Origin of the sequence: Shewanella sp. 6_MG-2023, from assembly GCF_030547195.1 — a bacterium.
GTDB lineage: Bacteria > Pseudomonadota > Gammaproteobacteria > Enterobacterales > Shewanellaceae > Shewanella.
The window spans coordinates 57,672-115,342 of the sequence record NZ_JAUOQU010000008.1 but is presented as its reverse complement, the minus strand read 5'-3'; the positions used below and the strand labels follow the sequence as shown (position 1 = coordinate 115,342).

Below are 57,671 nucleotides of genomic sequence, written 5' to 3'. Positions count from 1 at the left end.
TGGGCTTAAATTAGATGTCAAAAGTTTACTCAAATCTGAGGTGTGGGCCAGTTCCAGTTTGCACTTAATTGGCTCGATATTATTCTTTTTACCCATCTTAAAATTGCTGGGATTAGTAGGGCTAGACAGGCTAGTTGATTTAGATATTGATCAGCTGTTACTACTGAGCTTTGCCTTAAGTTTTTCAAGTACCGTATTTGCCGTCAAAGTGCTGGATGAAAACGGTGATAGCCAAGCCTTGTATGGCCGTATCGCCATTGGTATCTTGATTATGCAAGATATCTTCGCAGTGCTATTCCTCACCATTTCAAAGGGTGATTTCCCCTCCATTTACGCCTTAGGTTTATTGCTGTTACCACTAGTTAAACCACTAATTTATAAAATATTCGACCGCGTTGGCCACGGCGAAATGTTGATTTTATTTGGCCTGACTATGGCATTAGTCATGGGCGCTTGGCTGTTTGAAGCCGTTGGCTTAAAGCCGGATCTAGGCGCATTGATTATTGGTATTTTACTGGCAGGCCACGCTAAAGCGTCCGAGCTTTCTAAATCAATTTACTACTTTAAAGAGCTGTTTTTAGTCGCGTTTTTCTTAACCATTGGTTTAAATGGTTTGCCAACCATTGCCGATGTGGGCCTAGCTGGGTTACTGGTGCTATTAGTGCCGTTTAAAATCATGCTGTTCTTTATATTATTGACCCGCTTTAAGTTGCGTTCTCGTACCTCGCTATTTGCCTCATTCAATCTAGGTAACTACAGTGAGTTTGGCTTGATTGTTGCTGCGGTAGCCGCATCAAAAGGCTGGTTACCTGCCGAGTGGTTAATCATTTTAGCAGTAGCCTTGAGCATCAGTTTCTTAATTGCTGCGCCCCTTAATGCGGCGGTCAACAAGTTCTATCAGCGCTACCATAAAACCTTTATCACCCTTGAAAAACACCCGCTACACCCTGAGGATAGACAAATTCCTGTGGGTAATCCGCGCTTTTTGATTTTAGGGATGGGCCGGATTGGCTCAGGTGCTTACGATGAGCTGCGCGCTAAATACTCAGGCGAAATACTGGGGATTGAACACAAGCAAGAACTGGTGGATTTTCATCGCTCTGAAGGCCGCAATGTGGTGCAAGGCGATGCTAGCGATACCGATTTTTGGGAAAAGCTTGAGCGGGCACCGGGGCTTGAATTGGTGCTATTAGCCATGCCACACCATATTGGTAATATGTTTGCGGTAGAGCAACTTAAAAAGCTCGATTACCAAGGTAAGATCAGCGCCATTGTGCAATATTCTGAAGATGCAGAGTCACTGAAAGAGCAAGGGGTTAACAGCGTTTATAACCTTTACGAAGCTGCAGGTGCTGGTTTTGTGGACAATGTTATTCATGAATTACTTGAGCCAAACACAGAGGAAGAATCAGAAGCGAGCGTTGATAAAGCCAGCGCAGCCACTGAAATCACCCCTAACTTGAGCAAGCCATAAGCGTAAATAGTTAGCGATATCCTCTATTCGCTATGCTAAACCGATAAGCGCCTTATTAACATTAAGGCGCTTTTTTATTGTTTAAAATGCGCTTTTATATCAATCAGCCAAGGTTAGCCAGCGTCGCTATTTGGGTGGTTATAAAGCCAGTTTATACCTCAAATTTGTTCTGCCAATAAAACAGTCAACGTAAACCCTTACATTAACATACCTCTTTAGTAGTACAAAGGCATTGAAATTACTGTTATTTCCACAAAACCGACTACTCTTAAGCTGCAAATTGTATCAATCGAGTTTTCAGTAGTTACAGCCACTGGCAAGTCGTGATATAAATCACATTATCAATTTAAAATTTAATACTTTTATACCGCTTAGGTAACTTCGTAACTCGACATTCTTTGGAACTGTAACTGTATGTCAAATCCTGCTCAAAAAGCCATGAAGTTGTTTGTACAAACATTTGGAACTACGGCTGACGACCTGTATCAAGCACCAGGTCGTGTCAATATTATTGGCGAACACACGGATTATAACGAAGGATTCGTTTTACCCGCTGCAATTAATTTTCACACTGTTATTGCGGTTAAACATCGTAGTGATAACACCTTTAGAGCCGTGACTGATGCCTTTGCTGGGCAAATCGAACAATGGCGTTTTGGTGAAGAAAACGCCATTGAAGATAAAGGCAGTTGGGGAAATTACCTAAAAGGCTTTACCGCCTCAATGGCTCAATCTGGGCTTAAAGCTAAAGGCATGGATATTGCCATTGTCGGCAATGTGCCACTGGGCGCAGGCATGTCGTCATCAGCAGCTCTTGAGGTGGCCTTTGGCACTGCCATTAGCTACGCCAGCCAACTGCATTTATCGCCATTAGCCATTGCACAAATTGCCCAACGTGGAGAGCACAGGTTCATAAAGTCAGAATCTGGCATTATGGATCAAACCATTAGCGCACTGGCGGTGGCCGATCACGCCTTATTGATTGACTGCTTAGAGTTAGACGGCCGCGCAATAGCGATTCCTGACAGCTTAAGTTTGCTGATTGTCGATCCTAGCATCGATCGCCAGCTGTTAATTGACCGCTTTGATGCCCGTAAACTGCAATGTCATCAGATTAATGAATTGCTTGGAGTTGAGTCACTAAGGGAAGTCAGCCTTGGCCAGCTAAACAGCGCGAAAGCTAGCTTAGGTGATGAACTTTATCATCGAGCTAAGCATGTACTAACTGAAAACCAACGCACTGTGAATGCCGCCCGCGCTCTAGAGCAACAAGATACTGCCCGTTTCGGCCAATTAATGGCCCAATCACAACAATCCATGCGCGATGATTTTGACATCAGCACCCCTGAGATTGATGCCTTAGTGAAAATAATTAAAGATATCATTGGCACCAAAGGCGGCGTAAGAATGAGTGATGGTTGCGTGGTAGCGCTTATTGATCATGAGCTAACCGATGCTGTGGTCAATGCCGTTGAGCAGCTATATCCACAACAAACATCCTTAGAACCAATTATCTATTTATGCTCTGCCAGTGGCGGCGCAGGCAGAATTGAATAAGCAATTCTATTGCTATAAGAGGCATTAATGTTACAAATCACCACACTTGAACCATGGCAAGATCCTCGCGGAGGATGGGTAGAACGTATTCGAGTCGACAACGGCAAGGTTGCTATTGAAGTGTTAAGTCTAGGGGGAATTATAAACGCCTTATGGACTGAAGATAACCAAGGCCAGCGAGATAACATCGTTTTAGGCTGTGATAGCGTCAGCGATTATTTAAACCAGCCGGCTTATTTAGGCGCCATTGCAGGGCGATACTCTAACCGCATTGCTAATGGTCAGTTGCAGTATCAAGGCAACCACTATCAGCTCGATATAAACCAAGCGACCAATTGCTTACACGGTGGCGCTGAAGGTTTTCATTTAAAGCATTGGCATATGCAAGCCCTTGAAGACGGGGTGAGATTAACCCTTGATAGCCCAGATGGTGATATGGGCTTTCCGGGTAATTGTACGGTGCAATTAGATTATCGCTTGGCTGACAATAGTTTACTCATTGAAATGCAAGCAAGTGTCGATAAGGCCTGCCCTATTAGCCTCACCCAGCACAGTTATTTTAATTTAGAAGGCGCTGATAGCTTAACTAATGCAGCGCATTTGATCCAAGTGGATGCCAAGCAATATTTGCCAATGAATGAAGTGGGTATTCCAACTTCAATTGCTGCGACCACTGGCAGCGATTTAGATTTAGCCCAAGCCACTGCATTTGCTGTGCAAACTCATCGACCTGCTCTTGCTGCCACCAATGGTTTTGATCATTGTTATGTACTTAACAATGCTGAGCAAGTCTGTCGATTTGGTTGTCTTTCAAGCCCTAAAACTGGCCGCACCATGACGATTTACACCAATCAACCTGGGGTGCAACTGTATGGCGCTAACTTCCTTGAAGGCGTAAAAGGCTTTGACGGCCGTATTTACCAGTCTCACCAAGCGGTATGTATTGAACCACAAATGCTGCCAGACTCACCTAATCAAGCCGATTTACCCGGTAAGCCTTGGATAGAGCCTGGACAAGTTTATCGCCATGTGAGCCGTTACGAGTTTGGGGTGATTTAAGCCTAAGCGATTACTGTTGAGCGATTGATTTACTAATAAACAGCCAATAAAAATGGAGCTATGATTTATTATCATGCTCCATTTTTTGTCTTTAGCGCTTTATGCTAATCGTCACTGTCATCACTGATACCGAAGTCGGCATCAGCATCTTCAAATTCCATTTCACTGTCATCGACATCGATAATCTCATCCACCGCTGCAACTTTTTTGGCTTTTGAGGCTGGCGCAGAGTCTGGCACTGAAGATAATTCGATATGCGCTTCATGTTTTGCCATAAACTCAGCTCTAGCAGCAAGCCATGCTGCTTCATGCTCAGCTTTGGCGGCTGTTAACTGCTGGGGTTCCAGCTCATGCAGGTTAACCTTAACGATATCCTCTACGTACTCGCCAATCGTGTTACGACTAACATTAAATAAGTAGATTCGACCGGGAGACGCATCGGGGAGTCGGTTGTCATGGACGACAATTGAGGTGCCACGTGGAGTACGAAGCTCACCATACCAAACTTGTTTTTTTGCAGTGTTATACATATATGCTAATGCCCTTAAATCAACACATACCTAAAAAATGTGCATTTTAGCAGCACACAGTTTATTTACTAACCTCTACGCAACGCGCATGATTATTGAGGATAATTAATCAAAAACTTATGAAAAAATCAATATATTATTAATGAAGTTTTTTATATTTTTGCCATTTTTTGCCAGTGCCATATCGCCATCGTCTTATGCTGCAAATCATCTGAGTTATGATTTTCCCAAGGTGTTATGCACCCAGTGTAATTTAGCGGCGCTGCAAGCTCTAATTTAGTTCAAATATGACAGCCTTCAAGTCAGCTATGATAAAAAGACTGTTTTGAATTTGATGCCTTACTATTGCCTAATTCTTGCTTAGGTCTTGTTTGTTTACATCTTACTTGTTTAGGTTTTGCTCATTTAGGTTTAGGCTTCGCCTAGCTGCAGAATAATCTTGCCTCTATGCTGACCTGACTCCATATATTGATGCGCTTTTACGACCTCATCAAACGGGAACACTTTATCAACCCGGATCTGCACTTGTTTAGCATCCAGTAATGGCCATAGCTGTGCTAATAATCCAGCGGCGATGTCAGCCTTAGCCTCGACACTTTGCGGCCTAAGCGTTGAGCCAGTCCATTGAATGCGTTTGGCCATAATGCTAAAAATATTCACTTCTGCTTTAGCGCCGCGCTGGGTTGCCACTGACACCATGCGGCCATCAAAAGCCAATACCTTTAAATTGCGGTTGATGAAATCACCACCCGCAATATCTAGCACCACATTGACCCCTTCAGCTTGTGTTGCTGCAAGGATAGGCTCAACAAAATCATCTTTATGGTAATTAACCGCCATACTCGCCCCTTGGTCGAGACAATATTGGCATTTTTCATCGCTACCTGAGGTAACAAACACTTTAGCGCCTAGGGCTTTGGCAACTTGTATGGCGGTGGTGCCAATACCGCCAGAGGCGCCGTGGATCAGCACTGTTTCACCGGCTTTAAGCTTGGCGCGATTAACCAAGTTTCCCCAAACCGTGAAACAGGTTTCCGGTAAGGCCGCCGCTTGTACAAAGCTGTAGCCTTTGGGGAGCGGTAAGCAATGTGAGGCGTAAGTGATCACTTGCTCTGCATAGCCACCGCCAGGCACTAAGGCACAGATCTTGTCGCCGATTTGCCATTGCGTGACATCTTTAGCCATTGCAATGACTTCCCCTGCCACTTCCAAGCCTAATATCGGGCTAGCACCTTTTGGCGGCGGATATGCGCCTTCTCGCTGCTTAATGTCTGGGCCATTAACCCCTGCAGCATGTACTTTTATGATCACTTGCCCAGCTTTAAGCCTAGGTAATGCTGAATGGTTAAAGCGCATCACTTCAGCTGCGCCCGTTTCATTGTAAATCACATGCTTTATGCTGTTTACGATCATTTGGCCCGTCCATATTATTTATTGCGTCACAAAAAAATTAACTTTTCGCTAGCAAACTGTCGTTTTAGGTTACTATATTTACTGAAAGTGGCTAGATTTAATTCAACTAACTGAATTTAAGCAAGCACTAGGTTTAATAGCGGAGCATAGTGCGGTGAAAACTAGCTAAGTAAGGCTGCGCCATTAGCACTTATTCTATTGAGGCCAACACTACCGTGAAATATATTATCTCTCTACTACTACTGGTTTCTTCATCCCTTGCAGCCAAGCCTGTATTGATCGCATCGGATATTTGGTGCCCTTATATTTGCCAAGATCACACCGGTTATGTCACTGAACTGACTCGGCGCTCATTTGAAGTCATGGATCAACAGGTGCATTTTATTGCGGTACCTTTTAATCGCGCTTTAAAGGAAGTTAAAATTGGTAATATCGATGCCATTCTTGCAGTTACACCAACCCATATTGAACAATTTAATTTATATACCGACACACTGATTGTTGGCTATACCAGCACGGATTTTTATACTCGCGCAGACGCTTCATGGTCATTTCAGCAATTAGACAGTCTTGATGGTGCGCTAGTGGGGATTATCGGAGGTTATGACTACGGCGAGCAGCTCAATGATAAAATTAGCCGTTCAACCGACTTTTACGCCGCCACGGGAGAGCAACCCATGATGTTGAACATTAAGCGCCTCGTAAATGGCCGATTTGATGTGATACTGGGTAATAAAGTCGCTATTGAATATACTGCATACAAAAATGATGTAGCTAATCAAATCAAATACGCCGGTTCATATGGTGAGCCAACGCCTTTATATGTAGGCTTTAATCCTAATCAAAGCCGTATCGCAGATGTGTATGCTCAAGGTATTGCTAAATTAAAGCGCTCTGGTGAGTTTCAACAAATTTTAGATAAATACCAAATTAAAGCACCTGAAAATATGCCGCCATTAGGCCTTTAATGATTAAATTTAACCAAAGCCATTTAAACAACATACTCTATAAACCATATACTTAGACATTCACCAATAAGCATTCAGCTTATATTAGCCCGAGTCAATACCGGCCATGAGCCTCAATCATAGTCAGATAATCAATTCGCGATAACCGCGTTCAAGCTGTGCCTAACCTCCTATTTAACATTAAAAACTTTGATAATAGATTTTACTAATACTATATATTGACCTATGGTATTTAATTAGTATTTGCTGTTAATGCCAGCTTATTTTCCGCGTATCAATATTTATTAATTACCAACAGGCTCAAATCATGCAGCAGCTCAACACTGCTTTTTAAACAGCTAGCAATAAAGGAATATAATAATGTTTTGGATAATTATTGCTCTAATATGGTTTATCACCCTTGCAGGCTTGTTATTATTTAATTTTCAGGCTTCTGCTAATAGAAAAAAAGAAAGCTATACCAATGTGCTGTTTAATGCCAAAAGCGGGAATGTCGCTATTCAACACTGCTTTTATTTAGCTGATGCCCAGCAAACAGCTAAACGCATCATTGGGGCTGATAGCGATTTAGTCAAAAACCCACAAAGCAGAAAAGCGTTTGCTGACTACGTGCAGACAAACTTTCACATTGCAGATAACAATCAGCAATTATTGCAGCTTGAATACCTAAATTGTGAAATCAAAGGTGACTACCTATGGCTTTACCAACAAACCACGCTAGCAAAAAGCGTTATCGGCAACGATCCCAAGTCGGTGGGCTTTTACATAAAAATCGCCAATCAGTTAACATTGTGTCCCAGCCAATTGAGCAATATTAATGTTGAGCACAACAAACAAGTCAAAGTAATGCATATCAGCACCGATAACAAATGGCAACACTTAGCATTAGACACAGATGTCGCCTAAGTGGATCTGCTAGGCCTTATGCAGCACGCAACACTGACATATTAATCGCTGACAAAAGAGACTATATGGTCTCTTTTTTATTGGTAGAAAAGAAACTCTTTAGCCTTAAAAAAGTTTATAACCCTTAAAAAGTCCCTCTTTAATCCTCTCCTACTAGGATCTTTTTTAGACAAATTGATCTAGCTCAAAGATATTGTAACTTGTGTTAATTTAATGTTGCCTTACAACTATAAACAGGCAAACTGGAACTAGCTAAAAACAATAAATAAACCTTTTAGGCTAGCAAGTTAACACGCTGTTTGGCGGTTAGTATTTAGCAATCAAAGGAGAAGGAATGACAGGGTTAGTTAAGCTTTTACAATCCATGCTCGGCAGTTTTAAAGATCTTATTCCCATCATAGTCGTGGTGAGTTTCTTTGAAATATTTATCCTCCAACAAGCACCCGATAACTTATTTTCCATTCTTGTAGGCTTAGTATTTATTGTTCTTGGGCTAACCTTTTTTGTCTTTGGTTTAGAAATGGGCTTATTCCCCATTGGTGAATCATTGGCACACGCACTCGCCCGTAAAGGCAGTACCTTCTGGCTGGTGACCTTCTCCTTTTCATTAGGTTTTGGCACCACCTTAGCAGAACCCGCCTTAACCGCTGTCGCCGCTGAAGCAGCCCAAGTTGCAGCAGATGGTGGCGCCATCAAGGCCACTGAGGCTGCCATGGACAGCTATGCGATGGGACTGAGATTAACCGTAGCGGTGTCAGTAGGTTTAGCGATTTTATTAGGGGTTATTCGCATTGTAAAAGGCTGGCCAATTCATTATTTGATCATTGGCGGCTACATCATAGTGATGGTGCTCACCAGCTTTGCCCCTGAGAATATTATTGGTATCGCCTATGACTCTGGTGGCGTCACCACGTCAACCATTACTGTACCGCTGGTAACGGCTCTCGGCGTTGGCTTAGCCACTGTGATTAAAGGACGTAATCCCATGCTTGATGGCTTTGGGCTGATTGCCTTTGCCAGTTTAACCCCAGTTATTTTTGTACTGCTTTACGGGATGATCCTGTAATGACATTCCGCAACAGCCCTGTTTTAGCTGACGTTGTAATAAATCAAAGCTGCGCCTACAAGGAGTATTATGGAGTGGATTAACCAGCTATTGGCAACCTTACTGCTTACCATGCGTGATGTGGTGCCAATTGCGACAATTTTATTTGGCTTTCAACTGGGTGTACTCAAGCGTCCCATTGCCAATTGGAAAACCGTGGTCTTAGGTTTTGTGTATGTGATCTTAGGCTTAAGCTTTTTCCTGGTCGGCTTAGAGTTAGCGCTATTTCCCATTGGTGAAAACTTAGCGGATCAACTCACCTCCCCCAGTATTTTGCACCCTGATGGCTCCGCTGGACCGTTCATTTGGCAAGATTACCTGTGGGTTTATGTGTTTGCAGCTGCCATTGGCTTTAGTACCACCATTGCTGAGCCGTCATTAATTGCGGTGGCGATAAAAGCCAATGAAGTCTCTGGTGGCACCATTAGTATTCAAGGCTTGAGAATTTCTGTGGCCATTGGGGTCGCTTTTGGGATCTCACTAGGTTGTTTTCGTATTGTGGTTGGTGATCCTATTCACTACTACATCATGGCTGGCTATGTGGTAGTTGTAATTCAAACATTTTTCGCGCCGAAATCGATTATTCCTTTAGCTTATGATTCCGGCGGCGTCACCACTTCTACCGTGACTGTGCCCCTCGTGGCCGCACTCGGTTTAGGGCTTGCCTCTAATGTTGAAGGCCGCAATCCCCTTATTGATGGTTTTGGCTTAATTGCCTTTGCTAGCTTATTTCCAATCATTGCCGTCATGAGCTACGCCCAAATCGTAGCCTTTGTTGACCAACGAAAATCCGCCAAGGAGTAACCCATGCGATTTAAATTAATTGTCGCTTTTGTTGATGATATTAGTACTGAAGCGGTACTGGATGCCGCCAGAGAAGCTGGTGCCACAGGTGCCACTGTAATTAACCATGCTCGCGGTGAAGGACTAACTAGAAAGAAAACCTTCATGGGGCTAGGCTTAGATGTACAACGGGACGTCATTTTATGGCTAGTTGAAGAGCATATGAGCCGACATATTTTAGAAACGATCTGTGAGGTGGGCGGCTTTAATACTCACCCAGGTCAAGGAATAGCAATTCAAATTGATGTTGAAGATGCCGTTGGTGTTGCTCACCAAGTTGCAAAACTCACTGATGATATAAAGGATCAAATATGAAACCATCAACGCCAATAAAAAACCGTGATATTTTGATGAATGATTACGCCATGATTGATGGCCTACTTACCGTCAGTGAAGCCATTAATATTGCGATGGCAAAAAACGTCACTATTTTAGTGATTAACAAACGCCATGAGCATGATGAATACGGCATATTGTTACTCAGTGATATTGCCAGAAAAGTATTAGCCACTGATAAGTCACCAGAGCGGGTTAATGTTTATGAAATCATGATAAAGCCTGTGATGTCAGTATGCCCAGATATGGATATTCGCTATACCGCCCGCTTATTTGATCAATTCCAGATCAACAAAGCTCCTGTCATTGAACAAGGCAATATTATTGGCTTTGTCACCTATAACAATATTGTCTTAAAAGGCATGGTTAACAATGCCAGTTGATCACTCAAGATCGTGACTCGTCACCTCTAAATAGCTATCGCAGCCAATAAAAAACCCAGCAAAAATGCTGGGTTCCTCATAATAATTCGTAAAATACGTGTTTAATTTAACACTTTTACATTTAACGTGATCTAGAACGGGATATCATCATCCCAATCACCGCCTAAATCAGGTGTAGTATTTTGTGGCTGTGGCGTTGGCGCTGGGCGCTGTGCTGGAGCTGGTTGTTGAAAACCACCTTGCTGCTGCGCAGGAGCAGCTTGCTGATATCCACCTTGTGCAGGTTGGTGAGCTGGCGCTTGTTGGAAGCCACCTTGTGCTTGTTGGGCAGGCTGCTGAGCTGGCGCTTGAGGCTTAGGCGTGTAAGCAGGCTTTTGCGCTTGAGCTGGTTGTTGGAAACCACCTTGAGCTTGTTGCTGCTGACCATAACCACCTTGAGCTTGCTGAGGAGCACTTTGTTGCGGCGCGTTACCGTAACCTTGGTTCATGCCACCTTGCTGACCACCACCTTGACCGCGGCTATCAAGCATTTGCATTTCCATCGCATTGATTTCAGTTTTATAGCGATCTTGACCTGTAGTCTGATCTTGCCATTTACTGGTTTGCAATTTGCCTTCTAAATAAACTTTAGAACCTTTCTTTAGGTATTCGCCAGCAACTTCAGCTAAACGACGGTACATGACGATATTGTGCCACTCGGTGCGCTCTTGCTGCTGACCCTGTTGGTCTTTCCAAGTTTCACTTGTAGCTACAGTAAAGTTGGCTACGGCATTACCGTTTGGCATGTAACGAACTTCAGGATCTTTACCTAAATTACCAACCAAAATTACTTTATTTACACCACGACTGGCCATCGAAAATCTCCTGCGATTTTATCTATTATCTAATCTAAATTACAAAACTGAGCGATCAAAACGATCTAATTGACAGAGCCTAACACAGCTCGCGCTTCACTCAAATCGAATTGATCATCAACTTTCAAATAAGCTGCTCTCTCTTCCATGACGACAATGGCTTCTGCTACCCCAGATAGCTGTGATAGCTGGGTTGCCATGTCTTTCGCCTGATTTCTATCTTTAACTTGTGCCTCAAGGGTATAGCTTTTTAGCAGTACGGGTTTTTCCATGCCTATGGTTAATAATAACCAAATAAACATCAGTCCAAGTGCCACATAAAATACCCCTGCAGCGCCAACCAGCTGATAAGCTCCGCCACCTAGCATACCGCCACAAAATGCCCCTAAAAATTGGCTAGTGGAATAAACGCCCATAGCTGAGCCTTTATCGCCCACCGGACAAAATTTAGCAATTAAACTAGGCAATGACGCCTCAAGATAATTAAAACCAGTGAAAAATAACACCACAGCGGCACTTAATACCCAGAGGTTATCAGCATAAGATCCCATAGCTGCCAATGCCAGCATCATGATCATTAGTGATATTTGGAACATGGTTTTAGTGTTGTTACGTTTAACACCAATAATAATTAACGGCACCATTAAGAAAAACGCGCCGATAAAGGCAGGGAAATACAGCATCCAGTGTTTTTCTTTTACTAAACCTGCATCCACTAAATCTAATGGCAAGGCCACAAATACGGCGGTAAGCACTAAATGCAAAATAAAAATCCCTGCATCGAGTCTGAACAGTTGCGGGTCCATTAACATACGCTTTAATTTAGTGGGCGTAGCAACAGTATCGCCTTTGGGCGCTTGTGAGACTGGGTTAGGTACCAACACCTGCACAATGATCATGCCCACTACCGCTAAGATAGCGGTTAAAAAGAATAGCCCTTCTAAACCTGCATATTGGGCCACTATCGGCCCTGCAAGCAATGACAATGCAAACGAGAAACCAATACACATGCCAATAATAGCCATCACTTTAGTGCGTTGCTCATCGCGGGTTAAATCGGCGGCCAGCGCTAACACTGCAGCGGCAATAGCACCCATCCCTTGAATGGCTCGGCCAAGCACAACCCCATAAATATGATCTGACATTGCAGCAACCACGCTACCTATAGCAAACACCACCAGCCCAGCCAAAATAATCGGCTTACGGCCATATTTATCTGACAACATGCCCATGGGAATTTGTAACACCGCTTGGGTCAAGCCATAAGCACCGATAGCGATACCCACCCATAGAGGTGAAAAACCCTCTAAATGTTGGCCGTAAAGCGCGAATACGGGCATGATCATGAATAAGCCCATCATTCGTAAACCAAACACGCTGGCTAACGAAAACGCGACTTTCTTCTCAATGCCTGATAATCCATTGTTGGCCATTCAGTTGCCCTTAAATTGTGTATCTATAGAAAAATGCGAGTTGCACATATTATCACAGCGTTCTAATTTAGCTCAAAAGGAATAATGAACCAACAGGCAACTGTTTGTCGTATTTGTTAATAAGGTTAAACAAACAGGTTATAATGTGTTTTATATCCCAGTCGTTTTTTTATGGTTTCAGCCGCTATTAGTCTGGCTCCCTGGGTACATTTAGTGTCACCAACACTGTATAAAACACTGTATAAGCTAGTTAATTAACGATACACTAACGGCTATTTACTAAGCTAACTCAAATTTTGCTACTTTGACAAGGTAGCTAAAACAACCTCTAGAGTGATGAATGGATACCATTGAAATTCGCGGTGCACGAACCCACAATCTTAAAAACTTTGATTTAACCATCCCCCGAGACAAACTTATTGTCATCACAGGTTTATCTGGCTCAGGTAAGTCATCGTTAGCCTTTGATACCTTATATGCCGAAGGCCAGCGCCGTTATGTTGAGTCACTATCAGCCTATGCGCGCCAGTTTTTAAGTTTGATGGAAAAGCCTGATGTGGATCATATCGAAGGCTTAAGTCCTGCAATTTCAATTGAGCAAAAATCCACATCCCATAATCCACGCTCAACCGTGGGTACCATCACTGAGATTTATGATTATCTTAGACTGCTGTTTGCCCGTGTTGGTGAGCCGCGCTGCCCAACCCACGGCCAAGCATTAACCGCGCAAACGGTCAGCCAAATGGTAGATAAAGTATTGGAACTGCCTGAAGGCAGTCGCCAAATGCTATTAGCTCCCGTGGTCAAAGCCCGTAAAGGTGAACATGTAAAATTACTCGAAAGTTTGGCTGCTCAAGGTTATGTGCGCGCCAGAATTGACGGTGAGGTTTGTGATTTATCCGATCCGCCAACCCTTGAGCTACATGTTAAACACACCATTGAAGTGGTGGTTGATCGCTTTAAAGTGCGTGATGATTTAAAGCAGCGCTTAGCAGAGTCTTTTGAAACGACGTTAGAGTTATCAGGCGGTATTGCTATTATTACCGACATGGCCGGAGAAGCAGACGAGTTGATGTTCTCGGCTAACTTTGCCTGTCCATATTGTGGCTACTCCATGGCAGAGCTTGAGCCACGTATTTTCTCATTCAATAATCCCGCTGGCGCTTGTCAAACCTGTGATGGTTTAGGTGTGCAGCAGTACTTTGATGCAGAAAGAGTGATTGCCAATAGCGAGCTGTCATTAGCAGGCGGGGCGATTAGAGGCTGGGATAAACGTAATTTCTATTACTTTCAAATGCTCAGCTCCTTAGCTGAACATTATAAATTTGATGTCGAAACCCCCTTTGAGCAGTTAAGCGCTAAAGTACAAAAAATTATTCTATCTGGCTCAGGTAAGCAAAACATTGCCTTTAAGTACATTAACGATCGTGGTGATGTGGTTATTCGTAATCATCCATTTGAGGGGATCCTCAATAATATGGATCGCCGCTACCGCGAAACTGAAAGTAACTCGGTACGTGAAGAGCTATCAAAGTTTATTAATACCCAATCCTGTAAAAGCTGTGACGGCTCGCGTTTGCGTGAAGAAGCCCGTAACGTATTTATTGGCGAGTTAAACTTACCGCAGCTGACTCAGTGGTCCATCGGTGAAGCCATGAGCTATTTCACTGAGATTAAATTCGAAGGGCAAAAAGCGCAGATCGCTGAAAAAATTCTTAAAGAAGTTGGCGATCGTTTAGGCTTCTTGGTCAATGTCGGCCTTAACTACCTAAGCTTAGACCGCTCAGCAGATACTTTATCAGGGGGTGAAGCCCAGCGTATTCGCTTAGCCAGTCAAATTGGTGCCGGCCTTGTGGGCGTAATGTACGTGCTGGATGAACCTTCAATTGGCTTGCATCAGCGCGATAACGAACGTTTACTGCAAACGCTAATACACCTGCGTGATCTCGGTAATACCGTGATTGTGGTTGAGCATGATGAAGACGCAATTCGCATGGCTGATCATGTGATTGATATTGGCCCCGGCGCAGGCGTTCACGGCGGCGAAATCATTTGCTCTGGGCCTCTGCAGGCCATTCTCGACTGTAAAGAGTCTGTCACTGGCCAATATATTTCTGGCACCAAGCAAATCCACATTAGTGATAAACGCACCCCAATGGATCCGAAAAAAGTCATTGAGCTATGCGGCGCCACTGGTAATAACCTTAAAAATGTCGACTTAACCATTCCTATTGGTTTATTTACCTGTATTACTGGGGTATCAGGTTCGGGTAAATCAACCTTAATTAACGACACCTTTTATAAAATTGCCCACAGAATGCTAAACGGCGCTACCATTGATGAGCCTGCAGCCCATAAAAGCATTACCGGCATGGAGCAATGCGATAAGGTGGTTGATATTGATCAAAGCCCAATCGGGCGAACACCGCGTTCAAATCCTGCTACTTACACCGGCATATTTACCCCTATTCGTGAATTATTTGCTGCAACTCAAGAGTCTCGAAGCCGCGGTTACTTACCGGGTCGCTTCTCTTTTAACGTTAAAGGTGGCCGCTGTGAAGCCTGTCAGGGTGATGGCTTAATAAAGGTTGAGATGCACTTTTTACCAGATGTGTATGTGCCTTGTGATTCCTGTAAAGGTAAACGCTATAACCGCGAAACCTTAGATGTTAAATACAAGGGCAAAAATATTCACGAAGTGCTGCAAATGACCATTGAAGAAGCGCGTGTTTTCTTTGATCCAATCCCTGCGATCGCAAGAAAACTGCAAACCTTAGTGGATGTAGGCTTGGCGTATATTTGTTTAGGTCAAAGTGCGACAACACTGTCCGGTGGTGAAGCTCAACGAGTGAAGTTAGCAAAAGAGTTATCCAAACGTGATACCGGCAAAACCTTATACATTCTTGATGAGCCCACTACAGGCTTGCACTTTGCTGATATTCAGCTGCTACTAGATGTACTGCATCGCTTAAAAGCCAAAGGCAACACCATAGTGGTCATTGAGCATAATCTTGATGTGATTAAAACGGCAGATTGGCTAGTGGATCTAGGCCCTGAAGGCGGCTCCGGCGGCGGCACTATTTTGGCAAGCGGAACCCCTGAAGAGGTGGCAAAACATAAAACCTCCCATACTGCACGCTTTTTAAAGCCGCTATTGACCAGGAAGGCTGCGGCCCCAAAAGGTGTCGCTAATAAAGGTGTCACCAATAAAAGTAGCGTGAAGAAAACTCCAGCAAAGAAGGCCACTAAAGCCAAATAGCGATTACACTGTTAGTAATTGCACAGAATACACCTGCTGCGGTATGCGCACCATTGAGTTAGTTTACTCATCAAGCCAGAGGGATATAAATGGAATTTTACCAAAATACTCTGGCTTATTTATCCTCGGTATTAGCATCATTTCTGCAAAAATATCATGTTCAAAAACCACCCTGTTTCACTGTATCGATTAGATTGACGCCAGTGGCATTGTGTTTTTTGCTAAGCGGTTGCGCTTCGCAAAACTGTGGAAATGACACTTCCAGTCAATGGGCTGATAAAAATCAACTCATCGAAGATATTCGCATATTAACCAGTGATGATTTGGCTGGCCGTAAAACCAATACCATAGGTGCAGAAAAAACCCGCCAATACCTAAGTGCGCGCTTTATTGAACTGGGGTTATCACCTTGGCAAAAAGAATTTATGCTGCCATTTGTTTATCGGCAAAACTTTGCTGATAAACAGGGTATTAACCTCATTGCCACGATTAAATCAAAGCAAGCATCCCAGCGCTGGCGCATTATTACCGCCCACTATGACCATTTAGGCAGTCGTGGCAGTAAAGTCTTTGCTGGGGCTGATGATAATGCTTCAGGCATTGCTGCAATGTTAGCGATTGCAAAGCAATGGCAGCAAGATGGCGATCCGGCAGTTAACTTAATGCTAGTTGCCACCGATGCTGAAGAGCCGGGGTTATTTGGCTCATACGCGCTAGTTCAGCAACTGTTAACACTGCCAGATATGCAGCTAGAAATGTCGCTAAACTTAGACATGATTGGCCACCCTTCTAGACCCAAAGCCATTTATATTGAAGGGGAGCAAAATGTATCTCAATTTAAGCAGATAAAACACCAGCTCCAAGACTATAATAATCTATGTGTGAGACAGAGTCGTTCAAGGCTAAATGATGGCAGTATGCTCAAAATTAATTGGCTGCGAGCATCAGATCATTACCCGTTCCACAAAGCTGGTATTCCTTGGCTCTATTTAGGCGTGCCAACCCATAAGCAATATCACACTGTTGAAGACACCTTAGATACTATCGATATTAACTTTTTAGCAGCAGTCACTGAAACGGCATTCACGCTACTTAAACTGGATAAACAGCGCATCATTGTAAAGCGCTAGAAATTGAGCACTAAGGCGATTACTGCAACTGCATTTGCGAAAAGGCTTGTTTATCCGCTATAAAAAAATGGATAAAATGAATCACGGCCATAAAATAACCGTTTCTGATTTAATTACGTCAAAAGTTACTTAGTTAATCGCTCAGTAAGCGCTACAATAATCAGGCCAATTTTAGTTATTTGTTAAAATTAGATAGTCAACGAGGCCAAAGCTTGCTATAATATCGCCCCTTTGACGCGGGAAATCGACACGGGGTTGATTTTCTGTCTGTGAAACTCTAGTACGAATGCCAATAACTTCGTACGCATCCACAAGGCTACAACTCAATGTCATCCGATGAAAGAACTTTCCGCGAACTTGGTTTATCCGAGAATTTGCTTCGTGCCCTTGACGATCTAGGTTACGAAAAACCAACTCCAATTCAGTCTGCTAGTATCGATCCTTTAATGGAAGGTAAAGATATTTTAGGCCAAGCTCAAACAGGTACAGGTAAAACAGGTGCTTTCGCACTGCCTTTACTAAGTAATGTTGACCAAAAGCTGAATGCTCCTCAAATCCTAGTGCTTGCACCAACACGTGAACTTGCTGTTCAGGTTGCTGAAGCATTTGGTAGCTACGCTAAACACATGAAAGGCTTCCATGTACTACCTATTTATGGTGGTCAAAGCATGCATCAACAATTAAGTGCGCTACGTCGTGGCCCACAAGTTGTTGTTGGTACGCCAGGTCGTGTAATGGACCACATGCGTCGTGGCACTCTTAAACTTGATGCACTACAAGCACTTGTTCTTGATGAAGCTGATGAAATGCTAAAAATGGGCTTCATCGATGATATCGAATGGGTTCTTGAGCACAAACCAAAAGACAGTCAACTTGCCCTTTTCTCTGCGACTATGCCAGAGCAAATCAAGCGCGTTGCGAACAAGCACTTAAACAACCCTGTTCACATTAGTATTGCTGCTAGCCATACTACTGTTGAGTCAATTGATCAGCGTTATGTTCAAGTATCACAACACAACAAACTTGAAGCGTTAGTACGTGTTTTAGAAGTTGAAAATACTGAAGGTATTATCATCTTCGTACGTACCCGTAACAGCTGTGTTGAACTTGCTGAAAAACTTGAAGCGCGTGGCTATGCATCTTCACCATTACACGGTGATATGAACCAACAAGCTCGTGAACGTGCTGTTGACCAACTTAAACGCGGCAAGTTAGACATCCTAATTGCTACTGACGTTGCGGCCCGTGGTCTTGACGTTGAACGTATTGGTCACGTAGTTAACTACGATATCCCATATGATTCAGAAGCTTATGTACACCGTATTGGCCGTACAGGTCGTGCTGGTCGTACAGGTATGGCAATTCTTTTCGTTACCAACCGTGAAATGCGTATGCTTCGCACTATCGAACGTGCAACGAACAGCCGTATCTCGCCAATGAAAGTACCTAGCCCTGAAACTGTTGCTGAGCGTCGTTTATCACGCTTAGGTGAGCAAATCCAAGAAACCGTTAACGGTGACTTAGATTTCATGAAAAATGCAGTGGCTCAGTTATGTCAGCAGCTTGAAATTGACACTGACTTACTCGCAGCAGCATTACTTCAACAAGTACAGGCTGAGCGTCCATTACAACTTCCTGCGATTCAAGAGCGTCAACGTGATTCACGTGACCGTGATGATCGTGGTCCTCGCGACGCTGGTCGTGAGCGTCCTCGTCGTGATTCACGCGGCAGCCGTCCATTGCCAACAAGCTTTGGTAGCGCTGAAGGCCTGAAAGATAAGCCTGATGTTAAAATGTGCCGTTACGTAATCGATGTAGGTCGTGATAACGGTGTTGGTGTAGGTAATATCGTTGGCGCCATCGCTAACGAAGCAAACATTGACAGCCAGTTCATTGGTCAAATTCAATTATTTGATCAAGTTACTTCAATTGACTTGCCAGACGGCATGCCAAAAGATGTACTAGGCCACTTAAGAAAAGTACGTGTTTGTGGTAAAGCATTAAACATTCGTGAAGCGAGTGATGCCTCTTTCCCAGCTGAAGCACCACGTCGTCCACGTAGTGACCGTCCTCGTAGCGACCGCCCTCGTGGTGATCGTCCACGTAGTGACCGCCCTCGTAGCGACCGTCCACGTAAGCCACGTGACAGCGAGTAAATACTTGCAGTCCAACTAACGTTGGTTTAACGCATAAAAATGGAGCCTTGTGGCTCCATTTTTTATGGCTGAAATAAAACTCATCCTACAAGCACTAATAACGCTAAAGTTATTGCGATAAACGCTTTGGTCTTAAACGCTTTCGCCTTCGACATGGGCTTGCCGCTTTTGCTTGTTGCCCACATACAAGGGCCATAGTTGCATGGTAAACACAGCGCCAACAATCAATACAATCCCCAGCAGCGACCACAGATCAATCACATCAACCTTAAACACCTCAGGCCACCAGCCTAAATACACCACTAAAGCGTTAACGCTAAAACTGAGCACTGGCGTCAGCGCGAGCATGGCACTCACTTGCGCCGTGGGCCAGTACTTCATCGCCTGACCAAAACAGCCATAAGCAATTAAGGTATTGATGGCACAAAAACCGACGATCAACCAATGGCTGCTATCCATAAGCCCAAAGTGACTAAACTCGCTAAAAGGCGCCATCACAAGGATCCCTAAGCCATAGATACATAGCAACACATTATTGGGTGTTAGCTTAGTAAACAATGACTTTTGCAGTAAGGCATAACTCGTCCACGACAACACTGAAAACTGCACAATCAGCACCCCAAATAGAATTTGACTGCTATTTTCTGCCGACACATCAAGGCTTGGGTGAAAGAACAGCAACACCCCTAATGCCAGAGCTGCAAAACAGCTTAGCTGCACCGCCGTGAGCCGCTCTTTAAAAAACAGTGCGCCACCAAAGGCTAAAAAGAACGGTGCAGTTTGAAAGTTAAGTTGCGCAGTACCTGGTGATAAGTAATCCAGTGAATACACAAAAGAGGTGTAATTGAGCATCAGTAAAATACCTGCAGCAGCAAGCTTTAGCCAATCACCCCCCTGCAGTTGACTAAATTGCTTCAAATTACCAAAGCGCCATAGCAGAATAAAGGTCACCACAAAGGCCACTAAAAACCTAAACCAAGTTAACGTAACCGGATCAATAAACCCTCCGGATAACTTAAGCGCTATGGGTAATATCCCCCAAAACACAACGGCAACGCTGACAAACATAAGACCTAAACGGGTATGGCTCACAAGATATTCGCTCTTTAATGGTAAAGCTGCAAAAAATTCATTCTAAAGAGCTATGCCAATAAAGCCAATGGCGAATAGCGAGTTTAATTTGCCTCAGTATTCGCTATACAGGATTAAGAGTTTAGCCGCCTGATAAGCATGGAAATCTGCCTTAATACAGGTAAAATAGCCGCCATAAAAATACCTAACTATCCTTATCAATAAAGGATATCTCCCTACACTCAATTTCTTAAGGAATACTGGCCATGAGTCTTGCTGATTCAGTTCTCGCTATCAATAACGATTTGCCGATCCGAACCGATAAGCCAGTACACAGCGGTAAAGTTCGCAGTGTATATTGGTTAACTGAGGCTGATAGCCGCCGCTTAATTGCCGATAAAGGCTATAACGTGCCAGCTGATACCCCATTAGCGATAATGGTGATCAGCGATCGCATTTCAGCATTTGATTGTATTTTTCATGGTGAAGGTAATTTACAGGGCATTCCAGGTAAAGGGGCGGCACTTAACGCTATCTCTAATCATTGGTTTAAGTTGTTTGCTGAAAATGGTTTAGCCGATAGCCATATTCTTGATATCCCACACCCATTTGTATGGATTGTGCAAAAAGCGCGTCCAATTAAAGTTGAAGCGATTTGTCGTCAATACATTACCGGTTCAATGTGGCGCGCTTATGCCAAAGGCGAACGCGAATTTTGCGGTATCACACTGCCTGAAGGGTTAACCAAAGATCAAAAACTACCAGAGTTATTGATAACCCCTTCAACCAAAGGCATTTTAACCGGTATTCCAGGTGTGCCTGAGCAAGATGATGTCAACATTAGCCGCGCCGATATTGAAGCCAACTACCAAGCCTTTGGCTTTGAAAAACCAGCCGATATCGACTTATATGAAGTATTATTAAAGCAAGGCTTTAAGGTCATCTCAGATGCGCTAGCCACCCACGACCAAATGTTTGTCGATACTAAATTTGAATTTGGCTACGTCAATGACAAAGACGGTAACTCCAAACTGATTTACATGGATGAAGTGGGCACACCAGACTCGTCACGTATTTGGGATGGCGCAGCGTATCGTGATAGCAAGATTGTTGAAAACTCCAAAGAAGGCTTTCGTCAATTTCTGCTCAATCATTTTGACGATGCCGATATTCTGCTTAACAAAGATAGAATGCCTGAGCGTGAAGCCCTCGCCCGTGATAACGACTTACCATTAGATGCGATGATGAATGTCTCTCGCACATACACTGGCGTGGCAGAAAAGGTAACCGGCACTAGCATCTCGCTACCTGACAACCCAAAAGCGGATATTATTAACGTTTTAGCCGAGCAATATGACTTAATCGACTAATCCTAAATCCACACATAAAACGAAAAAGGCGCTTAATGCGCCTTTTTACTATCTACTGATTAACCACAACATTTTGGTTAACGCCATTGTCTAGAAATACTTAATCCAGCCCTGTTTACTTTGATGCTTGTACTGACTAAACCACTTAGTTGGAAAGTACAACAGCAGCGCCAATATCACCGTCACCGCCCACACCCAGCTTATATCGGTAAAGCCATATAAATCGCCATAGTTAGGCCCAATGACATTAACGGCAAAGCGGTACATAAACAGTAATAAATATAAGTGCACAATATAGAAAAACATTGGCGCTGATCCAAAGGTTGATAACACTTTACCATAGCGCGGGTTCAGCTTTTCAAGCGTCCGTAAACACAATAATGTGCCGCCAAGAGTCACCAGTAAAAAGTCCAATGAAGGTGGATATTTGGTTAAGTTAAATACCGACTTTAATGTCATTACTAGGGTTTCACCTTGCTGCCAATCAAGTGTTTCGCCGTAAATATTAAAACCGCGTAAGACTGCAAAAATCGCAAAGCAGCTTAAGCCAAGCCCAATGAGCAGGTTATGACGTTTGTTATCATCAAAGCTTGCACTGTAAATCGGTGCTATCACATAGCCTAACAAAATCACCCCAATCCAAGGTAGTACCGGATAACTGGCTCTAATGCCGATAAAGTCATTGGTTAAGATATTGCCGCGGTCATGCAATATGGCCCATAACGTATAACCCCACTCCCCTGGCGAGAAGCTAATGGGCGTAAGCATGTTATGACCAAATACGATCACTAAGCCAATAAGCCCAAGCCAAAATCTTGGCAAGCCGATTAATAACGCTAGCGCCAACATACTGATGCCAATTGCCCACATGACTTGCAGCCAAATCATCTCGTAATTGCCCATCCACTGAAACGTAATCACTGTGCACTCTAATGCGATAATAAACAGGCCACGCTTGATTAAAAATGACCTTGCGGAGCGCTGTGGGCCAAATTGCGGATGGCTATATAACCACGCTGATACTCCGGTTAAAAACACAAAAGTAGGCGCACAAAAATGCGCAGCAAATCGGCTTATAAATAATCCCGTACTGGTGCTATCCAGTGTCATCGGATCGGTGACTTGCTCATGAAAGAAAAAACGCTCTCTAACATGATCCAGCAGCATGATAAGCATTACAATGCCGCGCATAATATCGATACTATCAATTCGCTTTTTTAACATTGGAGCGGTTACGGTATTCAACTTTTCGACTCTCTTTAACACTCAAAAAACACAGCCATTAAATGGTGCAATTACTAGCACAACACTATAACAGGCGTTTTTTTTATCACGGTGATTTAAAGTAAATTGCCTGTAAAGCAAGCACAAAGCGCAATAAAATACGCTCAAAAAATTTACAAACCACCACCGATTTTAAATGATAATAATTTCTATTAAATAATACATCGATTAGGCTTTAGGGCGAAAACCTAAAGCAGACAAGAGCAATAAGCCTAAGTAACCTAAGCTACCGCCATCATCTTTGGCTGTCATTATAGCATCTGCATCTTTAGTATCCTGTACTTCGGGATATGCCAGGGCGATGATCACCGGATCGTGATCTGATGATGAATAGCCATTGTCAGACTTAACTAAATCGCCGGTGTATTTGCTACTGTATTCAAACAAGCTCGATTCAACCGCATTGATATGCCAGTCTTCAATCGCCACTACCCGAGCCGCTAAGCTTGTATTACCTAAAGCATGGTCTAAATTACCTAACTCACCACCATAACTGTACGAGTATGTAGCAGGCCCATGTGCTTGGGTGTTTAAGTTGATTAGCCCATAGCCCTTCTCAATCACACGTCCTTGTGCATCATGCTCTGCGCCATTTAAGCTGGTGTGTGAGGCGGTTTTTATCACATGTTCAGTTAGGCTGGCATCATAGTCAGTGAGTACTGCTAACGGATCTTCTTTGCCATAGGCATTTAAATCGCCAATCACCAGCACATCACCGTTTAAGCCGGTTACCGACTCACCGATCACTTTAGCAGCAGAAACGCGAAAGGCATTACACTTGCCCTGTAAATCTACAGGCTCTGAATCTTCATTAAAGCTTAACCAATCTTCTAAACAGCCTGAGCCTTTAGATTTAAAATGATTAACCACAATCGTCAGCTTGTTACCATTAATGCTAAAGCTTTGCATTAGGCTGTGGCGCTGATATTTATGGTAGGCGGGATTTGTTTCTGTTACGCCCTCATTGATACGGGTTAGCGCTCCTTCTGCCACGTGTTGCTCAGGGGTCGCGATTATTTGAGCTGCGTCAGCTAAAGCAACAACGGCGGGTCGATATAATATGCCAACTGCGATAGCATCAGTGCCGATGAAACCGTCATTGTCAGTGACTTTAACAAATTGATAAGCCTGCTCAGGTGCCAGCTTGGCATTAAGGGCATCAACTAGATTTTGAATGGCACTTAACTTACCAAAGCCATTATTTTCAACTTCCATTAAGCCAATAATATCGGCATTCATCGCCGCCATCGCATTCACGATTTTTGTGCGCTGCAGCAGCATTTCAGACTCAAGCTTTGCCCCGCGATTGTGGCCTAATGGGTTTTTATCACCGCCAAACTCACTATTAAAGAAGTTCAGTACATTAAAACTTGCTACCCGTAAGTCACCTTGGGCCGCAATGGCTGGCGCTACGGTGCGATCATGATGGCGAATAAAATCACTGGCACTAATGTCATTGGTTGGCATAAAGCGATATTGCTCATAACTATAGCCAATCACACCTTCAATATTGGTCAACTGATCGCCAACCCGAATATAGCCGTTATCGGCATTAAAGCTTGGGAAATACGGCACCTCGCCATGTTCAGCTTTATAGTCTGACTCAACCACCAGCTGGTTGGCGATATTGGCGCGATTCAATGCTATCGCCTCTGCTGATAATGGTGCATAAACCTGCGTGGCTTTCATCAGTGGCGCTTTATGTGATAACACCATGTTGTTGCGATATGAGTCATAATCTAGGCTAAATGAACGGGTAACTTTCATGTCACTTGCAGTGTCTAATAGCACTTTCATGCCTTCAACACGCTCCAGCGCTTCGGCAAGTGATTGACCATCAGCAATATGTAACGGGGTCGCGGGCAACTCACCAACATAGTTACCTAAGTGAAATTGTTGGTGCTGTGCAATATTGATTTGGGTAAAGCCTGCATATTCTTGTACTTTACCAGTGACGCAAATCTGCATCCCCGGGACAATTTCTGCTGGCGCAGTGTCTCCCCAATGGACAAAAATACCATCAGATGTCAAAGGCGAGCCGTCACCTTGGGGATCTTGAATAAAAAAACCTTTATATAATCTTTCTGCCCGCGCAGTAACCACACCTTTAGTGGTCACTTCATGAATGGATTCATCCGCGCCTGCAGCGATAAATGGACTCATCTCACCAGCGCCTTGGATCTCATAGATAGGAACAGTGGTTTTGCCTTCACATGAAAACTCATTCGCTGTCACGTCTTGTGTCGTTACGGCTTTGGCCTGTGCCTGCATACTCATAACCAATGTGATGGCTAACGATATTGCAGATAACTTGCTTACTCTCATTTAACACTCCAACTTATTATTCTTATGCTTATTGAAGCCATATTACAACGGACTATTTAATCGCTAATTGGTTAAATTACAATCTTAAAATGGCATTGTGCACACAGCTATTTATTCGCATTCATTTCGCTGAGTTTAATATCGAAAAAGGAGCCGAAGCTCCTCTTTAATCAATAGCTCAGCCACCTAAAATGAGTGCGACTTTGCTATTTTTAAACATTAGCAGTTAATATTTTGCTGCCGCATCTTCTTTTGGCAAACTGTTCTCAATAAACTCACGTAAGTCTTGATTTGATTGCTTTAAATCTTCGGCACGTAAATACATCATATGACCGCTGCGGTAGCCTTTAAAGCTAAGGCGTTGTTTCATTTTGCTGCTCGGATCTAATTGCCACATGCTATATTTGGCATCGAAGTAGTTCGTCGCGCCGTCATAGTAACCCGCTTGAAATAACACATTTAAATATGGGTTTTGCGCCATCGCCTGACGTAGGTTTTCACCGGTTTTATTTTCGGTGCGATCCCACGGGTGTACATCACCCAGCATGTAATATTTTACATCGGTTTTGTAATTTAGCTCTTCACGCATGTAAGCATTAATTGCAGGGGTAAAGGAGTGTAACCAAGACATAAGTTCAGCGTTAAAGTCTGGGCTATCACCGACATCTTGTTTATCTATGCCAATATAACGTGAGTCTAAACGGCCAATGGTTTGCCCACGCTCACGCAGTAACTCTTTCCAAAAGTATCGAGTTGACACATCAAGGTTTGATTTCAAAATAACATCAACACTGAGGCCTGAATACAGCGCCACTTTCTCTGCAATTTTTTGTTTATGATCTGGAGCGATAAAGCCGCCCATAGCTAGTGCAGGGATATATTCATTAATGGTAAAGGCTTCAACTTCAGGCAAAAAATCAGCAAGGTCGGCTTGTTGAAGTTCAGCAGTTAAGGCTTTGTGATACCAAGCCGCTGCTGCGAAATACGGTAAGCGGTTAGCTGATTTAACCGGGCCTTTGCGCTCAATACCCATGTCAGTCGGCGAGACTAAAATAACCCCATTCACATACATCCATTGGCGATTTTGTAACTCAAGTGCCAACCCAGCAACTCGGGTGGTGCCATAGCTTTCACCAATCAGATATTTAGGTGAGCGCCAGCGTTCAGTACGACTGACAAAGGTATTGACCCATTCAGCTAAATATTTGATGTCAGCGTTAACCCCAAAGAACATCTCTTGCTGCTCATCTTTGCTTGGCATTTCACCGTCTTTATTAGCTAGCACTCTTGAATAACCAGTATTAACCGGGTTTACATAAACAATGTCTGCAATATCTAAAATCGAGTATGGATTAGTTTTCACCCCATAAGGTTGTAATGGATAACCCTCATCATCGACATTAATAGCACGCGGGCCGGTATAGCCAATATCCATCCACACAGAAGCAGAACCAGGGCCACCGTTAAATGAAATCAGTAGTGGTCTTTTGGCAGTATTTTTTACATTATCTCTTTGATAATAGGTATAACTTAATGTCGCAACCGCCTCGCCTTTTTTATTCCATACTGGCTGTGTTCCAACCGTTGCAGTATAGGAGAAGCTATTACCGTTAACTTTGGTTTTATGGCTGGTGACAACACTACTGTCGACAGGAATGTGACGACTATAATCCTGCTTTTTAGGTGTCACTTGCTCTTCAGCAAGCGTCATTGTAGATACAGAACATAACAATAAACTTGCTATGATGGCTGTAATCATCTGTGTTTTCATACCTTCTCTCTTATTATTGATATTGTCGATTGATAGTTGCTTGTGGCAATTAAAGATTCAATGATACATTTATGTAAATATATTTAATGTCCATATGATTAAAAGTGCAATACCAGTGTGTGGAGCGATAAAGAAAACCCTTAAAGTACTCATACTTATCAATTACTTAATCGTTAACATTAATCGTAAGCAAACGTATATTCACATTTTAGATATCGGTAAGGCTATGCTAAAAGCAACAATAACAACAATAGAATCCAAATAATGACTTCCCCCATAGCGCAAAAGCGTCTGCAACAGAATCAACAAACACCTCATCAACTCCCCTTGCAAACATGGCAAGCTTCAAGTTGGCCTAAAGCAGCAAACCTTTGGGTAACATCTGTATTGGCAGCTCATAATATTGAGCCAATAGGTGACCTTGTAGAAATAAAGTGCTGGTCTCTAGGGCAGGTTTTACAGCAAGCAACCACTCAAGGTGATGTGTATTTTAAAGCGACGGCTTATTTACCATTATTTTCAAATGAAGCGAAACTTTGTCAAAAGCTGGGTCAATTATTTCCGCAACAGTCGGCCAAAGTGATAGCGATTGATGAAGCAAAGCAATGGATGCTGACAGAGGATTTTGGCGTAGCCTATGAAGATACTGTGCAGCTCACCGCATGGGCTGAGGCTTTTGCTTCGTTTGCACAAATGCAAATACACAGTGCTGATCATATTGACGCAATAGCTCAATCAGGTTGTTTAACTCGCGATATACACAACTTACCGCTACAACTCAAAAGCATATTTGATGATGACAGTATTTTAACAAGGCTGCCAACGTCGATGGCGCTTACCCATCAACAATATCAGGCGATATTAATCTCACTTCAACACTCAATTACAGCCTTGGCGCAATTCAATTTACCCAATACGCTAGTGCATAGTGATTTACACATTGAGAACATCGCTAAGGTAAACGGTCGGCATATTTTCTTTGACTGGAGTGATGGCTGCATTAGTCACCCATTTATTGATGGCACTTACTTATATCGAATGAAAACCACTAATGAACAACAGGCTGTAGTTCATCAGTACTTATCACAATGGCGCCATTTACTCTCAATAGAGCAATTACATGACGCATGGAATATCGCTGAAGTCGTTTGCTATGCCCATCAAGCGGTGTCTTATGCACACATGATCAATCAACTACCGCCACAGGGTGTTGAGGATGTACAAACTGCTTTTGAAAATGCCTTTAAGCGATTGTTTAATATGGCGTTAACGGCAACCTGAATGACATAATTAATTGCTGTTAAAGCTCGCAGCGAGACTCAAATTTAAAAAAATGCCGATAATATTTATCGGCATTTTGATTGATTTACTGTTTTTATGACTCTCAATAACTAAAGCTGTACCAAGTTATACCCAAAAGAGCTGCTGCTATCTGGCATTAATACAAAGCTGTAATTACTTTCACCGTCAAAGCTAATAAAATCAGATTGATATAATAAGGTTTTAGTACCGTTATCTGACTCATAAACCACATTAACTTCATAATTATCATGGAGTAATACTAAGCTATCTTGATCGGTAAAATCCAAATCCGTGATGCTATATTCTGCCGACTCAATCGTCTCCGAGCTGCGAACAAAATACACGCTTAAATCATCATAATCCTGCGATAAATTCACGATATCAACGTTGTTTTCAAAGGCTCTTGGGCGCAAATCATGTTCAATGACCATGCCTTTAATTGTGTCATCTTGGTATAGCAATAAGGTACGGACATCATCTTGATTAAAGGTCACTAGTACATTGTCTAACAGTATTTCTGCAGTGGCTGAATCTGTGACACTGACGCCATAATCATTAAAACCGGTTTGTTGGTAATCGCTTACAGTAAAAGGAGCGATATCAAGTAAGTAATGCGACTCAGCTTTACTGATCACATCGACATCTAAACTACGTTGCTCTAGCCCGTTAAAGACCCGAAAATCTGCAGTAGCATCGATGTTAGTGTAAGACGTTGGCGTTGTGGTTGAATCGACACTGTCGATCACCACTTTTAAATCACCTGAACCAAAACTGTTTCTAATCATAAATTTATAAACAGTTTCTGTGGTTAAGCTCATACTGCTTGTGGTGTAGACCACATTATCTGTACCCTTGTCGGTGAGATAAACAATATAGTCATCAGTGTCGAGCATCAATTCTGAGGTGACCCCACGGTAATCGACACTACCAATCATAGTGGCATCGGCGTATGAGTCAGTGTCGAGGGAAATGTAAGCATCAAATGCCATTTCCTCTGCAGTAACATTGGCAACCAGCACCTGCATTTTACTGTATTCATTATCTTCATCGCTATTGAGGTCATCCATATCCGCGCGGTCATAAATAACCTTGAGTAGCTCCGGCGAGTGATAATCACCATAAAGGACAAATAAATGATTCTCTTCTTTATCTAGATCCATGTCCTCAGAATAAATACTGCTTGAATCACCATTTTCATCTGAACCATAGATCTCCATGGTGACACTACCAGTAGCGTAACTATAGCGGGGCATACTGTCGCTAAACGCCACCGAAGTGTATTCATACTCGTCCATCACCAATGATGTGGCTGTGCTGTTAGCCGACGCATTATAAAACTGGATATAAGCACTATCAGTTTCACTGTTATCATCACTATCAGAAGAATCACAGCCCATCAGAGTTAAGGAGCTCAGTCCCAACATCATTAATCCACACATTTTTTTATCAAACATAACAACTCCATTAACGATTTAACTACATATTAATGGATAGGACTAAGCTTGAGCGTAATCGATTGTCAAGAAGTGTAAAGCTCATAAAGACTATGTAAATTAGAGGGTTCCATTACTCTGACAAAAACAAAAAAACACCGACAAGTCGGTGTTTTAAAGGTTAAGACAGTAAACTTATTACTGCAGTGCAGCGCTTAGCTACCGGCTATTTTCATTTCACTCAGTAAGATACCGCCAGTGCGAATAGATGAACGTAAGTCTCTATCCTTAGCCACACCTTGAATGCCCATGAACATGTCTCTTAAATTGCCTGCAATGGTGATTTCTTCTACTGGGAACTGAATTTCACCGTTCTCAACATAAAATCCAGCAGCGCCGCGAGAGTAATCGCCTGTGACCATATTGACACCTTGGCCCATCACTTCTGTGACGATAAGACCTGTGCCCATGGCTTTTACTAATTCATCAAAGGTTTGGCCGCTATGACTTAAGGTCCAGTTATAAATGCCACCAGCATGACCTGTATTGACTAAATCTAACTTGCGCGCTGAATAACTGGTTAGCAGGTAAGTGGATAAATGGCCAGCATCGATAATATTACGCTGCTGGGTAGCCACACCTTCACTATCATAATTTGCACTGGCTAAAGCGCCAATAAGATGTGGGTTTTCCTCGATGTTAAACCATTCAGGAAACAGCTGCGTATTAATCGAATCTTGTAAAAAACTCGATTTACGGTACAGACTGCTACCACTTATCGCACCGATCAAATGCCCCATTAAACCAGTGGCGATTTCAGGCGAAAATAGTACAGGCAGTTTAGCCGTGGGAATTTTACGGGCATTGAGACGACTAGCCGTTTTGTTAGCGGCTAAAATCCCCACTGACTCAGGCGTCATTAACTCATTATATTTACGTGCAATGGTGTAATCATAGTCACGCTGCATGTTGCCATCGTCTTCTTCACCGATCACCACACAACTTAAGCTATAGCGTGAGCTGCAATAGCCTTTTAAAAATCCGTGACTATTGCCATAGACCTTGGCTGCAGTATGAGCATTAGCGGTCGCGCCATCAGAATGCTGCACCCGACTGTCTACTGACAAACTGGCTTCTTCGGCGCGAATGGCTAATTGAGCTAGTTCATCAGGAGTAATATCTTGAGGATGGTATAAATCTAAATCGCGGATGGTTTGCGCCATTAACGCTTTATCAGCAAGGCCACTAAAAGGGTCTGATGAGGTATAACGGGCAATATCATCAGCGGCTTTAACGGCAACGGCAATGGCTTCAGGACTAAGGTCAGAAGTTGAAGAGCTGCCCTTACAACCATCACGATAAACCGTAATACCTAAAGCACCATCTTTATTAAATTCAACGGTTTCAACTTCTTTTTCACGGGTTGAAACCGACAAACCTTGTTGTTTGCTAATGGCAACTTCAGCCGCACTCGTGCCTAACTTTTTTGCATGCTCTAATGCGACAGCAACGGCATCTTGTAACGCCGTTAATTCAGTATCAATATTATTGGTAGACACAAATTTACTCTTTAGTTTCCATTGTTAGGCTTAGCATATCAAATTCAAAACTGTATTGATAACCATCAAAACAAGGATTTACCCACCACAATGGCGCTAAATAAACTAACCTTAAGTTAATCAGTGAGTATCATATTGAATTCTCGCAGATTGATTCTATGAAGCTGGTTGATAAATCGGTCTCTACAGGCTTGCTCTTTTGGCAAGCTGAAGACGATGGTAAGCATCAAAGATTGACCAGCCTTAACATATTTAAAAAATATTCATCGGCTTAAGCTTGAAAACCCGTTATACAGTGGCCTACACCACCCTGAAAGTGCTATTATTCGCCGATATTTATGAGAGGTTTATTACTATGAAAATTGTCGGCGATTCAGATCACTTTAAACAGCCATACGACAATGACGATGAATACGTCAGCAGAACAGAATTTAAAAAAGAAAGCGAAGAAGCTCAAGAGCTTGGCATGCGCTTAATTGCATTAAGTAAAACGCAGCTTGATAAAGTCGAGCTAGAAGAGTTTTTATACGATGCAGTATTAAAAGCCAAAAATATTAAGCAAAAAACAGAAGCCTATCGTCGTCATTTACAATACATTGGCAAACTAATGCGTGGCTATGATCATGAGCCAATCATTAAATCAATCGATAATGTATTGAATAAAAACAATAATGAATCTGCACAGGTTCATAAAATTGAGAAATTGCGTGCGCGCTTATTGGAAAATCCAAACGAAGAAGTTGAAGCTTTACTGGCTGAATACCCAAGTTTTGAGCGTCAAAAGTTACGTCAATTAATCAGACAAACCAATAAAGAACTCGCTAAAGGCCCTGAGTCAAAATCATTTATCGAGTTGTTTAAATATTTACGTGCTGGAATAACCGAATAAACACCACTTACAAGGATGTTGCTGATGCCACTAAATACAATAATACGTGCACTGCCTTTTTCTATTGCTTCACTATTTTTAATGACCGCTTGTAATGGGCCTTCTGATGATAACGATACTGGCAGTGGAGGCGAAGGCAGTTACAGCATTAGCCTAAGCTACCAAAGCGTTGTTAATGGTCAATGCGCTGAAACCACAGATGAATTACGCTTTGATGTCACTGAGCGCTTTTGCGCAGTAGCCCAGTTAAAGCAATCCAATAGTAATGTCAGTGGCGCCATTGTCAGCTTTGCCCCAAATTTTGGTCAAGCCAGCGTTGATAGCACACTAACAAACAGCAGTGGTATCGCCAGCGTATTCATCAGCACCACAGATAATACTGTCGGCGCAGGTACCTTAGTGGTGTCTCATACCCCTACAGATACTGAATCCGAAACTGATGACAGTGTTTCTGCCTCGCGTAATTTTGAATTTATTAATTCAACCACCACGCCAACACCTGAAACCATCACAATCAATGCCAGTATTACTCAGGCAGGGCAAACGGTAACCCGTTTTAAGATTGATCAAGCCGTATTGCTTACGGCAGCAGTTTTAGATGGCAGCAATCAACCAATAGCGGATCAATTAGTGAGCTTCCAGGCTGGCAGCGCCAGTTTATCGCCAAATACCGCCTTAACCTCTACTGATGGTATTGCTACTGTTAGCTACACCCCAAACAGCAGTGAACTTGGCGCTTATAGCTTAATTGCCAGCACTGACTTTGATGGCACCACGATTTCAGGCAGCAGTGCCTATGAAGTGCTAAGTGGCGATGAAGTGATTCCTGAAGGCACGATTAAGTTTGGTTATTTTGTTGACGATGAGACATTCATCGAAGATAAGCTAGGTTCAACCTTAATCGCTGATGACCCCGACGCAGATCCTCTAACCTACACCATCGGTGCAGGGGCAAGTTTTGGCGTTTATGCTGATGTGATTATTGAAGCGGCTGACGGTACATTCGAGCCATTACAGACCCCCGTAAGCGTATCGTTTAGTTCTGATTGTGTCGCCAATGGCGATGCGAGTCTTGATACCCCGGTTACGACATCCTCAGGCAGAGCCAACTCAACCTTTCAAGATAGCAGTTGCAGTGGCAACAGTATTCGCAGCCAACGAATTATCGCTGCAGCCGTTATTGGTAATGACACCTACAACGCCAACTTCGATTTCTCTTTAGAGCGCCAAACTTTAGGTAGCTTGAGCTTTATCTCTGCAGAGCCAAACCAAATTCGCATTAAAGGCGCTGGCGGTACAGGTTCTACTGAAAGCTCATTAGTGACTTTCTTAATCAGTAGCGCCAATGGTCAACCTGCAGCGCAGCAAAAGGTGACCTTTGGTTTAGACACCGTTATCGGCGGCTTAAAGTTTGCCAATGGTGATGAGGCTATTAGTAATGCCAACGGATTAGTTAGCGTTACGGTTCAGTCTGGCACTGTGCCAACCCCAGTAAGAGTGTCAGCATCTGCAGAAGATAAAGATTCGGGCATCATCATTACCACTCAATCAGAGCAGTTAACCGTTAACACAGGCCTGCCGCAACAACTGGGCTTTAACATTTCTCCTTCTTTGTTCAACCCAGAAGCTGCTGATGTTAACGGTGTTGAAGTCACCATGACCGCTTACGCCTCTGATAGCTTTGGCAATCCAGCGCCCGATGACACCACCATTAACTTTACCGCAGAAGGTGGCCAAATTCAGCCATCTTGTTTAACTGTCAATGGCAGCTGTTCAGTGGTTTGGACCTCAACTGATCCACGCCCAACGGATCATCGCGTCACTGTATTGGCTTATGCTTTAGGTCATGAGACCTTCTTTGATACCAATGGTAATAATATCTTTGATGATGCCGATGCTTACAAAAATCCTGAGTCAAACTTTGAGCCAACTGATGACGGTGCAATTATTAATGCATGTTTAGATACCGATGGTGTAACGCTTGTAGCTTGTACTGGCAATGGTATGGACATCGAAACTTATCATCAGAGTGGCTATAGCGATTTAGGTGATGCTTTTAGAGATGATGATGAAACTGGTGTTTATGTTTCCGGTAAACCATTTTTCAGCGCATTAGGTAAAAGCAGCTATTCTGGTCCTGACGGAAAATTCAACGGCCCTCAATGTGAAGGTAGCTTGTGCGGTGAAGGCCAAGCGAACAAAACTTACATTCGCGCAGCGACGATATTAACCATGTCAGGCTCAACTGCAACTATTATTACTTCTGATGATAATGGTGCATTTGGTGATTCACCCGTCTCACCTGAAAGCATGACAACGGTGGAAGTTGAACTGTATGACAGTGCCAATCAAATGATGCCAGCAGGTTCAACTTTAACGGTTGCAGCAGTCAATGGATCTATCACCTTTAGTGGCTACACAGTTCCAAATGCTACCTGTTTTAGCTTTAAAAAATCGGATGCTACACACTCTTGTAATCAAGTAGCGACTCAGTTTAGCTATACCGCAGCTGATGAAACTGGTGAAGACATCATTACTTTAACCGTTACCACTCCGCGTGGCATTAAGACAGAAGAATCGGTCAAGGTTACGGTGCAATAGCACTGCTAAAACCCCATTACGATCTGAAACTATTAAGGCCTGCTAATGCAGGCCTTAATTTTATGTGGCCTTACCTTATTCAGGAAAAGTCACCACATCAAGCTAATGCACCAAATAAGTGCTTAAAGAAGCACTATTGGTAACTGTGACTAATAATTAAACTTTTAAATATCTGTTTTATCTACAATATTTAGTTGGTCTAGTCTTTGCTTAGCCTGCATCGACTTTAGTAAAAAGGATTTTAAATGCTACCTTTACATACCTCATTACGAGGTTTGCGTTGTTTTTGTGTTGCAGCCGAATGTCTCAGTTTTAAAGAGACTGCTCAAAAATTATTTCTCACCCCTTCAGCGGTGAGCCATCAAATTAAACAGCTAGAAGAAAACCTACAACAGCAATTATTTATTCGCCAAACTCGCTCAATCACTTTGACAGAAACAGGAATGCGCTTTTATCAACAAATTACCCCGTTAATGCTGCAGCTGACCGAAACAGTCAATAACTTCAATAATGCCCACACCATGCATGAAGTCAGTATTTCAATGCCAGAATTTTTTGCCAGTGAGCTGTTTGTACCGCAACTGGTGGGTTGGTCAAACGAATACCCTAATATTAATTTAAAGCTCGAAACCGTTAAAACCCGCGCCAAACAAACGGCCAATACAGATCTGTCGATCGTGTTATCTGGTAGTCGCCAAGACCCTGATAAATCGTATGATTTATTTCCGCTTAATTATGTTCCAGCCTGTAACCCAGCACTGTTTAACAGGCTTGAACATAAAGGCTTTAGCGCCCTGTTAGAAGTCCCGTTAATCATGCATCAGGCAAGACCCTATGCCTGGCATCAATGGGCTGAAAGTGTTGGCCTTGATCATTTCAAACCCAAACAAATAATTCAATTAGATAGTATGTTTAGCGTCGCAAGAGCTGCTGAGCAAGGTTTAGGCATCGCATTAATCCCACTGCCTATCAGTAAATCATGGTTTGAAAACAATCAGTTAATTTCATTATTTGAGCAATCTTTAACCAGTCACGACCGCTACTATCTGATCAACCATAACAATGTCACCAAGCCTGAAGTGCAGTTACTTATTGATTGGGTTATCGCCCGCTTCCATTTTTAAACCACCTCACCAGGGCTGACTAATAGGTTAACCACTTCATGAGTGAATAAATCTCACTTATCAAATTGATTTATCTCGTTTGTCAGCCTCAGACTTTTTTCCTAAATTAGCCCTGTAGCAACTAGCTACTACCTATAAAGGAATATAACCATGAAAAAATCAACACTCTCTATCATCACCGCAGCTGGTTTATTATTATCAAGCTCTGCTGTGATGGCCAATGCCATCGAAACGAGCAAATATAAAATGGTACTTATTGAAGACACACCTGGAGTTGATGCCATTCAATCTGGTGACATCAGTGAAGGCATCGCCCTAACAGAAGCTGCCACCGCCACTGTCATTGACAAATACACTCGCAGTTTGAGTCTTTGTGTTGGCTACACTAAGCTTTCAAAGTTTGATATTGCTGAAACAGCTTGTACTGAAGCGGTAGAAATGGCCAATAAGGCTGCTAAGTTACCCTCAATGCAAATGCGAGCTTATGCCTACAATAACCGTGGTGTTATGAAGTTAATGGCTAATGATAATCTAGGCGCACTGGCTGATTTTAAGAAAGCAGCAAAAGCCAACCATGAGCCAATTTACCAACATAACTTAAGTCGCTTAGAAGCGGAATTAAGTCGCTCTGAAACAGGAACGTTATAATTTGGAAGACGATCAACAACGACAGCAAAGCTTAATGATTAAGCTCAAAGACATGAAAAACAAAATAGGTATATTTCATCTGAATATACCTATTTTTATTTATCAAAAAAATATCAATATCACGATCACTGGATAATTAAGCTCAATACGCCATAATTAACCAGCTAATTCACAGCCCTAAAGGCCGCCACTCAAAACTAAACACTGGCCCCTTCCTTACTAAATAATCGACGTCTTACGCCAATATAAGCCAGCAAGCTAAACAGTAAAAATAAGCCCCACATTTGCAGCCACATTGGCATGATGGCATCCCATGAGGCGCCCATTTGATTTAACTGCAACATACCCATAATGGCAGGTACAGCAGGGATAATTTGCGAAGCTTGCACTAACGGCTCAGGAATTAATGCCAGCGGCCACACAAAGCCTGAGACAAATAAAATCGGCATTGAGACCAATAATAATACTTGAGTGGGTAAGTCACGCCTGACAAACAAACAGCTTAATGCAACCCCGCACGCCGCAGTCGATAATATAAATGGCACCATAAACAGCAACACTTGGCCTAAACTCGCTTGCACACTAACGCCGTAAAAGTAGTAGCAATAGCCCAAATAAAAACATGAAAAAAAGCTATAAATTAAACTGAAAACGGCTATTCGTGCGGTGATCAACGCCAGTGGCGATACCTGCTGCCAATAGCCCTGTTTACGCCATTGGCCTGCGCCTAAAATACTGGCACCTATCAAGAGGGTTTGATGCAAGATCAGTAAAAATAATCCCGGCACCACATAAGGGGTATAGCCTAAACTTGGATTAAATGCCGGCACACTATTTAAATTGACTGAATTAAGATCTTGTTGAATTTGCTGCGGATTCTCGCCCCGCGCCAGTAAGCCTATCATTTGCACTTGTTTACTGGCATCCATGCCTGCTGCCACTAACCCTTCTGCTACCGCAGAATAAATTAAGAAGTAACTGGCATCACCACCGTAACTTAAGGTTGCCCCTTTACCCAGCAGTAGGTTACGCCTAAAGCCTTCTGGAATAACCAATAAACCAAAGGCATTGCCGTTAGCAATCCACTGCTGCGCCTCATTGATGCTGGCCACTTGGCTGACTATTTTGATTTTGGGGCTGGCATCGGCATGACGCACTAACTGTCTGCTCAATGAAGAGTTATCATGATCTACCACGACAATTTTTTGCTCGGTAGGGACTTGATGTAAATAAGGCAGAGGGTATAACACCGAGTAAAACAGTAAGCCGCCAAAAACCGTCAGTACAATATCTTTATCACTTAACAGCGCTTTAAAATCAGCGATAACAAGTTGCAACCTATTCATCGTGCCTCCTGCTGTTGGCTCACAACAGCTAACGACTCAGCACTATTTACCGGCGCTTGTTTTTGACGAATAATTTTTACTAATAACCAAGCAATAGGCAATAACACGAGAAAATATAACAAGGAGCTAGATTGCAATAATACCTGCCCAGCCTCGGCGCCATAGCTAACCACAATAACATGGGTGTCCATATAATGACTTGAAGGCATTAACAATCGCCACCACTGCGCCAATTGCGGCATATCATTAACTGGAAATGTAATCCCCATAAAGGCAAATGCTGGCGCAAACATCGCCGAGCCCATACTGATACTGCCAGCAGGCTCGCGCATAACCACCACCACTAATATGACCAATAGCCACAAGGCCCCTAGCATCATGGCCTGAGTCAGTACTAACAAGCCTAAGCTGCCAGCAATGGGTAAGCCTAAATAGCCATATAACCAAACTAAAATAAAGCCGCCATGGAGCAACATGATTGGCGTGTAGAGCATGACTTTAGTGGCCACTAATTGCCAAAAATTATCAGGCAATAAGCATTTATCTTCACCTTTGATCAAACTAGCATTTAAGCTATTCACGAACACCATCATTGATAATAACTGCAGCAATGCAATTAATACTGGCGGCACTAAAAATCCGACGTAGTTATTATTACGATTAAATAAAGCCGTGGTTTGACTGGTCACTGGGGATAAATTTACTGCAACAGATGCTTTATTGGCACCGCCTAAAAGTTGTTTTAGCCCCGCCACTTGCATTAACCCTGAGCCAAGGCTTAATTGTAATTGACTGGATAACAACTTACCGACTAATAAGAACTGGCTGTTATAACGAATATCTATGGTCGGGCTAGCGCCTGTTAATAAGCCATGCTTAAACTGATGGGGGTACACTACCAGCGCATAGACCTCTGCAGTACTCATAGCTTCTTGAGCCAGTGCCAGATTAGGATAAGTTTTAGGGCTGATAACGGAGTTAGCACTGAGGTTGCGAGTCAATGTTCGCGTTAGCTGGCTGTTATCTAAATCAACCACTGCTACGGGTAATTGTCGTGGTAAACCTGCACTAAATAGCCACCATAAACACAACATGCTGATGATGGGAATGTAAGTCACCAAAGCTAATTGCCAAGGTGAGTTCCACAGTGTCTTGAGTTCTTTCTGTAATAAAGCTCCCATGAGCGCCTCTAGCCTCTACTGGCTTGTAAATGCTGAGATTAATCTAATGTCAGTAATACTGACATGCCCACTCTAAGATCATCAATGGCTTCATTGGGGCGCAGCTCGACTTGAAAAGTACGCATATCAAAGTCGTGACCACTTTCAGTGGAGCGCCAAGTCGCAAAACTGCCCATCACACTGATGTGCGCCACTGTAAAGTCCGTGGTCAGTTTTAATGCCGGAATGGTTAGCGACACAACATTGCCCACTTTAAACTCAGCCAATTGGTCTTCACGTAGTTGCAATACGGCCCAGGCATCCGACATATCAATTAAACTGACCACAGGAAAACCACTTGGGGCTAACTCGCCAGCTTGTAATAACACGTCACTGACCTCAGCCACTTTAGGCGAGCGCATTTGGCTGTCGGCTAAAATGGCATTCACTTCTTTGACTGCACCTTCTGCCATACGGGCATTACCCGCCGCAGCAGCTTTAGTCTCGACTCGCGCGCCTTCATCGGCCATTTCATACATAGCTAACGCCGCTTGCTCAGTGTATTTAGCTGCTTGCCATTGGGTAAAGGCTTCATCGCGCTTTTGTCTGGCAACCACTCCTTCATTAAACAAGTTTTCAACTCGCTGATAGGTGGTTTGCATTAACTCTGTCGCCGCCTTAGCTTTGAGCCATTGCTCCTTTGCTGCGGTAACTTGCTGTTGTCTTGCGCCGTTATCCGCCTCTTGTTGCATGGCATTGGCGGCGTCACGACCGCCCTCCGCTTGCATTAATTTAGCGGCTAATTCCGGGCTATTAATGGCAAATAATAAGTCGCCAATGGCCACTTTGTCGCCGCGCCTAACCATGACTTGCTCAACGCGGCCGGGCACTTTAGAGGAGATATTGTATTCTCTGGCCTCTATTTGCCCCTGCAATACACTGGGTTTAGGCTCAAATGCCAATCTCAAGCCGTTAGCTAATATGCCCACCAAAAAAATAATGGCGATAACTGCAATAATCTTATTAGCCCGCATGCTGGCTCTCCTGTAATTGGGTTCGACCGATAAATTCATCCACTTGACCGCTGATGGCCATTAATCTGGCATATGCTTGTACATAGCGATATTGCGCCCCCAGTTGCTGGGTTTTAACAGCGCTGAGTTTAAGCTCTGCATCCACCCGATCGATTGAGGTTGATAGACCTTGATTAAAGGCAAGTTCACGTAATCTCAGGTTTTCGGTAGCGAGAGCTAAAGAGGCATTAAGGGCGTTAACTTCTTCATCTGCTTGCTGGAGTTGGCGATAGCTTTGATCCACCAGCAGGCTTAAGTCTTGCTGAGTTTGCGCCTTAGTATGCTTAGCTTGCAACAAGGCGCTTTGGGCGGCTTTGACTTTACCGCTGCGGCCATCACGGCTAAATATTGGCACATTTACGCCTAATCCAACCATCCAGTCGGGTTCAATTTGCGAAAATAAACTATCGTCCTCGTAAAGGGTGTAATTACCGTATAAAAATACGGTGGGATGATACTTACCCTTTTCGAGTTTAATTAGCCCATTCGCTTGGGTTTCTTTAGCCTCCAGCAGTTTTAGCGCAGGGTGCTGGCTGATGGTTAACTGGCTTAAGCGCGGCAATGATGGCGGCTGCGCCAGTGAGAATAACCCCGATGTAGGAGTAGCATTGCTCAGCTGCAACATTCTCGATAAAGCAATGGTCGACATTTCATATTGGCGTTGGGAGCTGCCTAAATTAACTTTGGCATTTTCTAGCGCCACTTGGGCATTTAAGCGCTCAACTTTGGCAATCTGCCCTTCGCGCTCTAATTTCTGCGCGTGTGACGCGTGCTCGGTTAACGAATCAACCAACTGTTGATTCGTTTGCACTAAGGTTTTGGTCACTGCTACTGCAAAGTAGCGATCGACAAGCTGGGTAAACAGCTCGCGGCTGACTAAGGCGTACTGATGCTTTTTTTCTTCCACTTGGGCGGCTTGAATACCTTGAGCCGCAGTAATTTGTCCACCAGTATAAATTGGCCACATGGCTTTTAAACTGGCTCGAAAAACGTCTTGCTCGGTAAACGGGGTCACAAACAGTGAGCCGGGGATCGCACCAATGATATTGCCAAGGGCTGGCGGCAGAGCGGCGGGATCTAATGATGCAATGGGATTAAGATCCCGTAAATCAAGTTCTACGGGTTTTTCTAAGCGGGTATAACTTCCTGATAGATCAAGCGAGGGCAAACTTAAGTCTTTGCCCGCATCTTGCTCCGCTTCAGCGCGGCTGACTTCTTGAGATTGCGCCTTTAACTTATCACTGACCGTTAGCAGTTGTTGCCAAGCCTGATTAAAAGCCAAGGGCTCAGCCTGAGCTGCGCTAATAACGCTGATCCCCACAACTAAAAATGCGGCAAAACGACTGCACATAATACGATTACAAATGACCAAATAGCCCATTACACCACCCTGATTAGATTTTTTACTCTATGTTATTAGCAAGTCGTGACTAACTTTACTTTTTACATCAACAACAGTTAGTTAAGTGTAGCTAAATATAAAGCAATGTCGATTAGAATGGCCTAAATAACTAAGGTGCTATTAAGGCACCTTGGTTTCATTGTTAAGCAGTGCCGCCAACGGTTAAACTGTCTAACTTCAAGGTAGGTTGCCCCACCCCAACTGGTACACTTTGACCATCTTTACCGCACACGCCGACACCTTGATCTAAGGCCAGATCATTACCCACCATAGATATTTGGCTCATGGCTTCTGGACCGTTGCCAATAAGCGTAGCCCCTTTAATTGCTTGGGTGACTTCGCCATTTTCAATCAGGTAGGCTTCTGAGGCTGAGAACACAAATTTGCCTGAGGTAATATCCACTTGGCCGCCACCAAAATTAGGCGCATAAATGCCTTTCTCTACTGACTTGATCATTTCTTCAGGCGTTGAAGTGCCAGCTTCCATATAGGTATTAGTCATACGTGGCATTGGCAGGTGCGCATAAGATTCACGGCGGCCGTTACCGGTTGTCGGCTCGCCCATTAGACGCGCATTAAGCTTATCTTGCATATAACCCTTTAAAATACCATTTTCGATTAAGGTGGTCTTTTGGGTTGGCACCCCTTCATCATCAATACTTAATGAACCACGGCGATTAACAATGGTGCCATCATCCACTACGGTAACTAATTCTGAGGCCACTTGCTGACCGACTTTACCGCTAAAGGCACTGCTGCCTTTACGGTTAAAGTCACCTTCTAAACCGTGACCTACTGCTTCATGCAGCAATACGCCAGGCCAGCCGTTACCCAGTACTACGGCCATTTCACCTGCTGGGGCATCAATAGCATTGATATTCACTTGGGCTTGACGCACCGCTTCACGGGCAAAATCAAAACACACAGGTAAACCGGCGTCATCAGTTGCCATAAATACGCTGTAATCATGACGACCGCCGCCACCGGCACTGCCGCGCTCACGCTTACCGTTATCTTCTAAAATAACACTACAATTAAAGCGCACTAACGGACGAATATCCGCCGCTAAGGTGCCATCACTGGCAGCCACTAAAATTTCTTCATGTACGCCAGACAAGCTCACTACCACTTGAATAATGCGGCTATCTAGGCTACGAATATAGGCATCAGTTTGCTTGAGCAAATTAATTTTTGGCGCTTCTTCCATGGCCGCTATGGGGTCATCACTACTGTAAAGCTTATGGGTGTCATGACGTTTAAAGGCATGTACTTTGTGCTCTTGGCCCGCCAAGGCAATGCCTCTTGCCGCTTCTGCTGCTGCGCGTAATGCTGCTGGATTAATTTCATCAGCATAAGCGAAACCGGTTTTCTCGCCAGTAATGGCACGAACACCGACTCCGCGCTCAATATGAAAGCTACCTTCTTTGATAATGCCATCTTCAAGCGCCCAGGTTTCATGGCGGCTGCCTTGAAAATATAAATCTGAAAAATCAATATTATGCTGATGAATAATGTTCAGATAATCTTGCAGCCCGTCAAGGGTGAGTGCGCCTTGTAATAAACTTTGTTCTACTTGAGCTAAAAATGGCATTAATTCTCTCTTTAAGCCCCATGGCCTGTATGTGGATTCTTGTCTCACCGAACTTAATTCATCGCTCGGTATGTTAGCTAATTCAGTATTTATTTTAATTGGGGCGCAATAAAGCGATTGTGCGCCGCCACTGGAATTTGTTGTCTTATGGTCGCTAAGGCGGCTAAATCAAGCTGGGCTTGCACCCAACCTAGACCGGTCTTTTTCTCAGCGATAATCTTGCCCCAAGGGTCTACTATCATACTTTGGCCCCAGGTTTCTCGGCTACCTTGGTTATGCTGACCCCATTGATCGGCAGCCAGAAAATAACACTGGGTTTCAATCGCCCTTGCTTGGATCAAGGTTTGCCAATGGGCTGCGCCTGTTACCTTAGTAAATGCAGATGGCAAGGCAATAATTTCTGCCCCCGCTAACCTTAATGCCCTGAATAAGTCAGCAAAACGTATATCGTAGCAAATGGCTAAGCCTATCTTGCCAAATGGGGTGTCAATGACAGTGATACGATCCCCTGGGCAAAAAGTATCACTTTCTCGATAGGATTGCGTTTTATCGGCAACCTCAACATCAAATAAGTGTAACTTATCATAGCTGCCTAAGGTATTGCCTTCATCATCAAATAAGTAACTGCGACTATAGACCCTAGCTGCATCTGCAGAAATCGGGATAGTTCCGGCCACCATATAAACATGATGACGCTGAGCTAATGCGGCCAGTTGCTGTTTAAGTTTGCTGGATTCTTCCACAGCAGCAACAGCTAATTGCTGCTGCTCGTGACCACCAAATAGCAAACTGCACTCAGGCAGTACTACCAGTTGCGGTTCATTAGCCTTTCGAGGTAATACACTAAGCTGCGAGTCGATAAAGGCCAGATTGGCTTTGACATCTGTGCTGCTTTGACATTGCAATAAACTGACTTGCATTGGCGCCTCCTTGGCATTGTCGATGATACAGGCTAAAGGACACGATATTGGCTGCGGCCTCTGTGGCTGCTTCATCTGCTTTTAGGTTTATGTCAGTAGCATCTACTTCATTAACACCAGCGTCATTAACACCAGCGTCATTAACACCAGCGTCATTAACATTAGCTTTATTAACATCAGTTGCATTCGGCTGATTTTCAGAGCGGTTTAGTTCTACACTCTCAGCTTTAGAGCTAATAGCTTCCGAGCTTACCGTACCTGCCCCGACCTTATCAGGGCTGACTTGTGTTGCTGGCGTTCTTGGCAAAATTGATTCTGGGATTTCGATTTCTTTACTTTTTCGCTCAAGCTCTTCTAATTGTGGCTCGGTCATAGTACCACCAAGGCGAAAACGAATTTCAGAAATAACCTCAATCACAGGCTCTAATACCTTGGTCAAGGCAAAGGCACCTAAGCCTAAAGTCCATGCGCTGGTACTAAGTAATACCACTGTAGGCACACTTGATGCCAATTGCGGAATAAAGCGAATATCATAATTTAAACTTTGGGTGGTTAAATCAGTATAACCACGCACTTTCATATTACCGGCAATCGCATCCATTTCAGTGTCAGTGGTTTTAACCACACCGTTATCGATATTAAGTGAGCCCCCGAACGAGTCAAAGTGTAACCCTTTACCAAACACATCAGAAAAATCTAAAGATAACTTACGCACTATAGAATCTAGGCTAAATAGCGAGAATATCCGCGCACCTTTATCACTAATTTCAGATAAGTAACCTTTGCCCATATCAAAACGTAATTTACCGTTTAGGGTGTCTAATGAGAAACCATAAGGCGGGCCCTGCCATGAAAACTCACCAACTAAATCAAGGGGGGCGTCTTTTAAGCCGGGGTTAATCCCAAGGACTTCTGACAATGCATCAAATTTACTGGCTTTCAATTTAACATCAAACTTAGTCAGGTTTTTGCCATCTTTAAAGGTCCAATCGCCAGTAGCTTGCAAGCTAACAATGGGCCGGGTGAGGGTTAATGTTTGAAAGCGATAACCGTCTTCATAAGGAATACCCTGCAGCACTAAATGGCCCAGACGCCTATCGTAGATGCCAAAATCATCCACATCCACAGCTAATGGCGGTAAATTATCGAGCATATTATCTGGGCTGAACTCCGCTTCTTCAGCAGGTTTAACCCTGGGCGTTAAATGCAATTTACTGGCAACAACTTTTAAGCCTTGTTCACGCCAACTGGAATAAAAATCAATCCGCCCATCAAATTCTTGTGACAAAACATCAAAACGCCATACATGCTCTAACGGCTTGGCGCTAAAACTCAGTTGATTAAAGTCTTGGGCTAAAATATCTAATTTACCCACCTTGGCATCAATTAACGCTAGCGGCGGGAAGAAGCTAGCTTTTGGCCGCGTTAGGGTAGCTTCTGTGGTGCTAGGCTGGTTTTCAGTGGGCGCTGAGGTTTCCGCTGCATGGGCTGTCACAGTATCAACCACGGCTGACTCAGCTGCAGGCTTATTGGCAAAAATACTGGCCATTTCCTCTTCAGTATTTACCAGTGCCGCAGCCGTGGTATCTGGAAGATCGATACTTGAGCTTGCCTTATCGGTAAATTGACTGATGATCGGCAGCCACTGAGTCAGCACCGCATCTGGTAAATCAATAATGATATGACCTTGGTCTTTGGCAAGCTTGTCGCCTAACTTAAACTGACGCCCCAAGATCAGATCATAATGGGCTAAATTATCACCACTTTGTTGATTGAAGCCGCCCCAAAACTCAGCTTGTTTCGCTAGTTTAAGCCCCAATGAGGCCTGTTTATTATCGCCAATAAGCTCTGCACTTAATCGGGTAGGCGTAGCGGCTGCTTTTGTAAACGGCGCAGGTAAGGATAATTCAGCGCCAACTAAGTCTGAGTTAAGCTGTACTTGCAGGCTGTAACCTGTGGGATCAAATATCATAGTGACCCCGCCATCCCAATCCAGTTGACCGGAATAATAGTCAGATAACGGGTTATCAATATAATCAGGTAGATTGTCTAAATCCCACAATCCTTTTAAACCAACGCTTAAGGCTAAATCATCAGCTGAGGTTTTGTTGGTGCCAAAATCAAATGTCAGTGGCTGCTCAAATAAATCTGCGTTGATTTGATTGCCGTTAACTTCAGCATTAATAAATGCCACAGTGCCATTTACTTTTTCCAAGTTAAGCCCTGGTGTGGCGATAAACACCTGGTTATCGTTAAAATGAATTAAGCCTTTATTGTCAGCAACACCGCCCTCATACAGCGGAATGGTTAAATCTAAATCACTGATAATATCCCCTGAAATTTGTACCACATCCAAGGTCGTCCCCACAGATGATTGCAAAGGCGAGTTATCAATAAGCGTTTTTGCAGCCGCTGCTGTTGCCGCGATTTCAGCTTCAATTTTTAAGGTGGTATCTTTACCCATAAACGGAATATAAACATGGGCGCCAGCAGCATTTACGTCTAATAATTTGCCCTTATTAATCATGATATCCATGGCGGCATTTTCAAATAAGGCATATAAGCTCAAATCATCAACTTTGGGCCAATCAGGCTGAAACTCAAATGCGCCGTCATTAAGGTTAAACCCAGCTTGAAAAATACCTGAACTGTCTTGATAAGGAAAACCGCTTAGATCACCATGCCACACAACTTGCGCATCAGGAATATGACCTTTGAGAATAGCCTGGTTTAGATAACTGACTAAATCATCACTCATGGTTTTAAGAGGGAAATAACGCCCTGCATTGGCAGCATTGCTGATAGCCACATTAGCATTTAACGCCAAGTGCGCTTGCGCAGCCATATCCAGCTGCATTGATGCGGCGAGATCAATATCATCATTGTAAAAATGGACTTTGGGTAAGGTAAGCCGTGATTTAGCTAAACTATACTGCGCTTTAAATGCATCAGCCGATAATGTTAGCGGCGCTTCAAAACCATCTTGAAAATCTAGCTGATATTGCTGCGCAGGAAACTCGGCACTTAATAGATTATTAGCCCAAGAAAGGCTGCCATCAATGGGTTTACTGCCGGGAATATTCCCCGCAGCTTGCCATTGCAGTTGTTTAATATCAGTTTTAAACAATAGCGGTTTATCGGCAACTTTGAGTAATTGCAGTGGCCCAATACTGCCCTGTGGTTGCAATTTACCCCATTGCTCAACCCCTTTAAGGCCCATTGACGGGATTAACGGCAATAATGGTGTCAGCATTTCTGGGGCGATTTGATTAACGCTAACGGATAAGTCACGGTAGTTGGTTTTTAAAGATAGTTGTAATTCAGGCCAAGCTTGCTCATTCGATTTAAAATCAAGGTCATAGCTATTAATCTGCCAGCCGTTATCACTGGGCTGCCAAGTTAACGCGCCGCCACCAATTTCAAATTTCTGCGACTCAGTAGTCCCATGCCATTGTAGCCAACTTGGCTCAAAGACTAATAAACCAGTATTAATGGTGCGGTGCTCAAACCCGAGCCAAGCTTTTAAATTTACAATGCCTTCAAATTCAATACTATCAAGCTTTAACTCTTTCTCATGTTGTCTTGATGCCCATTCCCCCAAGTCCAACGACTCAGCCGAGATATACACTTGGCCCTTAAGATTATCGGGTTGATAACCACTGCCTTTTAAATCAACTCTTAAAGCCAGTAGCTCTTTTTCTGAAGCTTGCTCATCAAGATGTATAAAGCCTTTAGCTCTGTGCATGCCCGCCATATTATGCCAAGTTAAATTACTAATAAATATCGGCCGATAATCATGGCTGTTACTGAGTAATTGTAAGGTGCCATCACTGATTGAAAAAGTCTCTAGTTGCTCTAACAATAGCGCATAGAGCCAATCGAGATCTGTGGCAGCAGCTGAGGTGGCCTCAGAGCTTGCAAGCGCATCCATGTTCAATGCCACATGAATGCCATCAAACTTGACCGTTTCGATTTGCGGGCTAAGGCTAAGTAGCGTTTGCCAAAAATCCAGTTTTAGATGTACCTTGCTGGCAATTGCAGTCACTGGTATAGCTTGCTGCGGCGGGATCACGATATTACTGACGGTTAAAGCGGGGCCATAGGCCTGCCATTCAGCAGAAACCTCACCCACTTGAACCTCAAGCTGATATTGCTGATATAAATAATCAACAATTTCTGAACGCACTTCAGGTAAATGTGGCAGTAAACCGCGGATAAGACTGACCGCTAGCGCGAATAGTACCAAGACTACGGCTACTGATTGAAAGCATATTCTGCACGCAATTAAGGTTTTACTCTTGGGCACTACACCATCACCACGTCATACTTATTTTGGGTATATAAGGTTTCATTTTGCAGTCTAATACGTTTACCGATATACACTTCAAGCTCGGCTAATAAATGCCCTTCTTCATTGCTTAAGCTCTTATAAACCGCAGGCGAGCAATACAATAAAAACTCATCTGCTTGGTAAGCACGATTCAAGCGAATGATTTCTCTAAACACTTCATAAGAAACAGTTTCAACGGTTTTCATTGAGCCAGTACCTTGGCAAGCTGGGCACTCGCCGCAGACGACGTGCTCTAAACTTTCACGGGTGCGCTTACGGGTCATTTCCACTAAACCTAAACCCGAAAAACCGCTGACACTGGTTTTAACTCTGTCGTTCGCTAAAGCGCTATTTAAGCTGTCTAGCACCCGCTTTTTATGTTCATCATTTAGCATATCAATAAAGTCGATAATGATAATGCCACCTAAATTACGTAACCGCAGCTGCCTAGCAATCGCTTGAGTGGCTTCAAGGTTAGTATTAAAAATGGTCTCGGCTAAGTTACGATGCCCCACAAAAGCGCCGGTATTAATATCGACTGTGGTCATAGCTTCAGTTTGATCAATAATTAAATAGCCGCCTGACTTTAATTCGACTTTACGCCCCAATGCGCGCTGAATTTCATTTTCAACGTCATAGAGTTCAAAAATAGGTGCTGGCCCTGAGTAATGCTCAAGTTTTTCGGCAATTTCAGGCATAAACTCTTGCGCAAAACCCTGCAGTTCTGCAAAAGTGCGTCGAGAATCCACTTGAATATGGTCAAGTTCGGCGCCAACAAAGTCACGAATAATCCGCACCTGTAGGGCTAAGTCTTGATACAACAAAGTCGCGCCTTTGCGCTTTCTACGTTCACAAACTTTTTTCCATACCCGGCGCAAAAACGCGGCATCTTGAGCCAGTTCATCATCGCCTACGCCTTCAGCAGCGGTGCGAATAATAAAACCACCATCTTCATCAACATAAGGTTCGGTAATCGCTTTTAAGCGAGCCCGCTCAGTCTCTTCTTCAATCCGCTGAGATACACCCACATGGCTTGAACCTGGCATAAAGACTAAGTAGCGTGAAGGCAAAGTAATATCTGTGGTGAGACGAGCACCTTTAGTACCAAGAGGATCTTTGACGACTTGCACTATGATGTCCTGACCTTGCCTGACTAATTCGGCAATATCACGCACCACAAAGTTGCCTTTTTCAACATCGGCAACACATTCGGTATGGGGAACAATATCTGAGGCATGTAAAAATGCAGCTTTTTCAAGACCGATATCCACAAAAGCGGCTTGCATACCAGGTAGCACCCGACTGATTTTACCTTTGTAGATATTACCGACTAAACCACGCTTCATACGTCGTTCAATATGGACTTCTTGCAGAACGCCATGCTCAACCAGTGCGACTCTCGCTTCTGTTGGCGTCACGTTAATCAGTAATTCAGAGCCTTTTTTACGCTGAGCTTTAGTTTGCATAAGCCACCTGTTTAACGTCTTGTTATACGATATGGGTTATCGAGCCAACTTCTGCAGCTCAGTGTCAAAGACAGATAACCTAAAGGAGTGTTATTTATTTAATCAGGTTCATTTCAATGAGTAGTTCGCGAGTCTCTACTAACGGTAACCCGACAACGGCAGAATAACTGCCTGTAATTGCCTGTACAAAACAGCCACCTAATCCTTGAATACCATAAGCGCCAGCTTTATCCATTGGCTCTTGGGTATCAATATAGGCATCAATAGTCTGGGCGGATAACTCACAAAAGGTTACCGCCGTTTGGCAAAGCCTTGTTAGGGTTGTAGTGCCATCAGTCACTGCAACAGCTGTCATGACTTGATGGGTTTGCCCCGACAATGACGCTAAAATAGCTTGAGCATCTTGTCTGTCTACTGGCTTACCTAAAATCTGTTCACCTAGCACCACTATCGTATCTGAGCCTAATACTTTGGCATCGTCGATTTCAGTACACAAGGCCAAGCCTGCAGCGGCTTTTTCTTTAGCTAATCGCAGCACGAAATCGGCGGCTGACTCACCAGCAATATGTGATTCATCAATATCAGGTGCTACCTGCTTAAAAGAAAATCCAGCATCTGAAAACCCAGCTTGGGCCAGTAACTCTTTGCGGCGTGGCGATGTTGAAGCAAGAACCCAACTCATACTTAGCGAACCTTATAACGTCGACGAATGTTGCGTAGCACCCAAAAAAACCACCACCACATGAAAATACTGGAGATCGCAGGTAGGAACATCGACCAATCGAAGCCAACCCCGTTAACCACAAATTCGACCCAATAAATAATCAAATGGTATAAACACACAAACAGCGCCACCAATATAGACTGCTGCCAGCGGGTAAAGTTACGTAACCTTTGCGATTGAATCACAATAAGATAAATGACAATCGAAAGTGCTAACGAGCGCACCCCTAAGGTCGCGCCAAGCAGCACATCAAGCAGCACGCCAACGACCCATGCGGTAAGTACGCTATAACGATGTGGCAGTGCCATCGCCCAATAAATCATAACCATTAACAACCAATCTGGTCGCCAAGCTTCAACAATGGGCGGCAGCGGCATGATTTGAAACATCATACTGACAAAAATGGTGATCAACACCACCATGCGGCCATTGGCAATATGCGCACTCATTGGCTCACCTCAGTATCGGTCACTAATTCAGCATCTGCCTCAAGGGGAGGAATATCGGAGACTAATGTTGGCTTGAGAGACTCAAGGTCTTCATCAGGCCAAATCAATAATACATAACGGATACGGTCTAAGGCCGCTAATGGCTGCGCAGAAATAACTGAGTAACTTTGGCCAGCATCACGGGAGATATTCATCACTCGCGCCACAGGATAACCTTCAGGGAAACGCTTCCCAAGACCCGATGTCACCAGTAAGTCACCCACTTTAACGTCGGTACTTTTAGCCACATGGCGTAATTCGATTTCATCGATATCACCGGTGCCCTGAGCAATGGCGCGAACATCATTACGGGTAATTCGCACCGGAATACCGTGGCTGGTATCAGTCAATAATAATACTCGACTGGTAAGTTCACTCACTTCAACCACTTGGCCAACAACGCCTTTGGCATCGACAACCGACTGGCCGACGAATACCCCTGTGCGAGCGCCGTGGTTAAGTACCACATAATGCCTGAAAGGATCGCTTGCCACTTCCATCACTTCTGCGACCACTTTACGCGAGTCCATGTGCACCGGTGAGCCGAGTAAGGCTCTAAGGCGCTCATTTTCTTGTCTCAAGTGTTCAAAACGTTGTAAACGCTCAGACATCAGTAATTGCTGGCGCATCAACTCTTTGTTTTGTATCGCCAACATATTACGGGTAGCAATAGAATCGGCAGACCAATCCAGCATCACACCAGGGACATTAGCTAAATATTGAAGCGGGCTTAAAACAGAAGAAATGGACTGACGAAGAGGTTCTAGGCGATCATTAGCGATAAGTAATACCACCGACAAGATAATTGCCAGTGTTAATCTAAATTGTTGCGATATACCACGAACAAAAATTGGTTTCATAATTATCAGGCGGTGACATTTTAGCTATAGAAGTCAAAATATACACCGCCATTGGTTCGCTCTTTAGTTCTCTTCAGAGAATAAGTCGCCACCGTGCATGTCGATCATCTCTAGCGCTTTACCGCCACCACGAGCAACACAGGTTAGCGGATCTTCAGCAACCATCACCGGGATACCGGTTTCTTGCATGAGCAAACGGTCAAGATCACGCAATAATGCGCCACCACCGGTTAATACCATGCCACGCTCAGAAATATCTGAAGCCAGCTCTGGTGGAGACTGCTCTAATGCAACCATTACCGCACTCACAATACCTGATAACGGCTCTTGTAGCGCTTCTAAGATTTCATTGCTATTTAGGGTAAAGCTTCTTGGTACACCTTCGGCAAGGTTACGACCACGTACTTCAATTTCAAGTACTTCGTCGCCAGGATATGCAGTACCAATAGTGTGCTTAATACGCTCAGCCGTTGCTTCACCGATTAAGCTACCGTAGTTACGGCGTACGTAGTTAATGATGGCATCGTCAAATTTGTCACCACCAATGCGTACTGATGACGAGTAAACCACACCGTTTAACGAGATAATCGCCACTTCAGTAGTACCACCACCAATATCAACAACCATTGAACCTGTAGCTTCTGATACTGGTAAACCAGCACCGATTGCAGCAGCCATTGGCTCTTCAATTAAGTAAACTTCACGCGCACCAGCGCCCATGGCTGATTCACGAATGGCACGACGCTCAACTTGTGTTGCGCCAACTGGCACACAAACAAGGACACGCGGGCTTGGACGGAAAAAGCTATTGTTATGCACTTGCTTAATGAAGTGCTGTAGCATTTTTTCAGTCACGTAAAAGTCAGCAATTACGCCATCTTTCATTGGTCGAATTGCTTGAATATTTCCAGGAGTACGGCCTAGCATTTGCTTTGCATCTGTACCCACAGCAGCTACTGATTTTTGTCCGCTGCTGCCACGCTCGCCACGAATCGCGACCACCGATGGCTCGTTTAGCACGATCCCCTCGTCACGAACGTAAATTAATGTATTTGCCGTACCTAAATCGATCGATAGGTCATTTGAAAAAACGCCACGCAGCTTTTTGAACATGTATCTAGCCTGTATTCTGTATCGTCAGAAGAAAGAAAAATCAGGTAACTTTATCAATGCCGCTGGCTTTCCACAAGACCGAACAGGTTAACAATCGCTAATCTAGGGTTTTTTTTTCTATATTAGGCAAATTAATTAAATTTTGACTTAAAACAGCCTATAAACGCTGAAAAAAAACATCAAAAACCAACCTCCATGGAATCGCGATATCCAAGACTCACGGCTTAACAGCAGTAAGTTTTGGTCAGCGTTAGCTCAAAAGTAGTATTAATGACATTAAGGCAAATGACCTAAGCGCTAAAATCAGCAGCTAACGGACTTCGCGCCAATAGATAATCCGATCATGACCACGATAGCGACCAAAAAAAGCGCTAGCTCTTGGGTCATAAAGGGTGGTGGAAGATAAATCGTCCCAATCCCAATACCATTGCAGCCACACTGGCACAGTTAAAGGCGCGCTAACTTGGCCTCTATAATCATTAGGGCCAGTGATAAGTGCATTCCATAACAAGGTAAACTCACCGTTAGCAAAACTGCTTGATTGACCAGTTCGCTCAATCGCTTGGCCAGACGTTAATGCCGGTTCAAATTGATAACCCAATGCAGCATCATCAGTTTGACGAGTTAATGCTGGCGTAACCACACTACAACTATCTTCAACATTTGTAGCCCAGTCACTGCCATTCCAATATTCAGCACGAATTGGCATTTTTAGGGTATCGTTTTCAGCACCATAGGTATTATCCATCACGATGCGTCCATGGCGAAAACGCTGAGTAGAAAGCAATTTAGCATCACAATTGCTGCCACAAATGCCCGAGGTGGCCGCATTCATATCAGGGTTGGCCACAAAGGCGAAATCACCATCGTTGTCATCGACAATAACCCCAATATCAAAACTGTCAAAAGGGCCATCTTTACCAGGAGCAGCAAGCCTGCTCAGTGTCGCCATATAGCTACTATCCACAGTTGCGACACCTGCAACCCAAGAGCTTGCGGATATTGGCAATGCGCTCAAGCGATTGCGTTTGTCATCGCCATTATCACTGTCTTCACCCACTAATAACCCTGTAGCTTTAGAGAAATTGCCTTGATAATTTTTAGTTACCTCACTGCCAATATTAAAGGCACTGATATTCATTGCCAGTGGGAATGGCTGGTCCATATAACTAAAGCCTGTGCAGCTAGGTAAAACACTCACGCCACTAATGGCGAATCTATCAGGTACAAAGCGGCCTATATTGCCCGAGCTTGCCAAAGGGATATCGTAAAAACTTGAACCTTCATAAGTGGATGGCGACTTAACTGTAAACTCAAATACCCCTACTTCACTGATAGATTGCGTAATAGTATTGGTATTATTAGTCGCAGCAATATGGTTGTAATTACCAATACTAAGACTGCCTTGCTCACCAGGTATTGGCGACACCAGTTCACTGCCCAAAGTCATCCCACTATGGATATAGTTAGGCGTAGTTAAGTTGTCACAAAAATCGCCATCATTATCAGACTGCCAAGCCATACCTTGTATCGTTAAATCAAACTCCTCACCGGCTTTTTTATATACATTGCAACTGCTATCGCCCGCTGCACAGCTAGCATTGGCATCAACAGGTTTAACGCATAAACCCACAGGAAAGCTGACAAATGAGTCTGCGCCCACCATCACTAATCCATCTTCCTCGCCAGTGCCATCGTATTGCGCATTTAATTGCATCTGACCCGCATCAGGGTAATTCACGCTAATATCGGCTTCGCCATTAGCATCAAAATCCAGCGATATCAGTGTGCGTGCGCCAACGGATGTCCCTATATCAGTTGCTGCGCCATTACCGGTTACTGCAACTTGCGCCCCAGATATAACTGAACTCGGCGAAACGTAATCGCTCCAAAAGCCCACATCTTTAGTCACATCAGCAAATTGCGGTACGCACGCTTGTGAGGCATCATCTTTTTTCACCGCAGAAACGCTAATACCAGAGGCAGGTTTATTAGCCAGCTTGTCCGGCACAGTAAAAATAAAGCCGCTGTCAGCAAAATTAAAAGTACATTGCGCCGCTGTGGGGGTATTACCGGCAATGCTACATAAAGTAGTACTAAAAGGCTTAGCACCTGGCGATGAACCTGAAACATCTATCGTGACTGGGCCGACCACATTATTACGCAACGCTAAGTTAGTACTACCATTGCTAAAACTAACCACATTACCACCAACCCAGCCACCACCCGTGGCGATGGATACAGGGCTCAATGTCGCCGTAACAAAGTCTGGAATAGTTTGAGAACAGTCTGCATTAGCACAAGCTTTCAACGTCATAGGCTCAGCATTACAGGTTAATGCCGCGCCAGTATGAGTGAACTCAAAGTGATCAATCACTACCCCTACAGGGGAAGAATCAAGCGCACAAAACTCTACATCATCTATTGCATGGATATTGGTTGCACCGCCTGTGGAGCCTGTAATAGAAAGAATAAAATCATCAGGTATTGCAGCCTGTGTAGGAATATCTAAAACATCAAAGAGAGGGATTACCTCAACAAAGCCACTTCCTGTATCGCGTGAGACTGACACCCATGACTCTCCTGTTACTCTTGAGTCGATAATGATTTTATATCGGTGTGCAGGACTGGTATTGTTATCATCCACTTTAGGCGATAGACAGTCACCATTGGTATTCGAAGTCCCGTTATTACAAGTCCCTCGTAAATAAGGGTAGCCACTGGTGCCACTGCCAGAACCGCGAATAGCGACACTTTGACGGCGGCGGCCTATATTGCTATCTCCACCTTCTGCTGAGAAGTTGCCATATTCATCAATACCAATACCGAGCCAGCCACCAGCAAAGCCTGCCACGTTACCTCTATAGCCATAGCCTAATGGCCCACCAGCAGAACCTGGTTGTGGTGTTATCGAGGCATCTGAAAACACCAATGCTATACCGTCAGCACCGCTACCGTTATAAGCAAAGTGATCAAATTCAATCTCTATGAGATTATCAGCTGCAGGAAATAAACGTTGGTATGTCGTTGAAGTTGCCTGGTTTCCAGCGGCTTCTGTAAGCTGTAATCTATTACTGACAATCGAAGGAGTGAAGTTACCACTTGAGCGAGCAGCGACCCAATCAGTGCCTAAATCACTGCGGTTAAAGTCATCAGTAAAACATTGCGTAAGCGGTTCTATTTTTTCTAATGCGACGAAGCTATAATTTTCCCATAAATGACTTCGCTCAGAACCTCGATAAGTATCTTCATCAACTACCATACTGACGGTGTCACTGGTCAGTTTACATCGACGTAGCCAACCGCCATCACCACCGCGTCGGCTAGTTTTCCCTGAAACCAGTAAGGGAGTATTAGTAAAGCCAGTTAATGATGTAGTGAAATTACACTGGTCACTTAAATTTAATGCTCCACCAGCATTAAAGGTTTGAGCATTACCAAAATGAAAATTTGTACTTTCACCATTTAACTCAATAGTACCGTTACCTGCCTTTAACGACATATACGCTACGGTTTCGGCTTGAAGCCCATTATTATCTAACCCACCGTCCATACACCGATTCGGATTTGTCACCCTAACCTCAGATGCTTCTAAAGCAACTTCAGCCCCAGTCGTTGTAAATTGCGAGGTAGTGGTAAGCCAACAATTATTAACCTGAGTTTGTATTTGGTGCAAAAAGATATCTTGGGTGTCGGGTAATATCACATCGGTATAAGGTGAGTTTGATCCAATTAGCGCATCATCTACAGCCACAGTTCCGGCGATCAATTCGGTGCCATTGGATAAGTCATGGGTGCCCTCCGTCACTGCAATCCAGTGCACCTCAGTCATAGGTTTTGAATCAACCTTTCGATTTCCTGAGGTAGGTGGCTCTTGTTGCTCCCAGCTAAAGCCTGATGTGCTAACACTGTTTTGAGTTAAATAAACTGAAGCGGGGCCATCACCATTTGCATCAGTTTCAGAAATGGTCGGCATTAAAAAGATTAGCGGTGTTGAACCTGCGGGGAAAGGCGTCTCAAAACTAACACTCCCTGTTGTAGCTCCAGTATTCGGATCAGTTATAGATATAGACTTACCGTATTGAATATGGAATGGAATGACAGGGTTGGATGATGCATCATTGATAGTCGATGAGGTCATATTTAACACTCTAGCTGTCACACGACCATTAATAATTGACTGATTGGTCATTGACAAGGTCCCATCAACAAAAATCAACCCATTAACCGTAGTGCCACTGGCTAGTGTTAGTGAACTATAGGTAATTAATTGCAATTCAAAGTTATTACCATCATTCAGCTTTACTCGATCACTCCAATTCGCAGACTGGTTAACAAAAATTCTCACATCGCCAAGTAACTCAATGGATGAGTCGCTACCTAAAAGTAATTCATCGACCCAGTAATCACCACCC

The 57,671-nt window shown here is 43.7% G+C and carries 41 protein-coding genes (2 of these 41 cut by a window edge); 18 read left to right on the top strand and 23 right to left on the bottom strand.

From position 1 onward, the window contains the following. From Q4533_RS06920 to Q4533_RS06910, 3 genes are all read left to right on the top strand, one after another. A protein-coding gene (locus Q4533_RS06920; protein ID WP_102439570.1) for a cation:proton antiporter family protein crosses the window boundary here: on the top strand, positions 1 to 1,474 show its 3' portion. The gene continues 185 nt to the left of window position 1, outside the view; 1,474 of the gene's 1,659 nt are visible here — the last part of the coding sequence; its start codon lies off the left edge, out of view; its stop codon occupies positions 1,472 to 1,474. 414 nt (positions 1,475 to 1,888) lie between these two features. Continuing rightward, positions 1,889 to 3,031, top strand: a complete 1,143-nt coding sequence (gene galK, locus Q4533_RS06915; protein WP_102531477.1) for a galactokinase — start codon at positions 1,889 to 1,891, stop codon at positions 3,029 to 3,031. A gap of 27 nt (positions 3,032 to 3,058) precedes the next feature. Further along, entirely contained in the window at positions 3,059 to 4,090 is a 1,032-nt protein-coding gene (locus Q4533_RS06910; protein WP_102531478.1) for an aldose epimerase family protein, read from the top strand. A gap of 104 nt (positions 4,091 to 4,194) precedes the next feature. Here Q4533_RS06910 and Q4533_RS06905 read toward each other — a convergent pair whose 3' ends face one another. Continuing rightward, positions 4,195 to 4,620: a hypothetical protein gene (locus Q4533_RS06905; RefSeq protein ID WP_102439573.1), complete on the bottom strand. Its 426-nt coding sequence runs from the start codon at positions 4,618 to 4,620 to the stop codon at positions 4,195 to 4,197. A 411-nt stretch (positions 4,621 to 5,031) separates the two neighbouring features. Next, on the bottom strand, positions 5,032 to 6,033 hold the full coding sequence (locus Q4533_RS06900) for an NAD(P)H-quinone oxidoreductase (RefSeq protein ID WP_102439574.1): 1,002 nt from the start codon (positions 6,031 to 6,033) through the stop codon (positions 5,032 to 5,034). Positions 6,034 to 6,248: 215 nt separating this feature from the next. On the opposite strand from Q4533_RS06900, the gene Q4533_RS06895 reads away from it, so the two are divergent. The 6 genes from Q4533_RS06895 (at position 6,249) to Q4533_RS06870 (ending at position 10,574) form a co-directional block, all read left to right on the top strand. Then, positions 6,249 to 7,001, top strand: a complete 753-nt coding sequence (locus tag Q4533_RS06895) for an ABC transporter substrate-binding protein (protein ID WP_102475474.1) — start codon at positions 6,249 to 6,251, stop codon at positions 6,999 to 7,001. Between the two features lie 360 nt (positions 7,002 to 7,361). Further along, the gene (locus Q4533_RS06890; RefSeq protein WP_303460648.1) at positions 7,362 to 7,907 is read left to right on the top strand and encodes a DUF6702 family protein; all 546 of its coding nucleotides are present in this window, start codon (positions 7,362 to 7,364) and stop codon (positions 7,905 to 7,907) included. 334 nt (positions 7,908 to 8,241) lie between these two features. Continuing rightward, positions 8,242 to 8,973: a DUF1538 domain-containing protein gene (locus Q4533_RS06885; RefSeq protein WP_076538618.1), complete on the top strand. Its 732-nt coding sequence runs from the start codon at positions 8,242 to 8,244 to the stop codon at positions 8,971 to 8,973. Positions 8,974 to 9,042: 69 nt separating this feature from the next. Beyond that, the gene (locus Q4533_RS06880; RefSeq protein WP_102439577.1) at positions 9,043 to 9,816 is read left to right on the top strand and encodes a DUF1538 domain-containing protein; all 774 of its coding nucleotides are present in this window, start codon (positions 9,043 to 9,045) and stop codon (positions 9,814 to 9,816) included. A 3-nt stretch (positions 9,817 to 9,819) separates the two neighbouring features. Continuing rightward, complete coding sequence (locus tag Q4533_RS06875) at positions 9,820 to 10,170, top strand: P-II family nitrogen regulator (RefSeq protein ID WP_303502489.1); 351 nt, start codon at positions 9,820 to 9,822, stop codon at positions 10,168 to 10,170. Continuing rightward, positions 10,167 to 10,574 (top strand): CBS domain-containing protein, encoded by a 408-nt coding sequence (locus Q4533_RS06870; RefSeq protein ID WP_102439578.1) that lies wholly within the window; start codon positions 10,167 to 10,169, stop codon positions 10,572 to 10,574. Before Q4533_RS06875 ends, Q4533_RS06870 begins: the two co-directional genes overlap by 4 nt. A gap of 131 nt (positions 10,575 to 10,705) precedes the next feature. Here the strand turns inward: Q4533_RS06870 and Q4533_RS06865 are convergent, their stop codons facing one another. Both Q4533_RS06865 and Q4533_RS06860 read right to left on the bottom strand, forming a co-directional pair. After that, the gene (locus tag Q4533_RS06865) at positions 10,706 to 11,428 is read right to left on the bottom strand and encodes a single-stranded DNA-binding protein (protein ID WP_102439974.1); all 723 of its coding nucleotides are present in this window, start codon (positions 11,426 to 11,428) and stop codon (positions 10,706 to 10,708) included. 65 nt (positions 11,429 to 11,493) lie between these two features. After that, complete coding sequence (locus tag Q4533_RS06860; protein WP_102439975.1) at positions 11,494 to 12,861, bottom strand: MFS transporter; 1,368 nt, start codon at positions 12,859 to 12,861, stop codon at positions 11,494 to 11,496. A 340-nt stretch (positions 12,862 to 13,201) separates the two neighbouring features. On the opposite strand from Q4533_RS06860, the gene uvrA reads away from it, so the two are divergent. The 3 genes from uvrA to Q4533_RS06845 all read left to right on the top strand — a co-directional run bounded on the left by uvrA (position 13,202) and on the right by Q4533_RS06845 (position 19,406). Beyond that, positions 13,202 to 16,120 carry an excinuclease ABC subunit UvrA gene (gene uvrA, locus Q4533_RS06855; RefSeq protein WP_303502487.1) on the top strand — a complete coding sequence of 973 codons (2,919 nt, stop codon included), beginning with the start codon at positions 13,202 to 13,204 and terminating at the stop codon, positions 16,118 to 16,120. 89 nt (positions 16,121 to 16,209) lie between these two features. Continuing rightward, complete coding sequence (locus Q4533_RS06850; RefSeq protein ID WP_102475471.1) at positions 16,210 to 17,250, top strand: M20/M25/M40 family metallo-hydrolase; 1,041 nt, start codon at positions 16,210 to 16,212, stop codon at positions 17,248 to 17,250. Between the two features lie 326 nt (positions 17,251 to 17,576). After that, positions 17,577 to 19,406: a DEAD/DEAH box helicase gene (locus Q4533_RS06845; RefSeq protein WP_102439978.1), complete on the top strand. Its 1,830-nt coding sequence runs from the start codon at positions 17,577 to 17,579 to the stop codon at positions 19,404 to 19,406. A 132-nt stretch (positions 19,407 to 19,538) separates the two neighbouring features. Here Q4533_RS06845 and Q4533_RS06840 read toward each other — a convergent pair whose 3' ends face one another. Next, positions 19,539 to 20,474, bottom strand: a complete 936-nt coding sequence (locus Q4533_RS06840; RefSeq protein WP_102475503.1) for a DMT family transporter — start codon at positions 20,472 to 20,474, stop codon at positions 19,539 to 19,541. A gap of 269 nt (positions 20,475 to 20,743) precedes the next feature. Between Q4533_RS06840 and Q4533_RS06835 the strand changes: the two genes are divergently transcribed. After that, on the top strand, positions 20,744 to 21,847 hold the full coding sequence (locus tag Q4533_RS06835) for a phosphoribosylaminoimidazolesuccinocarboxamide synthase (protein WP_102439979.1): 1,104 nt from the start codon (positions 20,744 to 20,746) through the stop codon (positions 21,845 to 21,847). A 90-nt stretch (positions 21,848 to 21,937) separates the two neighbouring features. On the opposite strand, the gene Q4533_RS06830 is transcribed toward Q4533_RS06835, so the two are convergent. The 3 genes from Q4533_RS06830 to Q4533_RS06820 all read right to left on the bottom strand — a co-directional run bounded on the left by Q4533_RS06830 (position 21,938) and on the right by Q4533_RS06820 (position 27,167). Next, positions 21,938 to 23,071 carry a DUF1624 domain-containing protein gene (locus Q4533_RS06830; protein ID WP_102439980.1) on the bottom strand — a complete coding sequence of 378 codons (1,134 nt, stop codon included), beginning with the start codon at positions 23,069 to 23,071 and terminating at the stop codon, positions 21,938 to 21,940. A gap of 228 nt (positions 23,072 to 23,299) precedes the next feature. Beyond that, positions 23,300 to 25,456 carry an ExeM/NucH family extracellular endonuclease gene (locus tag Q4533_RS06825; protein ID WP_303502485.1) on the bottom strand — a complete coding sequence of 719 codons (2,157 nt, stop codon included), beginning with the start codon at positions 25,454 to 25,456 and terminating at the stop codon, positions 23,300 to 23,302. A gap of 226 nt (positions 25,457 to 25,682) precedes the next feature. After that, positions 25,683 to 27,167: a S10 family peptidase gene (locus Q4533_RS06820; protein ID WP_303502505.1), complete on the bottom strand. Its 1,485-nt coding sequence runs from the start codon at positions 27,165 to 27,167 to the stop codon at positions 25,683 to 25,685. 324 nt (positions 27,168 to 27,491) lie between these two features. On the opposite strand from Q4533_RS06820, the gene Q4533_RS06815 reads away from it, so the two are divergent. Then, complete coding sequence (locus Q4533_RS06815; protein WP_102439983.1) at positions 27,492 to 28,508, top strand: phosphotransferase; 1,017 nt, start codon at positions 27,492 to 27,494, stop codon at positions 28,506 to 28,508. Positions 28,509 to 28,618: 110 nt separating this feature from the next. Here the strand turns inward: Q4533_RS06815 and Q4533_RS06810 are convergent, their stop codons facing one another. Together Q4533_RS06810 and pmbA are read right to left on the bottom strand one after the other, a co-directional pair. Next, the gene (locus Q4533_RS06810; RefSeq protein WP_102439984.1) at positions 28,619 to 29,983 is read right to left on the bottom strand and encodes a hypothetical protein; all 1,365 of its coding nucleotides are present in this window, start codon (positions 29,981 to 29,983) and stop codon (positions 28,619 to 28,621) included. Positions 29,984 to 30,177: 194 nt separating this feature from the next. After that, on the bottom strand, positions 30,178 to 31,521 hold the full coding sequence (gene pmbA, locus Q4533_RS06805; protein ID WP_102439985.1) for a metalloprotease PmbA: 1,344 nt from the start codon (positions 31,519 to 31,521) through the stop codon (positions 30,178 to 30,180). Positions 31,522 to 31,876: 355 nt separating this feature from the next. Between pmbA and yjgA the strand changes: the two genes are divergently transcribed. The 4 genes from yjgA to Q4533_RS06785 all read left to right on the top strand — a co-directional run bounded on the left by yjgA (position 31,877) and on the right by Q4533_RS06785 (position 36,783). Continuing rightward, positions 31,877 to 32,410 carry a ribosome biogenesis factor YjgA gene (yjgA, locus tag Q4533_RS06800; protein ID WP_303502504.1) on the top strand — a complete coding sequence of 178 codons (534 nt, stop codon included), beginning with the start codon at positions 31,877 to 31,879 and terminating at the stop codon, positions 32,408 to 32,410. A gap of 24 nt (positions 32,411 to 32,434) precedes the next feature. Beyond that, positions 32,435 to 35,011 (top strand): Ig-like domain-containing protein, encoded by a 2,577-nt coding sequence (locus Q4533_RS06795; protein ID WP_303502483.1) that lies wholly within the window; start codon positions 32,435 to 32,437, stop codon positions 35,009 to 35,011. A 245-nt stretch (positions 35,012 to 35,256) separates the two neighbouring features. After that, positions 35,257 to 36,135 carry a LysR substrate-binding domain-containing protein gene (locus tag Q4533_RS06790; RefSeq protein WP_303502481.1) on the top strand — a complete coding sequence of 293 codons (879 nt, stop codon included), beginning with the start codon at positions 35,257 to 35,259 and terminating at the stop codon, positions 36,133 to 36,135. A gap of 150 nt (positions 36,136 to 36,285) precedes the next feature. Then, on the top strand, positions 36,286 to 36,783 hold the full coding sequence (locus Q4533_RS06785; protein ID WP_102475466.1) for a hypothetical protein: 498 nt from the start codon (positions 36,286 to 36,288) through the stop codon (positions 36,781 to 36,783). A 197-nt stretch (positions 36,784 to 36,980) separates the two neighbouring features. Here Q4533_RS06785 and Q4533_RS06780 read toward each other — a convergent pair whose 3' ends face one another. The 13 genes from Q4533_RS06780 to Q4533_RS06720 all read right to left on the bottom strand — a co-directional run. Further along, on the bottom strand, positions 36,981 to 38,129 hold the full coding sequence (locus Q4533_RS06780; protein WP_303502457.1) for an ABC transporter permease: 1,149 nt from the start codon (positions 38,127 to 38,129) through the stop codon (positions 36,981 to 36,983). Beyond that, positions 38,126 to 39,310, bottom strand: coding sequence for an ABC transporter permease (locus tag Q4533_RS06775; protein ID WP_102531485.1), 1,185 nt, complete (start codon positions 39,308 to 39,310; stop codon positions 38,126 to 38,128). The genes Q4533_RS06780 and Q4533_RS06775 overlap by 4 nt, the downstream gene beginning before the upstream one ends. 38 nt (positions 39,311 to 39,348) lie before the next feature. Further along, the gene (locus tag Q4533_RS06770) at positions 39,349 to 40,323 is read right to left on the bottom strand and encodes an HlyD family secretion protein (protein ID WP_102439991.1); all 975 of its coding nucleotides are present in this window, start codon (positions 40,321 to 40,323) and stop codon (positions 39,349 to 39,351) included. After that, entirely contained in the window at positions 40,313 to 41,713 is a 1,401-nt protein-coding gene (locus tag Q4533_RS06765; RefSeq protein WP_102475501.1) for a TolC family protein, read from the bottom strand. The genes Q4533_RS06770 and Q4533_RS06765 overlap by 11 nt, the downstream gene beginning before the upstream one ends. A 193-nt stretch (positions 41,714 to 41,906) precedes the next feature. Further along, the gene (tldD, locus tag Q4533_RS06760; RefSeq protein WP_102439992.1) at positions 41,907 to 43,355 is read right to left on the bottom strand and encodes a metalloprotease TldD; all 1,449 of its coding nucleotides are present in this window, start codon (positions 43,353 to 43,355) and stop codon (positions 41,907 to 41,909) included. Between the two features lie 89 nt (positions 43,356 to 43,444). Next, complete coding sequence (locus Q4533_RS06755) at positions 43,445 to 44,275, bottom strand: carbon-nitrogen hydrolase family protein (protein ID WP_102475462.1); 831 nt, start codon at positions 44,273 to 44,275, stop codon at positions 43,445 to 43,447. Beyond that, entirely contained in the window at positions 44,199 to 48,581 is a 4,383-nt protein-coding gene (locus Q4533_RS06750; RefSeq protein WP_303502452.1) for a YhdP family protein, read from the bottom strand. The genes Q4533_RS06755 and Q4533_RS06750 overlap by 77 nt, the downstream gene beginning before the upstream one ends. Continuing rightward, the gene (rng, locus tag Q4533_RS06745; RefSeq protein ID WP_102439994.1) at positions 48,581 to 50,071 is read right to left on the bottom strand and encodes a ribonuclease G; all 1,491 of its coding nucleotides are present in this window, start codon (positions 50,069 to 50,071) and stop codon (positions 48,581 to 48,583) included. Before rng ends, Q4533_RS06750 begins: the two co-directional genes overlap by 1 nt. A 94-nt stretch (positions 50,072 to 50,165) precedes the next feature. Then, positions 50,166 to 50,753, bottom strand: coding sequence for a nucleoside triphosphate pyrophosphatase (locus tag Q4533_RS06740; RefSeq protein WP_102520456.1), 588 nt, complete (start codon positions 50,751 to 50,753; stop codon positions 50,166 to 50,168). 2 nt (positions 50,754 to 50,755) lie between these two features. Next, positions 50,756 to 51,244, bottom strand: a complete 489-nt coding sequence (gene mreD, locus Q4533_RS06735) for a rod shape-determining protein MreD (RefSeq protein WP_102531486.1) — start codon at positions 51,242 to 51,244, stop codon at positions 50,756 to 50,758. Next, a complete protein-coding gene (gene mreC, locus Q4533_RS06730) occupies positions 51,241 to 52,143 on the bottom strand; it encodes a rod shape-determining protein MreC (protein WP_102439997.1) in 903 nt (300 codons plus the stop codon). Before mreC ends, mreD begins: the two co-directional genes overlap by 4 nt. Positions 52,144 to 52,206: 63 nt before the next feature. Continuing rightward, positions 52,207 to 53,256, bottom strand: a complete 1,050-nt coding sequence (locus Q4533_RS06725; RefSeq protein WP_076538556.1) for a rod shape-determining protein — start codon at positions 53,254 to 53,256, stop codon at positions 52,207 to 52,209. A 310-nt stretch (positions 53,257 to 53,566) separates the two neighbouring features. Then, on the bottom strand, positions 53,567 to 57,671 hold the 3' portion of the coding sequence (locus Q4533_RS06720; RefSeq protein ID WP_303502450.1) for a DUF6701 domain-containing protein. Its footprint extends 533 nt past the window's final position; the window shows 4,105 of its 4,638 coding nt (coding positions 534-4,638); its start codon lies beyond the right edge, outside the window — the gene reads right to left on this strand; the stop codon is at positions 53,567 to 53,569.

Excerpts from the sequence above, each read along its gene's own strand:
- galK (WP_102531477.1), top strand. The coding sequence starts at position 1,889 with ATGTCAAATCCTGCTCAAAAAGCCATGAAGTTGTTTGTACAAACATTT.
- Q4533_RS06910 (WP_102531478.1), top strand. The coding sequence starts at position 3,059 with ATGTTACAAATCACCACACTTGAACCATGGCAAGATCCTCGCGGAGGA.
- Q4533_RS06905 (WP_102439573.1), bottom strand. The coding sequence starts at position 4,620 with ATGTATAACACTGCAAAAAAACAAGTTTGGTATGGTGAGCTTCGTACT.
- Q4533_RS06900 (WP_102439574.1), bottom strand. The coding sequence starts at position 6,033 with ATGATCGTAAACAGCATAAAGCATGTGATTTACAATGAAACGGGCGCA.
- Q4533_RS06890 (WP_303460648.1), top strand. The coding sequence starts at position 7,362 with ATGTTTTGGATAATTATTGCTCTAATATGGTTTATCACCCTTGCAGGC.
- Q4533_RS06885 (WP_076538618.1), top strand. The coding sequence starts at position 8,242 with ATGACAGGGTTAGTTAAGCTTTTACAATCCATGCTCGGCAGTTTTAAA.
- Q4533_RS06880 (WP_102439577.1), top strand. The coding sequence starts at position 9,043 with ATGGAGTGGATTAACCAGCTATTGGCAACCTTACTGCTTACCATGCGT.
- Q4533_RS06875 (WP_303502489.1), top strand. The coding sequence starts at position 9,820 with ATGCGATTTAAATTAATTGTCGCTTTTGTTGATGATATTAGTACTGAA.
- Q4533_RS06870 (WP_102439578.1), top strand. The coding sequence starts at position 10,167 with ATGAAACCATCAACGCCAATAAAAAACCGTGATATTTTGATGAATGAT.
- Q4533_RS06865 (WP_102439974.1), bottom strand. The coding sequence starts at position 11,428 with ATGGCCAGTCGTGGTGTAAATAAAGTAATTTTGGTTGGTAATTTAGGT.
- Q4533_RS06860 (WP_102439975.1), bottom strand. The coding sequence starts at position 12,861 with ATGGCCAACAATGGATTATCAGGCATTGAGAAGAAAGTCGCGTTTTCG.
- uvrA (WP_303502487.1), top strand. The coding sequence starts at position 13,202 with ATGGATACCATTGAAATTCGCGGTGCACGAACCCACAATCTTAAAAAC.
- Q4533_RS06850 (WP_102475471.1), top strand. The coding sequence starts at position 16,210 with ATGGAATTTTACCAAAATACTCTGGCTTATTTATCCTCGGTATTAGCA.
- Q4533_RS06845 (WP_102439978.1), top strand. The coding sequence starts at position 17,577 with ATGTCATCCGATGAAAGAACTTTCCGCGAACTTGGTTTATCCGAGAAT.
- Q4533_RS06840 (WP_102475503.1), bottom strand. The coding sequence starts at position 20,474 with ATGTTTGTCAGCGTTGCCGTTGTGTTTTGGGGGATATTACCCATAGCG.
- Q4533_RS06835 (WP_102439979.1), top strand. The coding sequence starts at position 20,744 with ATGAGTCTTGCTGATTCAGTTCTCGCTATCAATAACGATTTGCCGATC.
- Q4533_RS06830 (WP_102439980.1), bottom strand. The coding sequence starts at position 23,071 with ATGTTAAAAAAGCGAATTGATAGTATCGATATTATGCGCGGCATTGTA.
- Q4533_RS06825 (WP_303502485.1), bottom strand. The coding sequence starts at position 25,456 with ATGAGAGTAAGCAAGTTATCTGCAATATCGTTAGCCATCACATTGGTT.
- Q4533_RS06820 (WP_303502505.1), bottom strand. The coding sequence starts at position 27,167 with ATGACGCTTGCTGAAGAGCAAGTGACACCTAAAAAGCAGGATTATAGT.
- Q4533_RS06815 (WP_102439983.1), top strand. The coding sequence starts at position 27,492 with ATGACTTCCCCCATAGCGCAAAAGCGTCTGCAACAGAATCAACAAACA.
- Q4533_RS06810 (WP_102439984.1), bottom strand. The coding sequence starts at position 29,983 with ATGTTTGATAAAAAAATGTGTGGATTAATGATGTTGGGACTGAGCTCC.
- yjgA (WP_303502504.1), top strand. The coding sequence starts at position 31,877 with ATGAAAATTGTCGGCGATTCAGATCACTTTAAACAGCCATACGACAAT.
- Q4533_RS06795 (WP_303502483.1), top strand. The coding sequence starts at position 32,435 with ATGCCACTAAATACAATAATACGTGCACTGCCTTTTTCTATTGCTTCA.
- Q4533_RS06790 (WP_303502481.1), top strand. The coding sequence starts at position 35,257 with ATGCTACCTTTACATACCTCATTACGAGGTTTGCGTTGTTTTTGTGTT.
- Q4533_RS06785 (WP_102475466.1), top strand. The coding sequence starts at position 36,286 with ATGAAAAAATCAACACTCTCTATCATCACCGCAGCTGGTTTATTATTA.
- Q4533_RS06780 (WP_303502457.1), bottom strand. The coding sequence starts at position 38,129 with ATGAATAGGTTGCAACTTGTTATCGCTGATTTTAAAGCGCTGTTAAGT.
- Q4533_RS06775 (WP_102531485.1), bottom strand. The coding sequence starts at position 39,310 with ATGGGAGCTTTATTACAGAAAGAACTCAAGACACTGTGGAACTCACCT.
- Q4533_RS06770 (WP_102439991.1), bottom strand. The coding sequence starts at position 40,323 with ATGCGGGCTAATAAGATTATTGCAGTTATCGCCATTATTTTTTTGGTG.
- Q4533_RS06765 (WP_102475501.1), bottom strand. The coding sequence starts at position 41,713 with ATGTGCAGTCGTTTTGCCGCATTTTTAGTTGTGGGGATCAGCGTTATT.
- tldD (WP_102439992.1), bottom strand. The coding sequence starts at position 43,355 with ATGCCATTTTTAGCTCAAGTAGAACAAAGTTTATTACAAGGCGCACTC.
- Q4533_RS06755 (WP_102475462.1), bottom strand. The coding sequence starts at position 44,275 with ATGCAAGTCAGTTTATTGCAATGTCAAAGCAGCACAGATGTCAAAGCC.
- rng (WP_102439994.1), bottom strand. The coding sequence starts at position 50,071 with ATGCAAACTAAAGCTCAGCGTAAAAAAGGCTCTGAATTACTGATTAAC.
- Q4533_RS06740 (WP_102520456.1), bottom strand. The coding sequence starts at position 50,753 with ATGAGTTGGGTTCTTGCTTCAACATCGCCACGCCGCAAAGAGTTACTG.
- mreD (WP_102531486.1), bottom strand. The coding sequence starts at position 51,244 with ATGAGTGCGCATATTGCCAATGGCCGCATGGTGGTGTTGATCACCATT.
- mreC (WP_102439997.1), bottom strand. The coding sequence starts at position 52,143 with ATGAAACCAATTTTTGTTCGTGGTATATCGCAACAATTTAGATTAACA.
- Q4533_RS06725 (WP_076538556.1), bottom strand. The coding sequence starts at position 53,256 with ATGTTCAAAAAGCTGCGTGGCGTTTTTTCAAATGACCTATCGATCGAT.